Raw genomic sequence first — 56,655 nt, 5'->3', positions numbered from 1 at the left:
CGATGCGGGACCGAACCGTGACGGTGGACCAGGGCTGCACGGACCCAATACCTTGAACCCGGATCGGGACGTCACTGGACCGGACCTGCGTCATATGGACCAAAACGGGCGCATCTGCTTTGGAGACCGAAGGTGCTGGCGCGGCTACCGAACGGCTGAACCACCAGACGGCAGCACACAGCACCAGCAGGGCCGGTAACCCGAAGAACAGGAAGGAGCGGCGCACGGAAGACATCGGTGAGGACTCTCTCAGGTCGATAAATCAGCACGAACGGACCCACACGACCTCGACAGGGCTGCGCGACGTTTGAGCGAGTATACGAGGAACCGCGCTCTGTGGCGCATCGGTGGAAAAAAATTTCGGTCAATAAAAAACCCCGGAGCCGAAGCAACGGGGTTGGTCTGGCATCAGGCCCCTTGCCGCCTCAGCGACAAGGGGTCTTGCCCATCAGTTTGCCGAACGGCGGGCACGCGAAGAGGTCTTCGTCGCTTTGCTCACGTCGGAAGCAGCCTTCAGGGTGGCGTTGGTCGCCGCAGCAATGTTGGACTCGGCGGCACTGGCGGCCTGGCGAGCGGCTTTGGCAGCGGACTCGTACGCGTTGGTGGCAGTGGCCAGCGTGGACTTCAGCAGCGCCACGGCACCTTCGGAACCGGTAGGTGCATTGCGGGCGAACTGCTCGACCGCGTCAGCGACTTGTTGCTGACCCTGGGACAGCTGCGATTCGGTAAGTTTGCTCAGGTCGCCCTGCATGCGGGCCAGAATTTCATAGACGTCTTTGCCATAGGACACGGCTTGTTCCGGACGGACCAGCGAAGACGTGAAGGCCAGAAGTTCCTGGCCGTCTTTCAGCTCGGCTGCTTCTTGAGACTTTTGCGCCGCGTCTTCCAGGGCAGCACGGGTGGCCTTCAGGTTCAGGTCGACCAGCTTTTCGAAGCCGTCGAAGAACGTGCCTTGAACAGCCAACAGGTTGTCGATGACGGCCTTCTGACCAGCCAGCAGGGTTTGGGGGGTTGCGCTCATGATGACTCCTTGTCAATAAGTAGAAGGTTTCCTCTGAGGCACGATGCCCGGCACCTTCTCAATTGCAGCAATTGCTGCAACGCACAAATAGAATTCTATCCGAATAAAAAGCGGTGTCAAGCATTTTTGTTGCGTCGCAGCAAATTAATGTCTGGGCTCGTATCCCAGTGCGCTTGAAATGCTGGCCGCCGTGGACATCAGAAGAGGAATCCAGTCGTCTCGCATGCGCTCGGCCGGCGCCGAAAGCGACAACCCCGCCAGCAAAGTTCCCGCATCGTCGTACACCCCTGCTGCAATACAGCGGACACCGAGTTCAAGCTCTTCGTTGTCACGCGAATACCCGTGGCGGCGCACCAGCGCCAGCTCGCGATCGAGCTGATCCACCTGTGTGATGCTGTTGCGCGTCGTGCCGGACAAGCCCGTGCGCATGGCGTAGCTGCGCACGCTGCGGGCATCCCAAGTGGCGAGAAACAGCTTGCCCGTGGAAGTCAGATGCAAAGGAGCACGGCCCCCAATGGCACGGACGACCTGCATCCCCGAGCGCTCGCTCCACGCACGCTCGATATAGACGATTTCATCACCCTGGGCGAGCGACAAATTGACAGTCTGCCCAGTCTGCTGGTGCAAGTCCCGCATGGGCGCCAGCGAGGCGGCCCGCACGTCCAGCCGCCCCTTGACGAGCGAACCCAGTTCGAGCAGCCGCATGCCCAGACGGTAGAGGCCGCTATCGACTCGTTCGACATAGCGGCCCACCGACAGATCAGCCAAAATCCGGTGCGTGGTGGACGCATGCAGTCCGGTTGCCGTCGACAGTTCCTTCAGGGTGACCGGGTCTCGCTGCCTCGCCAGTACGTCAAGAATACGCATGGCCCTATCCAGGACTTGAATGGTCACAGCGTCGTGATGCGCAGCAGGAGCCAGGGCCGGGGTCTGACCCAGCGAGGGGGAAGGAGCAGTTGAGAGACGTGCCATGAGAAAGACCATGTTGCATTGCCACAATTCCATATTATGGAATTATGATGCGCGTGGCAAGGTTTTTTTCGGTGCTCAGTCTGCTCCTACAAAGCCGTCAGGCGGGCGGATTCAGCCGGCCCCCAACCTTTTGAACCTGCTCACGCAGCCACTCAAGGGCCTCAGCAGCCGCTTCTGGCGCTCCCTTGACCCCAAGTTCGATGTACGGGTGGCCGCCGGCATCGCCCACATTGGGAAGGCTGAAAATGCGAATGCCTGGCCAGCGCGCTTCGAGTGCTTCAAGTGCCGGCGTGATACGGGACTCAGGCAGCCCAAACACCAGAAACGAGTGCTCGACCCAAGCGTCACGGTGGTGCCATTGTGCGTAGCGGGTATCGAGGGTCCAAGCCATCATGTCATGAGCCATCACGGGAAACCCTGGCATGAAACTGTGATCATGGATGAAGAACCCCGGGATGCGGTTGTAGCTGTTCGGGATGATTTCAGCGCCCTGAGGAAAGACGCCCATTTGCAGACGTTGCTTGTTCTCGGGAGTGGTCATGTCGGCGCTGCCCTGCCCTTTGGCGGCCATTTCGGCGCAGCGCTCACCGATCAGACGCGCCGCCTCTGGGTGAAGAACCAGAGGAACCCCAAGCGCGCGCGCTGCTGCCTGCCGGGTACGATCGTCGGGTGTAGCCCCAATCCCACCACAGCAGAACACAATGTCGGTAGTGGCAAAACTGCGCGTCAGGCACGCCACGATGTCTTCTTCGTCATCTGAAATGAATTCGGCCGCTCGCAGCTTCATGCCACGCGCCTGCAAAAGCTCAATGAGTTTGGAAAAATGCTTGTCCTGACGCCGCCCCGAGAGCAGTTCGTCGCCGATGGCAATCAGACGAACGCGGGGAACCGAAACAGACCGGGAATCAACGACCATGAACTCGACTCCAGACAGAATTTTGACGTACCCGAAGAGCCGAGCAGGCGCACATTCGGGAAGAGCTCATGCTACATCGAACCAACCCTGTCGTCTGCCACACAGGCCCGCCGCGAGAACGGTCAGGCGTCGAGAACCGTTTCGGCGCGCAAGCGACCGAGCGCGTCCAGGCAGAAATGGGCGTAGACCAGCGCCGAGAAAACGGGCATGACAAGCCAAAACAAAGGAATCAGATTCAACACCGCCAAGCCTGCCGCCAGCAACCACAACTGTCGGCGGTGACGGCGCCAGAGCAGGCGGCGTTCGGCCGGACTCGCATGTTCGACCACGGCATCGACCCTCAGCATGCGGTTCAAGGCGAAGGCCCACCAAAAAATCGGCAATATGAGCGCAAACGGCGGAACCAGCCAGAGCGGCATAGTGAACAGCCACCCGAGGCAGAACAGCAGTCCCACCCAAAGGGCGTTCCAGGTTCCCAACACGGTGGCATGCTGCCCCTGGCGCGACAGCCCGTGGTAGTTGCGCCGTTCCAGGTGCCCCAGCACCAGGGGCATCACGAAGATCGCCGCTACCATCAGACCCAGAATTCCGGCCATGGGGAGCAACAAGCCCGCCGATAGCAAAGGAATCAGCCACAGCTTGAGGGAAAACAGGCCGATGGTCACCATCCAGCCATCCAGCGTGTTGAAGAGGCCCCAGGAAGAGGCCTCCTGATCCATCCAGCCCGTCAGCGGAGTCCAGAACAACCATAACAGCACTACTGCCCCCAGAAAAGCGATGAGGAAAGGCAGAAACAGCGCTGCGAGCATTCGCGGATGCAACTGGCTGATGAAGGCGCGACGAAAAGCCTGCCCCACCAGCGCAAGGCCATTCGGAGCCCTGGATTCCCTCAGGGCGAGATCGTGATGCGTCATGGGATGCTCCGTGCAAACATCTACAATGTTACGAAAACCCTTCGAGTATTGTCTGCATGAAATTGTTCAATCCGGCAACCGACCTTGACGCATTGCGCGAGCGCCTGGCTCAAGATGGGGGGCTGCGTGTCGCCTGCTATTGTGCCGCATGGTGCCGTACCTGCGATGCCTACAGGCCCGCGCTGGAGTCCCTCGCAGCCCGCCTGCCGGCGTGGACCTTCATCTGGATCGACATCGAAGACAGCCCGGAATGGCTAGGGGATGAAGACGTGGAAGACTTCCCCACGCTGTTGGTACAGGACCGGCAGGGAACCCGGTTCTGGGGCACTCAACTACCCCACATCGAGCAGCTGGAGCGGCTGATCAACGGGGCGGGCACACTGCCTGTACTGCACGCAGGGCCAGGGTTGCTGGACCGCTTCGCGAGCCGCACCTGATAACACAGGCAGCCACCCACTCTGCCCGCAACCAAAGACCCGATCAGCTGGACTTTTTGCCACCCAGCAGAACCCCCACGGCGGCACGGGCCGGTGTCACGGCCGAACGAAAATCAGCCACTGGGGCAGCCTGGCCGGACACAGAGGGGACGTAGGGTTTGGTGAACAAATCGTCTAGTGGAGCGGCGGCGGGCTGCCAGCCCGAGGACGGCCCTTTTCGGGAGCCCACGGGATTGCGCCGTGAAACGCGCGGCAATTCGAGCTCACCCCGGGGAATCTGGACCTTGATGAGTCGTTCGATCTGCTGGAGATAGCGTTCTTCGTCGGGCGCATAGAGCGCAATGGCTTCCCCTTGGGCGCCCGCACGTCCCGTTCGACCGATTCGGTGCACGTAATCTTCGGGATTATGAGGCAGGTCGTAGTTGATGACGCAAGGGATTCCTGCAACGTCCAGCCCTCGCGCGGCGACGTCAGTCGCGACCAGCACCTCGAGGGTGCCCGCCTTGAAGGCATCCAGGGCCTTCATGCGCTCAATCTGGGATTTATTTCCGTGAATGGATTCAGCCCGCACTCCGTCCTGCTCGAGCTGGCGCGCCAGACGGCTGCAACCGATCTTGGTGTTGGAAAACACGATGACTTGTGTCAGGTGGCGAGACTTCACCAGATGCACTACCGCACGGCGCTTGGCTTCGCCTTCGAGGGGATAAGCGATCTGGCTGACCGTATCGGCCGTGGCGTTGGGCGGAGCGACTTCGATTTCGACGGGAGAGCGCAAAAAGCCACGACCCAGCTTGCGGATCTCGGGACTGAACGTCGCTGAAAATAGCAGCCCCTGATGCCCTGCCGGCAACAGCCGCAGAATGCGGTCGAGGTCGGGGAGAAACCCCATGTCGAGCATGCGGTCAGCCTCGTCGAGCACCAGAATGCCTACCTGACCCAGGTTGACGTTGCGCTGTTCGACGTGATCGAGCAGGCGGCCCGGCGTGGCAATCAGGATCTCACAGCCTTCGCGCAGTGCCTCTTTTTGCGGCCGAATGTCGACTCCGCCAAACACGACTGCCGTGCGCAACGGCACATGTTTGCTGTATTGCTCGACGTTGCTGTGAATCTGGTCAGCCAGCTCACGCGTGGGCGTCAGGATCAGGGCGCGCACGGGGTGGCGGGCCGGGGAAGCGCTGTGGCTCGCAAACGGCATCAGCCTATGCAGGATAGGGAGCGCAAACGCCGCGGTTTTGCCAGTGCCAGTTTGGGCGGCTCCCATGACATCACGTCCAGCCATCGCCACGGGGATGGCACGTGCCTGGATGGGAGTTGCCAGGCTGTAACCTGCCTCGGCAATGGATTGCATGATGCCGGCGTGCAGGCCGAACTGGTCAAACCCGACGGAGGGTTCAGTGGAATCGTGTGTGGTGGGATCGGTCATTCGAATCAAAGGGGGCGCGAAAGTCAGGCTGCCAACGACAGCCGCCGCGCGTTCATGAACGGAGTATTTTAACGTGCATCGCCACCCACGGTGCAATTGCTACAATGAACCCACCAAACACTGGGGGATGATCATGTCAATGGCAGATCGCGACGGCTTCATCTGGTATGACGGAAAACTCGTGCCCTGGCGCGATGCCACCACCCACGTGCTGACGCATTCGCTGCACTATGGGCTCGCCGTCTTCGAGGGTGTACGCGCCTACCAGACCGACCACGGCACCGCGATCTTCCGTCTGGAAGACCATACGCGACGACTCTTCAACTCGGCACACATCTACCAGATGAAGATCCCGTACACGCGCGAAGCGATCAGCGAGGCACAAGCCGAAGTCGTGCGCCGCAACGAGCTCGAATCCTGCTACATCCGGCCTCTGGTGTTCTACGGCTCGGAAAAAATGGGAGTGTCACCCAAGGGGGCTTCGGTCCACGTCGCCATCGCGGCCTGGCCTTGGGGAGCGTACCTGGGTGAAGAAGCCCTCAAGCAGGGTATTCGCGTCAAGATCTCGTCCTTCGCACGTCAGCACGTCAACGTGACAATGCCACGCGCCAAGGTGGCAAGCACATACGCCAACTCCATCCTGGCAAACGCCGAGGCCCTGGACGGTGGCTACGACGAGGCCATCCTGCTCGATACCGAAGGCTTCGTGGCGGAAGGCTCGGGCGAGAACGTCTTCATGGTACGCGACGGCGTGCTCTATGAACCCGACATCGCGTGCGCGCTGACCGGCATCACTCGCGCCTCCATCCACCAGCTTGCAGCCGACCTCGGGTTGCAAGTGGTCTCCCGACGCCTCACTCGCGATGACCTGTACATTGCAGACGAAGCCTTCTTCACCGGCACGGCGGCCGAAGTGACCCCCATCCGCGAAATCGACGGGAGGCAAATCGGCGCTGGCGAGCGCGGCCCCATCACGGCCCAGTTGCAAAAAGCGTTCTTCGACGCCGTGTCGGGCAAGACCCCCAAGTACCATCACTGGCTTTTCAAGGTCTGACGCCTACAGACCAGGCGTCATCCCTCGGCCCATTTCACAGGAATCTTCATGAGCAGCACTCCAGAATCCGCCAAACAGCAGGACATCATCTACGTGAGCGGAGACGATCTACCAGTCTACTGCCCGGGCCCCAACGCTCCGCTATGGAGCATGCACCCGCGCATTTACATCGAGGTCGTGAAAAACAAGGTGGCTCGATGCCAGTACTGCGGTGCGCAATACGCGCTACGCGACAGCGAAAAGGCTCACGACCACCACTGAGCCGCGCCGACGCACCCTCCCGCAAGGCAGTCACATGTTCTCTACCCCCGAAGAAGCCGAATACGCCTTCTACGAAGCCATGCGTCAGGGCGACGTTGCCCTGATGATGCGCGTCTGGGGAGACGATGAAGACGTCGCCTGCGTCCACCCCGGGGGGCTGCGCACCCTAGGGCCGCGCGCCATCCAGGAGGCCTGGGAGCACATCTTTTCCAACGGTCCCATCACAGCCCATCCCGCTCAAGTGCACGCCATCATGGGAGTGATGAACGCCGTCCACATCCTGATTGAGCAGATCACGATGGACACTTCTCGCGGGCGCGACACGCTGAATTTCTTCACCACCAACATCTACCAGAAAGGACCGGACGGCTGGCGCCTTATCGTGCACCACGCCTCTCCTGCCCCTCGTGAGGCGTCCTTGCTGGACATTCCCAACGCTTCACGAACCATCCACTGATTAGGGGATTCCCTAGATCCCGGAACAATTTCTCACATGGAGTGTCCATCCCACAGCTTCCCTAAATGCCCGCACCGCTGGCTCACTGGCCGAATTGCGCGATGACCACCCTGTTGGCAACCCTATTCCCCACAAAGGAGGTATTGCCATGTTCAAGAAGCGTATGCTCGCCGCAGCCCTGCTCGCAGGACTATGCGGCGTCGGAACAGCTCAGGCTGCGTGCACCACGACCATCGGAAGCATCATGTCGCTTACCGGGTCACTGGGACTTCTGGGCCAGCAGATCGCGAAGGGCGCAGAATTGGGCGTCGCCGACCTGAACGCTGCAGGAGGCGAAGCCTGTACCCTGAAGCTCTCTCTGCTTGATGATCAGACCAACCCTTCCGTGGGAGTCGATGCCGCCAAGAAACTCGTGGACATCCAGCACGTACCCGCCATTGTGGGTGCGCTTTCCAGTGGGGTCAGTGCTGCGATCCTGACCTCGGTGACGGCTCCGAGCAAGGTCGTACTGATTTCGCCTGCGTCGACCTCACCGACCTTCACCAAGCTGGCGCAAGAAGGCAAGACGGGGGGCTATTGGTTCCGGACTACGCCTTCTGACGCACTGCAAGGCGTTGCCATGGCCAAGGTGGCCAAAGATGCAGGCCTGAAAAAGGTGGCCATCCTGTATCTGAACAACGATTACGGGCAAGGACTCAGCGAGCAATTTTCCCACGCGTTCACGAAACTGGGCGGAGTCGTCACGGAAAACGTCACCTACAACCCGGCACAAGCTTCGTATCGCTCGGAAGTGAACAAAGCGCTGAGCCCAACCCCTGACGCGCTGTTTCTGATCGGCTACCCGGGCGACGGGACCACGATTGCGCGCGAGTGGATTTCAGCCGGTGGAGCCCGAAACTTTTTGTTCCCGGATGGCCTGCAGTCGCAGCCATTCGTCAATGACGTGGGCACGCAATACATGAAGGCCGTCCACGGGACAGCCGCTGGTTCGGCCAAAACGCCTTCTTTAGCTACCTTCCAGCAAGAGTTCCAGAAAAAATACGGTGAGCTGCCTACGCAGGCCTACATCACCAACGCCTATGACGGCACCATCCTGGTGGGGCTCGCCATGGAATACGCCAAGGGAGCCACGGGCACCGACATCCGGGACGGCATCCGCAAGGTGACAGACCCCAACGGCACCAAGATCTACGCCGGGGTAGATGAGCTCAAGAAGGCCGCCAAGCTGATTGCAGAAAAGAAACCCATTCAATATATAGGAGCGTCGGGCCCACTGCAATTTGACGCCAACGGCGACATTGCGGCGCCCATGGTGGTGTGGTCAGTCGTCAAGGGCAAGGTTGAAAACACCGGTACAGTCACGGTCGACCAGATCAACACGCTGCGCAAGGAAATTCAGTAGATCAGGACGCCACCCGGGGGCATCGTGCACCCCGGGGTCACACCTCTTCCGGGAAACAGAGACCCATGCTGGAAGTCAGTCACCTGGTCAAGGAATTTGGTGGTGTCCGCGCGGTCGACGACGTGTCCTTCACACTCAGGCCGCATGCCATCACCGGACTGGTCGGTCCCAATGGGGCCGGCAAGACCACCCTTTTCAATACCATCGCCGGATTCCATCGCCCCACCTCGGGCTCGATCACCTTCGACGGGAAACCCATAGGTGGCCTCCCGCCACATCGGATCTTCCGGCAGGGACTGGTCCGCACCTTTCAGATTCCGCGCCCCTTTGCCGCCATGACTGTGCTCGAGAACACCATGCTGGTTCCGGCTGGACAAGCGGGCGAACGCTTTTGGAACAACTGGTTCCGCCGACCGACAGTCCGGGCGCAAGAACACGCCTGCCGCGACCGTGCACGCGAAATCCTGGCCTTCGTGGGGCTGGAAACGCTGTCGGGAGAATTCGCACGAAATTTGTCCGGAGGACAGCAAAAGCTGCTGGAACTGGCCCGTGTGCTGATGGCCGATCCGGCACTCATCCTGCTGGATGAACCAGGAGCAGGGGTCAACCCCAGCCTGCTGGTCACCATCATGGACAAGTTGCGCGAACTCAACGAGCGGGGCATCACCTTCCTCATCATCGAGCACAACATGGATCTCATCATGACCTTGTGCAACCCGGTGCTCGTCATGGCACAGGGGCAGCTCATCCTGGAAGGCACACCCGAACAAGTGCGCAACGATCCTCAGGTGCTGGAAGCCTACCTGGGAGGAGTCACGTCATGACCGCAAACGCACTGCAAGTGAGCGGACTGATGGCGGGCTACACCGCTGAAGTCGACATCCTGCGAGGAATCGATCTTTCCGTAGCCGAAGGCGAAATCGTCACCGTACTGGGTCCCAACGGCGCGGGCAAATCCACACTCATCAAAACCATCGCCGGCCTGGTGCCTGTTCATGGCGGCGCAGTCACCTTGTTCGGCGACAGCCTGGCCGGGGTGCCTGCACACGACATGGTGCTGCGAGGTCTGGCCTACGTCCCCCAGACTCACAATGTCTTCGTTCGCCTGAGCATCCAGGAGAACCTTGAAATGGGGGCCTACATCCAACGCGACAAGGCGGCGGTCCGAGCAGGCGTGGAACGCATGTTCGCGCTTTTCCCTTCACTGAACAATCGGCGTCGGCAACCAGCAGGCACTTTGTCGGGCGGTGAGCGTCAGATGGTTGCGGTGGCCCGAGCGCTCATGGCACAACCGCGCATGCTCATGCTCGACGAGCCGTCGGCGGGGCTGTCTCCCAAGCTGGTGGGCATCGTCTTCGACAAAGTTCACGAAATCCGCGACATGGGCGTCACTATCCTGATCGTGGAGCAAAACGCCAAGGCAGCACTGGCCATTTCGGATCGCGGTTACGTGCTGGCCCAGGGCCAGGACCGAATCAGCGCCAGTGCCGACGAGTTGCTGCACAACCCCGAGGTAGGCGAGCTCTACCTGGGCGTCCGCAAGGGGTTGACCTGATGCTGCAATACTTTGCCAACGGAATCATTCTTGGGGCCACGCTGGCCTTGGGCGCAATCGGCCTGACGCTGACCTATAACGTCCTGCGCTTCGCGAACTTTGCACACGGTGAATTCCTCACCTTCGGCGCGTATTTCGCACTCGTATTCGCTAGCCTGTTCGCCAGCAGCAGCACTTTGGGACCCCTGACCTTCGGCTGGAATTTTCTGCTGGCCATCATTGTCGCTGCAGTGCTGACCTCGGGACTGACGCTGTTGCTGGACTGGCTGCTGTTTCGTCTGCTGCGGCGCCGTGAAATCGAGGTGACCCTGGTCATCGCATCCTTCGGTGCGTCGCTACTGCTACGCAACGTCGTGATCTTCGTCTGGGGGCCTCAGCCAGAATATTATTCGCGCAATATCGCCATTGCTACCGAGATTTTCCCCGGCATGCGCATGACAGCCGACGAGGTTTTCGTGATCGTGTTGACGGCGATCCTGATGGTGGCTTTGCATCTGTTTCTCACGCGAACGCGCTTGGGAAAAGCCATGCGAGCCGTCTCGGACAACCCGGCGCTTTCCAGCATCACGGGCATCGACGTGGCGCGGATCATCCGCTGGACCTGGATCGTAGGCGGCTCACTGGCAGCCATTGCCGGTGTGCTGTTCGGACTCACGGTGCAAATCGCTCCTGATATGGGCTTCAATCTCATCCTGCCCATGTTTGCAGCGGCAATCCTGGGCGGTATCGGCAGCATTTACGGCGCCGTGCTGGGGGGGCTCATCATCGGCGTGGCCGAATCCATGTCGGTGCCCTTCATCGGCGCCGCCTACATGCCGGCCGTCGGCTTCGCATTGATGTTCCTCATCCTTCTTCTCTACCCCAAGGGCCTGCTGGGAGACCGCTCATGACCGGGATCGCTTCGTACCTGGTGTTCTTCCTGACCCAGGCGCTGATCTTCGGCGTGGTCTGCCTGGGCCTGAACCTGCAATGGGGTTACACGGGCCTGTTCAACATCGGGGTTTCAGGGTTCTTCCTGGTGGGAGCCTACACCTTCGCCATCCTGTGTGGCCCCCACTACGGCACGCATCTGGGCGGATTTCATCTCCCCTACCTGGTGGGGCTGGTAGGAGCAGCGCTGATCACCGCGCTCATTGGCTTCGTCGTGGGCATCCCAACCCTACGATTGCACGCCGACTACCTGGCCATCGTCACCATCGGCGTGAGCACCATATTTCAGCTCGTCGCACTCAACGCGGCAGCGCTCACTGGCGGGAGCCAAGGCGCTGCCAGTATCCCCAGACCGCTCCCGGGCACACTGGAGTCCGTCGCGGCCAACAACCTGCTGATGCTAGCCGTGACCGTGGTCACACTCCTCATCATTTATGGAGCGCTGGAGGCCATTGTGCGATCCCCCTGGGGCCGCGTGCTCAAGGCCATCCGCGAAGACGAGGAAGCTGCGTCTTCGCTGGGCAAGAGCCCTTTCAGCTTTCGCATGCAATCCTTTGTGATCGGATCGGCCGTGATGGGCGTGGGTGGCGCGCTGTTTGCAAGCTTCATCGGCTTCATCAGCCCGCAGGATTTTTTGCCGATTCTCACCTTCCAGGTCTGGACCATGCTGATCGTGGGCGGAAGCGGCAACAACCGGGGCGCCATTCTGGGAGCTGTTCTGATGTGGGCGGCCTGGACGCTGAGCGGCAGCGTGGCACAGGCGCTACTCCCGCTGGACCTGCAGGTGAAGGGAGGCGCAGCACAAACCATTCTGATCGGCCTAATCCTGATGCTGGTGCTCATTTTCCGCCCGCCAGGGCTCATCGGCGAGGAGGCCGTCGTGTCCCGCGAAGCACGCTTGCCACCCACTCCACCAAAAGCTCACTGACTGCTGGTGTTTTTCTTGTACGGCGCCAGCAAAGCCTGCTGCGCCTTCAAGCGCTCGCGAACCTCGCGAATCTCGGCGTCCAACTTCGACTGCGCGTAGAAGTCCTTGGACAGACGGCGGGCTTGCTCCAGATGCTCGACCGCCGTCGGCAAAGCGCCCGTTTGCTCGTAATAAGATGCCAAGGCTTCGTGCGCGGCCGCCTGGCGGCCCAGACGATTGAGGCTGTCGGCCAGCAACTTCTGGAATTCGGGCACGTCGGGCCACTGGGTGATCCGAGCCTGAAGGAAGGGGACGGCAGCCGCATCCTGCTTTGCTGCCTGCAAGGCGCGTGCCCGCTCGTACGCCACGCCCTGGCTGTCTGGCCAACGCTTCCAGGCCGTTGCGCCAGCCTCGACCGCAGCGACGGAACTGCGCGCGGCCGCCAGGCGGATGCCCAGCACGGCAATTTGCGGCGAATCCTGCAAGGCGGCCGCTTGAGTCAGATCAGCCTGCGCCTGCTCCAGCTTGCCAGAGATCTGTTCCAGAGAGGCCAACCCGTACAGGGCCGCTGCCCGTGGCAACACCTGAGTGCCCCGTGACTGCGCCCGCAAGGACTGAGTGAGGTTACGGCGACTATCGTTGCCTCGGGCCTGTATCAGCGCGAGCTGCGCCCGTACGAACCAGAATTCGGGATCTGGCTTCGGATGGACAGGCGGCAGCTCCGCCAAGCGGTTTTCGATATCGGACAGGCGCTGGATCGACAGGGGATGAGTAGAGGTATACACACTGCCCGCCCCTTCGTTCAGGCTTGCCGCACCCATAAGCTTGCGGAACATGTCGAGCATGCCACGTGGGTCGAACCCCGCCGCACGCATCATCTGAAAGCCCGCACGATCGGCTTCCTGCTCTGCGCTGCGTGAAAACCCAAGCTGCCGATCGATGGTGGCTGCCTGCCCAAAGGCGGCAACGCCCATGGCGAGCTGCCCCTGACCGGCCAAGGCGGCCAGCAAGGCGCCCACCAGACTGGCCACCATCATCCCGGTCCCCTGCGACGCCTGCGCAATCCCGCGGGCAATGTGCCGTTGCATGACGTGGCCGATCTCGTGCGCCAGCACGCCGGCCATTTCCGATTCGTTCTGGGCCGCGACCACCAGACCGCTATTGACACCGATGTACCCGCCCGGTAACGCGAATGCGTTGATGGAGGGGTCGCGTATGGCAAACACCGTGATGGGTTGAGTGAGCGGTTGAGGCGCATGCGCGGCCAGCCGGCGCCCCAGGCTCGTCAGGTATTGGTTGATGTCCAGGTCGGGAATGTAGGTGGGGTCATGGCGGCCTTCTTCCATGATGGCCTCCCCCAGCAGATGTTCTACCGATGGCGACAGCTCTGCAGCCGACGTGGCACCCATGCTGGGCAAACCGATGGGCTGCCCCCAGGCAGGAAGAGAAAGGGCGAGCGCCGCACCAAGGCATAGCCCCCCGCCCGCGCGCCGAACCCAGGGCATCAAGAGTGCCTCGTCAGGCTTCGCGCACCACCTGGCGCACAGGGCGTCTGGGTAGTGGCAGCCGATGGTGTTCCGATAAACGCAGAAGTGTACCCAGTGCGTACAACAGGCCAAAAGCTTCGATGAGGCCTGCTGGCACCCACATGATCAGCCCCCCGAGCACCTGGTCTTCCATGGCGGTGATCCCGGGAATGGCCCGGCCACACAGATCGAAGACGGGGTAGATATCGTGTTCAGAGATCACGAGGATAGCCCCGGCAATCATCTGCGGCAGCATCGTGAACACTGGAGAGAGCACCCGCCACCCCGCCGCCATGCCGGCTGGAGGATGCGGGCGGCGGTCCATGATGAGGTTCCAGTACAGCACACCGCTGACCACGACGCCCCAATTCATGAAGCGGTAGATGCGCCAATCCAGCATGGAGTAGAACTGTACGGTGGGCTCGACCCAGACCAGCACGAACAGCACGAACAGGATGGGGATCAGAATGGAATGAGTGGCCAGCGTCTCGAGCAGATGGACCGCCCCACGACCGTGGCGCGCGCGGGCCAGCCAGCTGCGCCAGCGCTGCGGCAACCCGGCGCGCAATACCTGACCCGGATAGGAGCCCATGATGATGAGCGGACCAAGGTGGTGCAGTACCAGGTGTTGCAAGCGGTGGATGAAGAACATCCGCTCGGCGAAATAATCTACCTGTGTGTGCAAAGTCAGGTACAGAAGAACCCAGCCAAACCAGAAAAGCGTCTGCCGAACCCGACCCACCCGGTGAACCTTGCTGCCACGCACATAGAGCCAACCGCTGAGCAGAAATATCAGCACCAGCGTGGGAGAGAATTCCCAGGGTTCCAGCCAGGTGAGCCAATCCATGAACGTCCCTCGACGATGGTCGGACAACAATGATCGGGTAGTTTAAAGCATTCTAAAATGGTCGTTTTCGACCATTGCAATTCTCATGACCTCCACCCTTTACGACGTTGCGATCCTGGGCTCAGGTCCCGTGGGGTGTGCATTGGCCCTGAGCCTGGCGCATGTCGCGCCGCAACCGGACCGAATCGTATTGATGGGGCCGCAGCTCGCCCCCCGCCCCGAAGGAACATCGCTGGACCCCCGTGCACTCGCGCTCAACCAGGGTAGCCGACGCTGGCTCGAAGACCTGGGCGCCTGGCCTGCACACGCAGCCGACATCCTGACCGTCCATGTCTCTCAGGCGGGGCATCTCGGCCGCACGTTGATCGACCAGTCCGAACTCGACACGCCGCGCCTGGGCAGCGTGGTCGCCTACGACGACCTGCTCGAGACCCTGCACCACGCGGTCGCCGACAGCGGCGTGACCCGCATTCTTGAACACCCCCCACGCCCAAGACCAGGCACGCCGGTGTCATTGACGCGGGCGGACGGCTCTCTGCTGCAGGCGCCCCTTGCCCTGCTCTCGGACGGAGTCCGGCCTGAGGGGATCGCCCGAGGCTACGACCAGCATGCCGTGCTGGCCACCGTGCGCGCCCAGACGCCTATCCCAGGTCGCGCCTTCGAGCGCTTCACGCGGACGGGGCCGCTCGCTCTGCTACCTCACCCCGCAGCTACAGATCTGTACAACGTGGTGTGGTGTGTCTCGCCCGCGCGGGCGCAAACCCTGAAGGCATTGCAAGCCGCCGAATTCAACCACGCGCTGCAAACCGCATTCGGAAATCGGCTGGGCGCCTTGCAACGGGTCAGCGACTGCCACACCTTCCCTCTTTCGCTGCATGCAGGCCCCAGCCTTCAGGGCATCGGCGTCGTAGCCGTGGGCAATGCCGCACAAACTCTGCACCCCGTCGCGGGACAAGGCCTGAACCTGGGGCTGCGTGATGCTGCTCAACTGACGTACGCCGTTGCTCCATGGCTCACCAACCCAGGGGAGCCAATACAGCCTGCCCTGGAACACTACGCCCGCCAGAGGCGCCTGGATCGAAGCGTGACCCTGAGCCTCACCGATGTTCTGCCGCGAGTGTTCGCCACAGAAAATCCGCTGCAGCGTCATACCTGCGGCCTGGCACTCTGTGCACTCGACCTGCTTCCCGTCCTGAGAAAACCGCTGGCCCGGCAGCTCATGCAAGGCCAGCGCCTCTGAGCTACGCACGCCCTACAATGCCCTCCATGCGTATCGGAACCTGGACCCTGCCCCACCCCGTCTGCGTCGCCCCCATGGCGGGTGTCACAGACCGCCCTTATCGGCGCCTGTGCAAGGCGCTGGGCGCGGCGTATGCAGTCTCCGAGATGGCGGCCAGCAACCCGGCCCTATGGGACAGTGTGAAAACGTCGCGTCGTCTGGATCACGCTGGGGAGCCCGACCCGATCGCCGTGCAAATCGCCGGTGCAGACCCGGAGATGCTCGCCGAGGCAGCCATCCACAACGTCCGCAAGGGCGCGCGCATCATCGACATCAACATGGGCTGCCCGGTCAAGAAGGTATGCCATGTCGCGTCCGGCTCGGCGCTGCTCAGAGACGAACCGCTGGTCGCCCGTATCCTGAGCCGTGTCGTGGCGGCCTGCACCCCCCTGGGGATTCCGGTCACCCTCAAAACCAGAACCGGATGGGATCGCGACAGTCGCAACGCGGTGCGCATCGCGCGGCTGGCCGAAGACTGCGGCATTGCGGCACTGACGCTACACGGTCGCACCCGATGCGACCTGTATACTGGGGAGGCCGAATACGACACCCTTCGTGCCGTGCGCCAAGCCATTCACATTCCGCTCATCGCCAATGGAGACATCACGACGCCCGAGAAAGCGCGCTGGGTGCTCGATTACACGGGCGCAGATGCCATCATGGTGGGACGCGCGGCACAGGGGCGGCCCTGGATCTTCCGCGAAATGGCTCATTACCTGGAACATGGCACGCACCTGCCACCGCCCACCTACGGAGAGCTGCGCGAGCACCTTCTGGGGCACCTCGAAGACCACTACACTTTCTACGGAGAACACACCGGTGTTCGCAGCGCGCGCAAGCACATCAGCTGGTATCTGGCCGATCTGCCGGGCGCCGACGCCCTGATCACCGGCATCATGACGATAGACAGCACTGCCGAGCAATCCGAGCGCCTGCGCCAATGGCTGGACGACCGCCCGGCCGATGCCCCTGTTCTTCCTCTTTCAACCGCCATTCACTGATTCGCACTCCGCCACATGAGCACCGCCACTCCTCTGGAACAAGCCGTTCGCGACCAACTGGATCGCTACTTCGCCGACCTCGGCGATTCCACTCCGCACGACCTGCTATCCATGGTCAATTCCTGTGTAGAGCGCACCGTTCTGCAAGTTGCCATGGAGCGCAGCGAGGGGAACCAGACCCACGCGGCAGACTTGCTCGGCATCACGCGGGGCACCCTGCGCAAGAAGCTCCAGACGCACCAGATCTGATCCAGGGATTGCACGCACTCTCCTTGCACGTTCTCTGCCAGAAGCCGCACCCGTTCACTTCTTCCTTTGACTGTCATCACCACCATGACCATCCAGACCGCTCTCATTTCCGTGTCCGACAAGTCGGGCATCGTCGAATTCGCCCGTGAACTTGCCCAACGTGGAGTTTCGCTGCTGTCCACTGGCGGCACGGCACGCCTGTTGCATGAAGCCGGCCTCACCGTCACCGAGGTGGCCGATTACACGGGTTCCCCTGAAATTCTGGATGGCCGGGTCAAGACCCTGCACCCCCGCATCCATGGCGGGCTGCTGGCCCGACGGGACGATCCTGCTCACCTCAAGACGCTGCAAGAGCATGACATTCCACTCATCGACCTGCTGGTCGTGAATCTATACCCCTTTCAGCAGACCATTGCCCGCCCAGACTGCATTCTGGCGGACGCCATCGAAAACATCGACATCGGTGGTCCCACGATGCTGCGCTCGGCGGCCAAGAACCACGGGTCGGCGGCGGGGGGCGTGACGGTCGTGATCGACCCTGCCGACTACGCCCGCGTGCTGGCCGACATGGATGGCCCCACCCACCAACCTTCGTATGGGTTGCGGCTGGAGCTCGCGGCCAAGGTCTTCGCCCACACGGCAGCATACGATGGCGCGATCGCTGCCTACATGACCAGCCTGGCCACTCGGGAGCCCGCGCCCGAGGCTGTGCCCGAGCGCGAAACCTGGCCGCGCGTGCTGACTGTGCAAATGCAGCGCGAACAAGCGCTGCGCTACGGCGAGAACCCGCACCAGGACGCGGCGTTCTACCACGACCTGCACGTGGGCGCGGGCCTGCTGGCGGGCTACCACCAGTCTCAGGGCAAGGAGCTCTCGTACAACAACATCGCCGACGCCGATGCCGCCTGGGAATGCGTGCGCAGTTTCAGCACTTCGGCTTGCGTCATCGTGAAGCACGCCAACCCCTGCGGCGTGGCACTCGCCGATACCCCCCTGCAAGCCTATCAGCAGGCGTTCAAGACCGACCCGACCTCGGCCTTTGGCGGCATCATCGCCTTCAACACTCCCGTGGATGAGGCCACCGCACAGGCCGTCAGCCACCAATTTCTGGAAGTGTTGATCGCCCCCGCTTACAGCGACGCCGCACGCGCGGTGCTCTCTGCCAAAAAGAACGTCCGGGTACTGGAAGTCAAGACAGGCCCGGAACACAACCCCTTCGACGTCAAGCGCGTGGGCGGTGGCTGGCTGATGCAGCATCCCGATGTCCGCGTGGCCCACGAATCCGAATTCAAGGTGGTCACCCGCGTGGCACCTACGTCACAACAGATGCACGATCTGGCCTTTGCATGGAACGTCGCCCGCTTCGTGAAGTCCAACGCCATTGTCTTCTGCGGCCAGCACATGACGCTGGGGGTGGGAGCCGGGCAGATGAGTCGCATCGACTCGGCCCGCATCGCCTCCATCAAGGCTGAAAAAGCCGGCCTGAGCCTGCAGGGCTCTGCCGTGGCCTCCGACGCTTTCTTCCCGTTCCGCGACGGCCTGGACGTCGTGGCCGAGGCGGGTGCCATCTGCGTCATCCAACCGGGCGGCAGCATCCGCGACGACGAGGTCATTGCCGCGGCCGACGAGCGAGGCATTGCCATGGTCTTCACTGGCACGCGGCATTTCCGCCACTGATGCGCATCCTGGGAATCGATCCGGGACTCAGACGGACGGGCTTCGGCATCATAGAAGCCCAGGGGGCGCGGCTGCGCTACGTCGCCAGCGGGACCATCGTGGTGCCCTCTGCGCAGCCGCTGGCCGAACGCTTGAAAGTCATCCTCGACAATCTGCGCGAGGTGGCCCGCGACGCCCGCCCCGATCAGGCGGCCATGGAAAAGGTCTTCCTCAACACCAACCCCGCTTCCACGCTGCTGCTGGGGCAGGCGCGCGGTGCCGCGCTGTGTGCATTGGCCGATTCTGGCCTGAGCGTACAGGAATACACAGCCCTGCAGATCAAGAAGGCCGTGGTCGGCGCGGGCCACGCCAGCAAGGAGCAGATTCAGGTTATGGTGCGCCACCTGCTGTCTCTGGACGGCACGCCCGCTCCCGACGCGGCCGACGCCCTGGCCTGTGCCATCTGCCATGCGCACTGCGCCCCGCTGGCCAACCGTCTGCAGGCGTTGGCCCCGGACACGCTATCTCACCGCACCCGTCGCCTGCGTACCGGGCGCATCATCTCCTGAGAGGAACCCCACCATGATTGGTCGCATCACCGGTATCCTGCGGGAAGTGACTCCGCCCACCTTGTGCATCGAAACCGCAGGCCTGGGCTACGAAATTGACGTACCCATGAGCACGCTTTACAAGCTCCCGGCCGTAGGTCAGACCGTCACCCTGCACACGCACCTGGCCATCCGCGAAGATGCTCATGTCCTGTACGGCTTTGCGACCGCTGCTGAACGCCGCGCATTTCGCGCCCTGATCAAGGTCAATGGCATTGGCGCGCGCACTGCACTCGCGGTGCTGTCGGGGCTCAGCGTGGAAGATCTCGCTGCTGCTGTGGAACAACAGGAATCGGGCAGGCTGGTCAAAGTGCCGGGAATCGGCAAAAAGACGGCCGAACGGCTCCTGCTGGAACTGCGCGGCAAACTCGACTCTGCTGCGCCCACCCTCCATACCGACGGCCAGGCCCCCAGCGGAACGGAAGACGTCCTGCATGCACTCCAGGCGCTGGGCTATTCTGCCCCTGAAGCCCGCAAAGCAGCCGCCGGCATCCCTGCTGGTCTGAGCGTGTCAGAAAGCATCCGGCATGCACTGAAGGCACTGTCTCGCCTCTGACCGCCTGATGTCGACTCGTCCGCACACTTTTTCCAGCCCTCCACGGAGTGCCCTCAAAACCCTGCAAGAGGTCTTCGGCTACGAAACCTTCCGGGGGGAACAACAGTCCATCATCGAACACATCGTTGCAGGGGGCAGCGCCCTGGTGCTCATGCCCACCGGTGGCGGGAAATCGCTGTGCTACCAGATTCCCGCACTGGTACGTGAAGGGGTCGGCGTCATCATTTCTCCGCTCATCGCCTTGATGCAGGACCAGGTCGATGCCATGCAGGAGCTGGGGGTAAGCGCCGCGTTCCTGAACTCGTCACAAACCGCCAGTCAGGCGCGTACCGTCGAACAAGCCTACCTGCGGGGCGACCTGGACCTGCTCTATGTCGCGCCCGAGCGCCTGCTCACGCCGCGCTGCCTGGAACTGTTGGCTGCGGGACGGATTGCTCTTTTCGCGATTGACGAAGCACACTGTGTTTCACAATGGGGGCACGACTTCCGTCCCGAATATCAGCAACTGAGCATCCTCACGGACCGCTGGCCTGACATCCCCAGGGTCGCACTGACCGCCACCGCGACGGAAGCGACCCGCACCGACATCGTCACATGCCTGAGCCTGCAGGATTCTCCACAGTTCGTCGCCAGCTTTGATCGGCCCAACATTTGCTACCGCATCGTCGAAAAGCACGAGGTGCGGCGCCAGCTGCTCGCCTTCATCCACGAGGACCACGCGGGCGAGTGTGGCATCGTCTATGCGCTTTCGCGCTCACGCGTGGAAGACACGGCCGAATTCCTCAATCGCAACGGTATCACCGCACTGCCCTACCATGCCGGCCTTTCCACCCAGGCAAGAGCCGAAAACCAGGCACGGTTCCTGCGCGAAGACGGCATCGTCATGGTGGCTACGATTGCATTCGGCATGGGGGTGAACAAGCCCGACGTGCGCTTCGTCGCCCATATCGACCTGCCCAAATCCATCGAGGGCTACTACCAGGAAACAGGCCGGGCAGGACGCGACGGGCTGCCGGCCGATGCGTGGCTGGCGTACGGGCTTCAGGATGTCGTGCAGCAACGCCGCATGATCGACGCATCAGAGGGTGACCTCCTGCATCAACGCCGTCAGGTGCGACAGCTGGACGCCATGCTGGCGCTTTGCGAGACGGTCGGCTGTCGCCGACAACAACTGCTGGCTTACTTTGGCCAAACGATCCAGCCCTGTGGCCATTGCGACACCTGCATCGAGCCCCCTGTGACCTGGGATGGCACCGTCGCAGTGCAGAAACTGCTGTCGACCATCTACCGCCTGTGGCGCGAGCGCGGACAGCGTTTTGGAGGCGGTCACATCATTGATATTCTGCGTGGCCAGATGACGGACCGCGTGAAACAGTACGAACACCAGACACTCAGCGTGTTCGGCGTCGGTGCAACACAGTCGGTAGAGGGCTGGCGCAGCATCTTGCGCCAGGCGCTGGCACTTGGCTTGCTGACAGTGGACCTGGAAGGCTACGGCACACTGGCCCTGACGGACGCAAGCCGCGCCGTGCTCAAAGGCGAGCGCGCACTGATGCTGCGGCCCATTGCACACAAGGCGCACGGCAAAGGCTCCCGATCATCTGCCACTGCCGCTGCGCGTGCAACTGAGCTTCCGCAAGATGCCCAGCAACGCTTCGAGCGCCTGCGAGCCTGGCGTGCCCAAGTGGCCAAAGCCCACAGCGTCCCCGCCTATGTGATCTTCCACGATGCCACGCTACGCGACATCGCACTGCAACAACCCCATACGTTGGATGACCTGAGTGGCATCAGCGGCGTCGGAATCCGCAAGCGCGAAGCCTATGGGCTGGATGTCATCGCCTGCGTTGCCGAAGAGCCCTGAGAGCCCGCAGAGGTTGTCGTCACTTACGCGCCCTCGCCGCATTGGGCCTGGCACATCAGCGCCGCACCGTCAATGCTGCCACATCCGACCCTGCACGTAAGTGGGCGTCTGAGCATAGGGAGCGGGCGGCTCCCAATTGACTGCCACATACCAGGTCGACCAGGCCACGATGACCAACGACAGCACCCAGAGCCAGACCGGGATGGGCGACGGGGACTCTGCACGGCGCGGCTCAAAGGGCTCTTCAGCGCCAAAAGCATTGACCGTGAAACTCAGGTTGCCGTGCACGATGGCGTCGGGACGAATTCCGGTGAGGGTGATCCCGGGGCCATTGCGAACCTGAAAAGGAACTTCGCGCACACCCACGCGTCCGTTGTGGCTGCGGGCCTCGATCAGCAAGCGATGCTTGCCATCGGGCAATGCGTGCGTATCCAGATTGACGGCCACAGGAGGTGCGTACTCTGCAATCGGCTCGGGCTCATCATCCAGAAAAATACGGATGCGGGGTTCGTTTTCCATGAATAGGGCTCCTTTACCGATCGTCATGCAGAATCAAATACTTGGGATGATCATGCGCCCGTTCACCGGGGTGTATCAACATGCGGATCGCAACGATGAAACACGCCACCGTGCCCACCCCGAACACGCCCAACAGCAGCAAATTACCCACCCAGTGGGCTGCCCAGACTTCCATCATCATGGTTGTTCTCCTTTGGCGCGAATCGCCGCCACTTGCTTCGCTGTCACCGTAGGCGCGTGATTGCCCCATGACGTTCGCTCATGATCAATGATGTCGGCAATCTGGGCATCGCTGAGCTGCGCCGCAAAAGAAGGCATCTGGGCCGCATAGGTCGTGCCATTGATCGCACGACCATGCAGGCCGTGCAGCACGACGCGCACGTGCTCACTGGGATCTTTGTCGTTGACGACCGGATTTCCCGCCAGCGGCGGAAACACGCCCGGAACCCCTGCCCCCTGCGCCCCGTGACAGGCCGCGCACGTGGAGGCGAAGAGTTTCGAACCGTTGGCGGCATCAAAGCTGGCTACCGTGGCCGCAGCCGGCGTGCTGCCCTTGGGGGCAGGCGGTGCGGCAGGAGCCGGAGCCGCCATGCCGGTGGACTGCCCCTTGGGGAGTGGCGGCTGCTTGAGCGACAACAGATAGGCGACGAGTGCCTTGGCCTTGGCCGTCGGAATGACCACGCCATGGGCTGGCGCATAGGCCTTGGGCACCGGCACTGCCTGTTCACCGGCCGGCACCTGGTCCACCACCTTGAAGAGGGCACGGAACGACGGCATGACCGACTGTGGCACCACGGCACGCGGGTCATAGAGGTGGATGTATTGCCAGACATCACTGGCCTGGCGCGCACCGACATTGGTCAGATCGGGCCCCGTACGCTCCGACCCCAACAGCTCAGGTGTCTGGTAGGCAAAATCCCCAGGAGCCGACGGGCGCCCAAAAATCTGGTCCACCGGCAAAGGTCGGACCTGCTGGGTGTGACAGTAAGCACAGCCTTCGCTCACGTAGACATCCCGACCATGCTGCTGCAGCAGCGTAAGCTGGCTCACACCATCCCCGGGGGGCACGGCGGCCAGCTCGAAACCCGGCAGGATGGCCATCATGACGGACCAGACGGCATACATCAGGGTAGAGCCCCCTGCAATCGCCAACAACTTGTACATAGTTCAGACTCCTACCTCGGCTATGACCGGCATGCGTCCCGCGCCCGGTGCACGACGATAGGTCATGTCCCAGACGTTCCAGGCAAACACCAGATGGCTCACAAACATCAGCACCCCGCCCACCGTGCGCCATAGCCAGAACGGTGCCATGTCCACCACGGAATCAATGAACGGCTTGCCCGCCACCCAGTCCAACCCCTGAATGGTGCCGCCAATGGAAAGCGCCATCACGTACACCACCAGCCCTACCACGGCCAGCCAGAAGTGGATGCCCATGAGCAGATTGTTGGGATGCCGCCCCGTCGCACGCGGCAGCAGCTCATAGATTCCACCCCAGATCGCGAAGGTCACGAAGCCATACATCGTCAGGTGCGAATGCCCCACGGTGAAGTTTGTCAGGTGCCAGATCTCCTGCATGGAGCGGAACGCCTCGATCGTCCCTTGAGACGAACCGATGAGGTAACCGAGAACCCCCACCAGGATGAACATGGCCGGGGCGCGATGCAGGCGCTCGGGGCGGCCCCGCATAGTCAGCAGATAATTGGCGCTCCCGCCCCAGACCGGGACGAACATGGCCACGCTCGCGACAATGGCGGTTGTCTGCAGCCACCAGGGCAGCGGGCTGAATAGAAAATGGTGCGCGCCCAAGAGCGGGTAGAACGCCAGATTGGTCCAGAACGCAAAGATGCCCAGAGAATACGAGTAAATGGGCCGGTTCATGGCCTTGGGCAAGGCATAGTAAAAAATCCCCAGACACAGCGGCGTGAACCACATCCCTACGGCGTTGTGCATGTAGTATCCCTGCACCGCCACCTGGCCCAGTCCATGCTGATACCACGGGGTCAGGGTGATCAGGAAGATGATGATGGTCCACAGGGTACCGCCCATGGTGTACCAATTCGACAAATAGATGTCCTTGCCCACTCGCCGCGCCACCGTCCCGATCAGATTCCAGGCGGTCAGCACCAATGCCAGCGCCAGAATCATCCGAATCCAGGGCAACCACTCGCGATATTCTTGATCACCGTTGTTGAACCCCAGATCCAGGGCGACCGTCCCCACGATGGCGGCGACGTTCAGCAGGACGAGGACCACCCACGCAAGCTTGGTACTGTAAAGGCGGGCCCCCGAACTCTTGGCCGCGATGTAGAAGGCCAACCCGATCATGGCCGGACTCGCCCAAGCGTAGAAGGTATCGTTGGTATGGATGGGCCTGAGCCGCCCGAACGTCAACGGCAGAGCCGTGCTCAAAAGCTCCGGATACACCAGTTTGAGCGCCAGCAGCACTCCTACCGCCGTAGCAAAGATCAGCCAGATCGTCCCGCACATGGTGTAGGCGCTGAAGATGCGGGTCAGCTCCACATCAGGGTCAGCCAACGGGGCCACAGGCGATACCTCAGCCAGATTTCCTTCAGTCACGATTTACCTCCACCAGAAAATCCAGACCATGGTACGTCGCCGAAAACACCCCGAACCCCAATTCATTCACGGCAAATAGTGTTTAAAGCAAGATGTCAAGTGTTTTTCAGGCTGGCGTAAGAACACGCCCCCTACACTGAGAACTCCACTGCCGCTGCAAACGCGACTCCTGCGCTCACTGAACCAACCAGACACCGCGCACGTTCGGCAGAACTTCACAATGGTTCAATGTGGCAAGGAGACAAAAGAATGAGACTCCGTAAACTTCGCCCCTGGCTGGCCCTGACGGCCGTGTCCCTGGGTGTAACGGCTTACACACTCGCGGTTCCACAGGCCCTGGCGGCCGAACCCATCGCCATCGGCGTGCTGGCACCCAAGAGCCAGATCCTGGGGAAGTCCATCTTCAACTCCGCCGAACTGGCTGCCTCTGAAATCAACGCGAAGGGCGGCATCGACGGCCGTCCCATCAAGCTCTACCCTTACGACACACAAGAATCTGCGACCAATGCTGCTCAGGCTTTCCAACGCACTGTGCAGGAAGACCACTCCGTAGCAGTGGTAGGTATTTTCGAAAGCGAGGTAGGGCTGGCGCTGATGCCCTGGGCCTCTCGCCTGAAGACGCCCCTGCTCATCACGGCAACTGCGTCACCAGAAATCCCGGGCCGTACGCACGCCCAGCCTGACCGCTTCAAATACACCTTCTCGTTCTGGTTCAACTCGAAGATCCAGGCGCAGCAAGTGTGCGAGATCGGCCACGACACGCTCATCAAGAACCCGCAGCTGGCCGGATTCAATCGGGTGGCGATCCTGAGTGAAGACGCCGACTGGACCAAGGCCGTGGACAAGACCTATGAGGCTTGCCTGCCCAAGGCCGGCTTCAAGGTCGTCAACCACACACGCTTCGCACCCAGCACGACCGACTTCACTCCGATCTACAGCAAGATCAAGAGCGACAAGGCCAACGTGATCATGGCGGGTGTTGCGCACGTCAGCGTACCCCCCGTTGTCCAATGGCATCAGCAGCAAGTTCCCGCGCTGTTTGACGGCATCAACGCGTCGGCCAGCTCATCCGACTTCTGGTCGGCCACCAACGGGGCAACGGACGGCTTGATCACGACGAGCGCCGGGCTCTCGGGCGCTGCCGTCACGAGTCGGACCGCGGCCTTCTACAACGCCTACAAGGCGCGCTTCCACATCAACCAGCCAGCTTACGGGGCGTATTCCACCTACGAAGCCATGTACGCGCTGGCGGATGCCCTCAAGCGTACTCACGGCAAAGCCAAGGGCGACGCACTGGTCAAGGCCCTGGCCAGTACCAACATCGAAGGCGTAATGGGACGCATCCACTTCTATGGCCTGAACAGCCCGTTCGCGCACGAACTGGTCGCTGATCCGGACACGTCCAAAGGTGCATCGGTCATCGCCTTCCAGTGGCAGAACGGCAAGCAAGTGATCATCTGGCCGACACGGCTGGCTACCGGGAAGATCGAAGTCCCGAGCTATATCCCCACGCCAAAGCCCTGAGGGGCTGACGCACCCGGCCCGAGGTTCGTCTTCGGGTCGGGATTCCGACACGCATCATCCCACTTCCGCCCCCTCCGGACATGGACCTCCTCATACAAATCCTGATCAGCAGCTTCGTCATCGGCGCGATCTACGCACTGGGTGCCGCAGGGATGGCCGCCATTTTTGGCATCTCGGGTGTTCTGAACCTGGCGCATGGCGCGCTCGTAGTGCTGGGCGCCATGGTGGCCTGGTACGTGGCCCAACACACGGGACTGGGCGTCTATCTCTCGGCCCTGACGGGCGTGCTGGCAGCGATCGTGGCCACCTACCTGCTCTATGCGCTCGTCATCCTGCCGCTCGAGCGTTTCCGCCATATTCCCCCTGAAGAGAAACACGTCTTTCAGCTGGTTGCCACACTGCTGGTCGCCATCATCATCCAAGGCGTTCTGGAGTGGACGTTCGGCGCCACCCCCGTCACGACCCCACCCATGCTGCACGGCGTCGTGCAAATCGGCGGCAACACCGTGCCCCGTAACAGTCTGCTGATCGGTGGGGTGGCCTGGTTCGTCCTCATCGCGCTCTGGCTCTTCATTTCCCGTACGCGCATGGGAAAAGCCATGCTGGCGGCCTCCATGAGCCCCAAAGGGCTGGCCATCGTCGGCTACGACATCCGCCGCGTGCACGTTGCCATCTGGGGCCTGTACGGACTGGTGGTCGGCGTGGCAGGGGTCCTGCTCGCATCGTTTACCAGCGCCAGTGGCGAAGTGGCCACCAATATCACGGCAATTTCGTTCACCATCGTGGTGCTGGGCGGGCTCGGCAACATCCTGGGCTCGCTGGTGGGGGCCTACATTCTCGGAGTCCTGAGTACCCTCACCGCGTTCCTGATTTCCCCCGCCATCAGCGAGCTGCCCGGACTCGTCCTGCTGGTCCTGGTGCTGTACGTGCGGCCGCAAGGCCTGTTCGGACGCCGTTGAGCCCACGAGAGACCCGACCATGCCCCGTGCACCCAACGAACTGCAGCCCACACCACATCGCCCGAATTGGCGACTGGCCCTGACGCTGCTTTTCTTCATCCTGCTTGCAGGGCTACCCCTGATCACTACTGGCTATTACCTGGGGGTGCTCACCTTCGCGTTCTACGTGGCCGTCTACGCGATGAACTGGGACCTGCTGTTCGGATATCTGGGAGAGGTCAACTTCGGCCCGACCTTCCTGATCGGGCTCGGGGCCTATGGTGCCGGCCTGTGCAACACCTTGCTCAACTGGCCCGTCTGGGCCTGCATACCGGCAGGCATCGTGGCCGCCGCTGTCGGAGGGCTCCTGCTGGCCGGCCCGGCGTTGCGGCTCAAAGGCCCGTATTTCGGCCTGGTGACTTTGGTCGCACTGCTGATCCTGAGCGACCTGATCACGATCTTTGCCAACTATACGGGGGGCGAGATCGGCCTTGCCCTCCCCGATATTCTCACCGACAGCAGCGCCGGGAACTTTTACTATGCCTGGGGGCTCATGGCCGCCACCGCACTGATCCTGCGCCTGATCGTGAATTCGCCGCTGGGCCTCATCCTGCAGGCTATCGGGCAGGATTCGGACGCGGCCAGAACGCTGGGGTTCAACGTAGCCAAGTTCAAGATTTTCGCATTCATGCTGAGCGCCCTTTTTTCGGGACTCGCCGGTGCCATGACCGTTTTCTACTTTGGGACGGCGTCCCCAGGCACTGTCGTGGCACTGTCGGTGGTGGTCCAGATCATCATCGCGGCGATCGTGGGAGGGCGGCGTACCATCATTGGTTCGGTCCTGGGCGCTATCTTTCTCATCGTCGCCGGAGAAATCCTGCGCCCCTTCGGTCAGCTCAGCGGCGCGGCCGTGGCGGTACTGGGGCTCCTGGTTCTGCTATTTGCCCCAGGCGGCTTCATCAGCCTGTTCCACACGCGCGAGGAGCGTCACGCATGACCACACTGGAAGTCGCCGGACTCTCGAAGCACTTCGGCGGATTGCAGGCCGTGGACCACATGGCGTTTTCGGTGGACAGTGGCGAAATCCTCGGCCTGATTGGCCCCAATGGATCGGGGAAGTCGACCACCCTGACACTGACCATGGGCATCACCCGCGCTGACAGCGGTTCGGTCAAGCTGGATGGGCGTGAGATTGCACGGCTGCCCACGCACGAGATCACCAAGGCCGGAATGACCATGGTCTTTCAGCACTCACGGCCCTTGCGGCGCCAGACTGTCCTGGAAAACATCCAGCTCGCACTCCTGCCAGACACGTTCTTCCAATGGCGCATCAGCGCGAAGACCAATGAGCAGGCACGTGAGGTCGCCCACCGTGTGGGCCTCGATCACGTGCTGCATCAACGCCCAGCATCCCTGCCCTTTGCCGACCTGCGCCGCCTGGAAGTGGCCAAGGCGCTTGCGTCCAACCCCAAGGTACTGCTGCTGGACGAACCCTTTGCTGGACTGGCCCCGCGCGAGACGAGCGAGTTTTCTACCCTGTTCCTCTCCATGCGCGACGCCGGGTGCGCCATCGTGCTGGTGGATCACAACGTCAAGGCTGTTGCCGAACTGGTAGACCGCATTTCGGTCATGCACGCAGGCCAGAAGATTTTCGAGGGGAGCCCGTCAGACGCTACCCAGAACGCACGCGTCAAAGAGGTGTACTTCGGCAAGTCGCTGGAGACCGCGCAACCCAGGCAAGCATCAGCCACCACCGATCTCGCCCGAAAGCCCCTGCTGCAGGCCCACATTACCTCGATGCACTACGGAAAATCCGAAGCCCTGAGAAACATCGAGCTGGATGTTCACGAAGGGGAATTCGTCTCCGTCATCGGCCTGAACGGCGCTGGCAAGACGACTCTGTTCAACAGCATCCTGGGATTCGTGAACTACACCGGTGACGTCCGCTTCCACGACCAGACGCTAAAGGCTCGCCAGCCCTCGGCCATTGCCTCCCTGGGCATCGCCCTGTGCCCAGAAACCCGTGAGCTGTTCTCGTATATGTCAGTACGCGAAAACCTGGAACTCGGGGGGCACGCGCTGGACGCGGCTGCGCGTGTACGACAGCTGGGCTGGGTCTACGGGCTGTTTCCCATTTTGCGGGAACGGGCGGGTCAAAGCGCCCATACCCTTAGCGGCGGCGAGCAGCAGATGCTCACCATTGGTCGGGCACTGATGCAGAAACCACACCTGCTGATGCTGGATGAGCCTACCCTGGGCCTGGCCCCGAAAGTCATTGAAGACATCTCGAGCGTGCTGACTCGGCTGCAGCAGGAAAGCGGCCTGACAGTGCTGCTGGCGGAGCAGAATCTGACCTTTTCGCTCAAGCATTCGGATCGCATCTACTTGCTGGAAACCGGCAGCCTGCGTTGGAACGGCCCGGCAGAGCGCTTTGCGGCCGAAGTAGGACAGGACCTGCTCTAAAACAAGGAGGGTTCTGCGCCTGCGGCCGGGGCTTTGAGACCCAGATGCTGCCAGCAACGCTTGGTCGCCATCCGACCGCGCGGCGTACGTTGCAGATACCCATGCTGGATCAGATACGGCTCGATCACGTCTTCGATGGTGTCGCGCTCTTCGCCAATGGCAGCCGCGAGGCTGTCCACCCCCACGGGCCCGCCGTCGAATTTATGCACGATGGCTTCCAGGAGTTTGCGGTCCATCAGGTCCAGGCCTTCGGGGTCGACTTCGAGCATGGCGAGGGCCGCACGGGCCGTGGCGACGTCGATCTTGCCACCGGCCTTGACCTCGGCGTAATCACGCACCCGGCGCAACAGGCGATTCGCGATCCGCGGCGTACCCCGCGAGCGCCGGGCGATTTCGGCGGCGCCTTCGGGGCTGGCCCCGGCTCCCAACAGGCTGGCACTGCGCTGCACGATGTGCGTGAGGTCATCCGCCGAATAAAATTCCAGGCGAGACACGATGCCAAAACGATCACGCAGCGGATTGGTCAGCATGCCCGCACGGGTCGTCGCACCCACCAGCGTGAAGGGCTGCAGATCGATTTTCACGCTGCGCGCAGCCGGTCCTTCTCCGATCAGGATATCGATCTGGAAATCTTCAAGGGCGGGATAAAGGATTTCTTCGACCACCGGCGACAGGCGGTGGATTTCGTCGATGAACAGCACGTCGTTGCGTTCAAGGTTGGTCAGCATGGCAGCCAGATCACCAGGACGCTCGAGCACAGGGCCGGATGTCTGGCGCAATTGCACGCCCATTTCGTGCGCCACAATGTGCGCCAGCGTGGTCTTGCCCAGCCCTGGAGGGCCAAACAACAGGACGTGATCCAGCGCCTCGCCGCGCTGGCGCGCCGCTGCGATGAAGATCCCGAGTTGCTCGCACACCCTGGGCTGCCCGACATAATCCACCAAGGTCTTGGGACGCAAGGCTCGCTCGATGGAGTCTTCGGCAAAGGATTCGACGTCGGGGGCTACCAGACGACCATCATCAGCAGACGAAGAAAGAGAATCAGCTTGTATCGCCATAAAATACTGTATCGATATCCAGTCAATGAACCCTATTCTACCCGCGAAAATCGGGTGGCCTGGGCGGGCGAGACAGCCCAAGCATGCGCCAGTACACCCACAGGTTGAAAATCAAGGCCACGGGCAAGGCCACCACGGTGGCCGACAACGCCAGGCGCAGGGTAGCCACCGGGGCCGCCGCGTCCCACAAGGTAACCTCATCGAGCACCAGATAAGGAAAGAAACTGTAGGCAAGCCCGCCCAGCACCACGAGAAAAATCAGCAGTACCAGCGTGAAAGGCAAGGCTGTCGCCCGATAGCTGCGATTCATCAGGCGTTGCAGCGTCATCTCAGTCAGGACGAAGCACAGCAGCAGGGCACCCCAGACGAAGCCCACGGCCCGCCAGTGTTCGCCATCCCCCCACTTCAGGAATACACCGGCATTGGAGAAGTCGAGCACCACAGCCACGCCCACCGCCCCTACAGCACACCAGCGCAGCGTACGCCGTGCCCAATGAACAGCACGAATGCGCAGCTCGCCCGCCTCCCGCATCATCAGCCAGGATGACCCCAGCAGGCTGTAGGCCGCCACTGAACACCCGCCCATGAGGCAGGCAAAGCCCGTGTAGGCCGGGCTGCTCTCGTACGCGACACTCACGCGCGCCAGCAGATAACCATGCGAAAAAGCCACCATGACAGAACCCACCCCAAATCCGAGCTGCCAGAGGCGCTGCTGCGGTTCCGGCGCGCGCAGACGCCATTCGAAGCAGACCGAGCGCAGCAAGGTGCCCAAGGCCAGTAGCGACAGGGGAACATAGAGGCGCCCCAGTGTCTGTGACCAGGCGTACGGGAATGCGGCGGCAAACAGACCCACCGCCAGGAACAGCCAGAATTCGTTGGCGTCACGCCAAGGCGCCAGCAGCGACAACATGCGAGGCCGCAAAGCACTGGGCGCCACCAGCGAAACACAGCCTACCCCGACATCGAAACCGTCCAGCACCACCCCAGCAATGACTGTGGCAAAGAAGACGCCCATGAGCGCCAGCGGCATCCAGAATGCCGGGTCCTGCGCCCCCAACCCCAGCACTGCCGCCAGAGAGTCAATCATGCGCGCCCCCGATGACGAGCCACCGGGACCACCCCAAAACGCGAGGTATGGCGCAGAAGCTGATAAAAGCCGACCGCCAGCGCAGCGTACACCACCACGTGCAGGCCCAGGCCACCCCACAGTGTTTCCTGATTCTGCAAGGTCCCGACCTCACGCAAGGTGACGGTGCCATAGACGGCATACGGGAGGCTGCCCACCATGAGGTGCCCCCATCCCACCGCCTGCAGAAGCACGGCCCCCCACATCAAGGCGCGCAAACGCACACGGGCCAACGGTGCCAGGCCGTCGGGCTCGAAACGCAGGCGCCAGCCCCGCCAGAGGCTCCATAAGGCGATCGCCCCCAACAACACCACCAAAGCCACCGCCAAGCGCGCCGACATGTAGGTCAGCCACACAGGGGGCCTCACCCCGGCCAGATCCTTGAGGCCACGGACCTGGTGCGCAGAGACGGAGGGCAGCCAATCCGAAGCCTGCGGGCCCTCGACCGCCCACGCGTTGCGGTGATCTGCCGAGCTGGGCCAGGCCAGCAAGGTGATACGCCCCGGAGTACCGGTATCCCACTGTGGAAGCACTGCAGCCACGCGCGCGGGCTGCACGGGCAAGAGCACGTGGCCCAGACGCGCCACCAGGACAGTCTGCAGCACCAGCGCCAGAAGCACGAGCCACAGTCCGGCCACATACACGCTGCGATCGCCTTCATCACTGGGACGCGTATCGGTGCGCACTGCAGTTACTGCAAGCATCAGGGTGCCTGCCAGAACCAGTCCACCCGTACACAGGATGCCAAACAGCCAGGGCGAAGCACCGCCCAAGACAGTGAGCCAATCGGTGACCTCGTAGTGACCCTCAGTCAGGGTCGTGCCAACTGGCCACTGCATCCAGGCCAGCAAGGTGGATACCCAGTACGCCGTGAGTGACGTGCCCACCGCCACCATGCCGACCACGACCGTGTGGGCGCGATCGGACAAAGAGCGCTGGCCATAGAGCATGGCACCCAGAAAACAGGACTTGAATACGAAGGTGGTCAAGATAGCCATCGCCACCAGCGGGCCCACGACTTCACCTGCACGGTCCATGAGGCGCGGCCACAAAGTACCAATCTGCAGCAACAAGGGCAGGCTGGCGCCGAAGCTGAGCACCAGTGTAAGTGCGAACACGCGCACCCAAAAACGATAGGCGAGCCGAGCCGCCGTGCTTCGGCGCTCGCGCAGCCTCAGCCCGAACAACACCCACGCCAGCCCCAGTTCGAGAGCCAGGAACAACAACATGAACCCCAGGCTCAAGTAAAACTGGGTCAGCGACAGAACCCATGCCGTTTGCGTCATAATGTGCGCTAGTTTAGATTATGACCCTCACGCATGACCACCGACCACGCGCCTGCCTCAAATTTCCTGCGCAACATCATCGATAACGACCTGAAAACAGGACGCTATCAGAACCGACGCTGGGCGCCTCCACCCAGCGCTGCCGAAGCCCGCCAGGCCGGCGAACTCGACACCGCCTGCATCCGCACACGTTTTCCTCCCGAGCCCAACGGCTATCTTCATATTGGCCATGCCAAAAGCATCTGCCTCAACTTTGGGCTGGCGCACGATTACGACGGTGTCTGCCATCTGCGCTTCGACGATACCAATCCTGAAAAAGAAGAAGACGAATACGTCCAGGCCATCGCCGACATGGTGCGCTGGCTCGGCTTTGACTGGGTGAGCCACGGCACTGAACACCGGTATTTCGCCAGCAACTACTTCGAGACGTTGTACCGATTTGCCGAAGCGCTGGTGCAAGCGGGCCATGCCTACGTTGACGAGCAATCGGCCGACGAAATGCGGGCCACGCGCGGCACACTGACGCAAGCCGGCACGAATTCACGCTGGCGTGACCGCCCTGCTGCCGAATCACTGGCCCTGCTGCGCGACATGCGGGCCGGCAAATACCCCGACGGCAGCATGGCACTGCGGGCCCGCATCGACATGGCGTCGCCCAACATCAACCTGCGCGACCCGGTGCTCTACCGCATCCGCCACGCTCCCCACCACCGAACCGGCAATGCCTGGTGCATCTACCCCATGTACGCCTGGGCCCACCCGGTCGAAGACGCGCTCGAAGGGATCACCCATAGCATCTGCACACTCGAATTCGAAGACCAGCGTCCCTTCTACGATTGGATTCTGCAAAAGCTGGTGGAGCTGGGCCAGCTCGCCGAACCGTTGCCGCACCAGTACGAATTCGCACGTCTGAACCTCAGCTACGTGGTCACCAGCAAACGCAAACTGCGGCAGCTGGTCGAAGAAGGCCACGTCGCCGGGTGGGACGACCCCCGCCTGCCCACGCTGGCGGGCTTGCGCAGGCGCGGATACACCCCCGGTGCCATCCGCCTGTTCTGCGAACGGCTGGGCGTCTCGAAGGCTGATTCCCGCATCGATTACAGCGTGCTCGAGCAAGCCTTGCGCGACGACCTTGACCCGGTAGCTCCACGCGCCGTGGCCGTGCTGGACCCGATCAAGCTGGTGCTGACGAACTTCCCGGAGGGCTACACCGAGCCATGCTCGGCCGCCAGCAATCCGCACACCCCCGAGGGTCCCAAGCGCCAGTTCCCGCTCACGCGAGAACTCTGGATCGAACGTGACGACTTTCGTGAAGAGCCGCCCAAGAAATACTTCCGCCTGTACCCCGGCAACCTCGTGCGCCTCAAATACGCCTACGTGGTCCGCTGTACGGATTGCGTGAAGAACGCAGCAGGCGAAATCACCGAAGTCCATGCCGAATACCTGCCCGACACCCGCAGCGGCACACCGGGGGCAGACAGCGTCAAGGTCAAGGGGGCCATCACCTGGGTGAGCGCAGCACACGCCATCCCGGCGCAGGTGCGACTCTATGACCGCCTGTTCTCCGTTCCCCACCCCGACGCGGGCGACAACAACTTTCTCGACGCGCTCAACCCGAACTCTTTCCGTGTGGTTCAAGCGTGGCTCGAACCCGGTACCCGGGCAACCCCAGGCGCCCGTTGGCAATTCGAGCGGCTGGGATACTTCGTCGCGGATCGCGAGACGTCCAGCACCGAACATCCTGTGCTGAATCGCACGGCGACCTTGCGTGACACCTGGGCCTGAAGCACCATGACACGACCTTCCTCTGCCCTGGACTTCAAAAGCGCAACCCTGTATGCGCTGCGCGCCGTCCTGCACTCGTCGAATACCGACGAAATCATCGCTGCACTCGACGAGCGCATGCGCGAGGCCGGCGCTTTTTACGAGAATGAAGCGGTCGTCATCGACGCCTTGAACCTCGAAGAAACACCCGACTGGCAAGCCCTGGTGACCGCACTGCGCGGGTACCACCTGCACCCGATCGGAGTCCAGACGTCGCCCGCGCTGCAGGTACAAGCCACTCAAGCTGGCCTGGCACCCGTGGATCTGTCGGCAGGACCCGCTACGGCCAAACCGCCACAAAAGACCGCGCCCAAGCCGGCAGCCCGGCGCAAGGCGGCGCCTGCCGAGGCCATTGCAGAACCCGCCGCGGCTACAGACAGCCCCACAGAGCTACCGGACACCATGGTGGTTCACCATCCGTTGCGCTCCGGCCAGCGCATCTATGCCAAGGGGTGCGATCTCATCGTCCTGGGCATGGTCAGCCAGGGAGCCGAAGTCATTGCCGACGGCAACATCCACGTCTACGGCCCACTGCGCGGCAAAGCCATGGCTGGAGCTCACGGCCGCACAGACGCCATGATTCTGACCACCCAGCTGGACCCTGAGCTCCTCGCGATTGCCGGGGTCTATCGGGTCGTCGAGACACGCTTACCCGAAACGCTGCACAATCAGGCGGCGCAGATTTCTCTCGATGGCGACACGCTGCGCATTCGGGCGCTGAACGAATCGGGTGAGCACCGCTGACTCCCGTGCAAAACGAGCCGGGCCTTACGCGGCTCTTGCCACCTGCAGATACCTTCGGTCACAGGCGAAGGGAACCATCACCATCGAAAGCCGGCATTTTGCTTTACGATGTCATGAATTTTGAATAGAGGGGAAACCATCCACCATGGCGCGCATCGTTGTTGTCACCTCCGGCAAGGGGGGCGTGGGTAAAACCACTACCAGCGCAAGTTTTTCGGCCGGCTTGGCCATGCGCGGCCACAAGACGGTCGTGATTGATTTCGACGTCGGTCTGCGCAACCTGGATTTGATCATGGGCTGCGAACGGCGCGTGGTCTACGACTTCGTCAACGTCATTCAAGGTGAAGCTTCGCTCAACCAGGCGCTGATTCGCGACAAGCAGCTCGAAAACCTGTACATTTTGCCGGCCTCGCAAACGCGCGACAAAGAAGCGCTCACTCGCGAAGGTGTTGGCAAGGTACTCGAAGATCTGGACAAGATGGACTTCGAATACATCGTCTGCGATTCGCCCGCTGGTATCGAAACCGGTGCTCTCCTGGCGGCCTACTACGCAGACGATGCCTTGGTGGTCACCAACCCCGAGGTCTCTTCCGTTCGCGATTCCGACCGCATCCTGGGCATCCTCTCGGCCAAGTCACGCCGGGCCGAAAAAGGCGAAGACCCCGTCAAAGAACACTTGCTTCTCACGCGCTACAACGCCAAGCGCGTCTCCGAGGGCGAAATGCTGTCGCTCAGCGACATCGAAGACATCCTGCGCATCCGGCTCATCGGTGTCATCCCCGAATCTGAAATCGTGCTGCAGGCCTCCAACCAAGGCATTCCGGCCATCCATATCCGCGACAGCGACGTGGCCAACGCCTACCAAGACGTGGTGGCGCGCTACCTGGGCGACGAAAAGCCCATGCGCTACGTCGATTACGAAAAGCCGGGACTGTTCAAGCGCCTGTTCGGAGGGAAATGATCATGTCATTCCTGGATTTTCTGCGAGGCCAGAAGAAATCGTCCGCCAGCATCGCCAAAGACCGGCTGCAACTCATTCTGATCAATGAGCGCGGCAGTGGGCGCCACGGCCCCGATTTTCTGCCGCAGCTGCAGAAAGAGCTGATCGAAGTGATCTCGAAATACGTCAAGATCAACCCCGAAGACATTCGCGTGAACCTGGACCGCCAAGACTCGCTCGAGGTTCTGGAAGTCAAGATCGAAATGCCGCAGGCCGAAGCGCACTGAAAATGGCGCCGCCACCTCGCGCCTGAGCGCGCGCTCCGCGAGCGCTCGCTCAGATCCAGGTCAGCGTGGCCCAGACGACCAACGGGATGGTCACTATCGACAGGACATTGCCCAGCAGCACGACGCTGGCGACCGTCTTGGGCTCCACGCGGTATTGCTCACTGAGCAGATAATTCAGCACGGCCGGTGGCAGCATCACCGACAGAGCCACCAGCCGCAGCCAGGCAGGCGTGAGCGGCAGCAGCAGCCAAACGATGAGCAGGGTCACCAGACCCGCCAGCAGATACAGCACATTGATCTTCAAGGCCAGGCGGATATGGTCGATGCGGTCCTGAGATAGCCGTACCCCAAGTCCGAAGAGCATCAGCGGAATTGCAATCTGTCCGGTGAGATCCACCGAGGTCGCGACGAACCCTGGAATCCAATGGCGATAAGGTGCCAGCAGGACTCCCAGCACCGCGGCCCAGATGTTCGGGTTCTTCAGCCACATCCAACGGTCGCCTCCCCGAGATAGCAGCATCAACCCGAGCGAAAACTGCAGCAGGTTCGACAGCACGAACAGGACGACGATGTCGCCCAGCATGTTCTTGCCATAGGCCAGCATCATCAGTGGAATGCCGATGTTCCCCGTATTACGGAACATGCCAGGAACCAGAAAACCCGCGCGCGTCCGGGTCGGATGCGGCACCAGGCTCAGCAGCGCCCCAGGAATCACCACGATCAGCACGCCGGCCACCACGAGCGGCCAGCCATGCCACAGGTCCACCGGATTATCGAGCAAGGCAGAGAAGACCAACGCGGGACAAAACACCATCACGTTGGCGTGATTGATGAATCCCATCTCCGGTGGTTGCGCCTGGCAGCGCTCAAAGCCGTACCCTATGGCCGCAATGGCGAAAACAGGCAGGACGATATTCAGCAGGGTAAGCAGCATGCGGCAGCTGTCTGATCAAAGATCCGGGGAAGAAGTGAGGCAGTGTACAGCACCCCCAAGGCTGTCCCGAGAGCCACCCGCTGCAGCAGCGTGCGCTGCGCCTTGTAGAGCTTAGGGATTCTTGCCGATCTGATCGCCGATAATGCCGCCGATGGCCGCGCCCCCAATGGTACCCAGAATACCCCCGCCGGTGATGACGGCACCCGCCAACCCGCCAAGACCGGCACCACCCACCGCCGTCTTCTGGCGATGGCTCATGTTGTCCCAAGCGGAACAGCCGGCCATTGAAGCAGCGAGCAGCACGATGATGCCCAACTTCGCGAAGGTCTTGAGGGTCACGAGGGTCATGAGGAGATCTCCTTGGTTTTCAAGCCTGCAATGCCCCCACAGGCATCATCACCATGATTTATATACCAGCCTCATCTTCAAGGTTGTGAGCCAGGGCTACAGATGTTTCAGCCTCCTAGCGCAGTGCCTTGTACCGCAGGCGATGAGGACGCGCGGCATCTTCACCAAGCCGTGCCCGCTTGTCGGACTCGTACTCTTGATAATTGCCGTCGAAAAACACGACCGAAGAATCGCCCTCGAATGCCAGAATGTGCGTGGCAATCCGATCCAGGAACCACCGGTCGTGGCTGATGACCAGCACACAGCCGGCGAATTCGAGCAAGGCGTCTTCCAGTGCGCGCAAGGTTTCGACATCCAAGTCGTTGGAAGGTTCATCCAGCAGCAGCACGTTGCCACCTTCGATCAAGGTTTTGGCCAAGTGCAACCGACCGCGTTCACCGCCTGAAAGCTTGCCTACCGGCTTGTTCTGATCCGAGCCCTTGAAGTTGAAGCGCCCCAGATAGGCCCGCGAAGGCATCTCGAAGCGACCCACGGTCAGCAGGTCGGCGCCGTCTGAAATCGCCTCGAACACGGTCTTGTTGGCGGGCAAAGAATCGCGCGACTGGTCCACATAAGAGATCTTGACGGTCTGACCCAAGGCGACTTCACCCGAATCTGGCTTCTCGGCACCCGTGATCATGCGGAACAGCGTGGACTTGCCCGCGCCATTGGGGCCGATGATGCCCACGATGGCACCTGCCGGCACCCGAAAGCTCAGCTCGTCGATCAGCAGACGATCACCAAACGACTTGGAGACCCCATGGAACTCGATGACTTCATTGCCGAGACGCTCGGCCACCGGAATGAAAATTTCTTGGGTTTCGTTGCGCTTCTGATATTCCACCGAAGACAGCTCTTCGAATCGGGCCAGGCGCGCCTTGGCCTTGGCTTGACGACCCTTGGGGTTCTGGCGGACCCATTCGAGTTCTTTTTTGATGGTACGTTGACGCGCGGATTCTGACGCCTCTTCGTGCTTCAGGCGGTCTTCTTTCTGTTCCAGCCAGGAACTGTAATTGCCCTTCCAGGGGATGCCATGACCACGATCCAGCTCAAGGATCCACTCGGCGGCGTTGTCAAGGAAGTAGCGATCGTGCGTCACTGCCACCACCGTCCCCGGAAACTGATGCAGGAAGGTCTCCAGCCACTCGACGGATTCGGCATCCAGATGGTTGGTAGGCTCATCAAGCAAGAGCATGTCGGGCTTGGACAGCAGCAGTCGACACAACGCCACGCGGCGCTTCTCGCCACCCGACAGATGGCCGACGTTCGAATCCCAGGGCGGCAGACGCAGCGCATCGGCTGCGATTTCCATCTGGGTTTCGAGATCATCGCTGCCGCTGGTCGCCGCAGCCGCGATCACCGCCTCAAGCCGCGCCTGTTCGGCGGCCAGCGCGTCAAAGTCCGCATCCGGCTCGGCATACGCGGCATACACCTCGTCCAGACGTTGGCGGGCCTCGAAGACCTCGCCCAGCCCTGCCTCCACGGCCTCACGCACGCTGTGGTCAGGATCGAGCTGAGGCTCTTGCGGCAGATACCCGATCTTCAGCCCCGCCATCGGGACGGCTTCACCTTCGATGTCGGTATCGACGCCTGCCATGATCTTGAGCAGCGTGGACTTGCCCGACCCATTGAGCCCCAGCACACCGATCTTGGCACCAGGGAAGAATGACAAGGAGATATCCCGCAGGATCTGACGCTTGGGTGGCACGATCTTGCCAACCCGGTTCATCGAATACACGTACTGTGCCATGGAGCAACCGTCAAAACGGCGGGCCGAAGGATTCAGCCACGCGACAGGCCGATTGTAGGCCGTAAAATCCTATCAATCTTTCTTTACGAGCGCTTCAGCATGTCCGCCTCCCTCCTGACCTTCACCGCTGACGAAATGGCCCTGCTGGCGCGTACAGCCGATGCGCTCTGCGCCTACCTCGGAAAACCCGTCGTGGCCGAAGTTGTCTCCGAACCCGCCGAAGGCTTCGAATGGGTTCTATTTGCAATTCCGCTCGATCCGCGCGATGCGGACGAAGACATGGCACACGTCCAGGTGGGTGGCTCTGATACTCGCATCCTGGGTAGCCAAGGAGGCCTCAGCTTCGCGGACGGCCACCCGGTCGATTGCAAATTCTTGTGGGCCATCCAACGGTCAAATCAGGATGGCGCACGCTTCATCAAGGTTGATCCCCTGGGCGAGGAAGTCGCCTGGTCGAATGAGTTGAGTGACCTCCTGCCCTTTGGTCTGGACGAAGAAGCCCCGCCGGCTGAGCCCGGCGATCCCGAAGACGATCCCGAATAAACAAGGCCAGCCCCAACGGCCACATCCCTGCCACCAAGACCCACGCCACCGGACGCGTGAGACGCCGCGTCACAGGGGGGCGTCGCCGTTGCGTCCGCAAGTGCAACGAGAAACGCGTGTAGCGCGCGGCGGCCGCCAAAAACGACCGCGGCTGGTGCCAGAACCACGGCAGGCAGTTTTCCAACGTATCTTGCGCCAGCAGCCAGAGCCCCAATGCATGGCGACTTCCTCCCGCCACACGCCCCTGATGCGACAGACTGTCGCCCGAATCGTGATAGACCCGGAAAACCTGATTCACGAAACGCGTCAGATATCCGGCTCGCGCAATGGCATTCCAGACCAGGCTCTCGGGCACGAAGCCAGGGATGTCTTCTGGAAACGGAAACTGCCGCAGGATATCCGTGCGCAAACAACCAAATTTCTCTCCGCGCACATGGTATCGGAACGTCATGTCCAACGAACTCACATCCATGACGTCCTGCGGGTACATGTCGCCCACCACACGGCCATCGGCGCGCGCACACAACCCAGTGATTGCTACGAACTGCCCTCGGAGCGCGGGTGGAACCTGTTCCCAGGCGCACGACATGTAGTAGAGCGCATTGGCGTCCAGTTCGTCGTCGCTGTCGATGGCCACCAGCCACTCGCCGCGCGCATGGCGAACCCCATTGTTGAAGGCTGTTTTTTTATGTTGATTGGGTTGCCAAACGTAACGGATCGGGAAACTGGCTTCCTGTTGCCACCCCTGCACCAACGCACGGGTATGGTCCGTCGAGCCATCATCCACCACGACCCATTCAAAATCCTGAAACGACTGATCTTGTAGCGAGCGATACACCCGTCCCAACGTGTGGGCCCGGTTATAGGTGGGGGTGACAACCGAAAACAGATGACGCCAGCGCGCCATGTCCCAGCACTCCTTTATTGCCTCCGAGCCTTGATGATACCGGCAAAAAAAAACCACGGACCGCCTGATCCGTGGTTTCCCGAAGATCGAATTGTATGAAAACAATACGATCTTAAAACGCGCCTTTTAAACGCGTTTGACCTTCTCGAGCATCTTGAAGACGCTCTTGGGCGCATGGATGAAAAGGCGCTTGAAAGACTTGCCAAGGCAACGACGCTCAAGCGTGTTGCGCCGTGTACGTTTGATTTCGGCCATGAAGATCTCCTGGGTCGCAGCTGAAAGTTAAAGCGAAACACACCATTTTAACAGACACCACCCTGAATACTCGAAGCGACCCCACAATTCATGCAGACTTGGGTACGGTTCACGCCACCAGGACTGCCCAGTCTGGTAACAATTCCACCCGAACCACGGTTCGCCAGCGCAGGTCCACGCGCCCGGATTATGATCACTTTCATGAATGCTCCCATCCGTATCATTGGCGCTCGCCAGAACAATCTCAAGAACCTCGACGTCACCATCCAGACCGGCGAGTTGCTGGTCATCACAGGCGTTTCCGGGTCCGGCAAAAGCTCACTTGCGTTTGACACGCTCTACGCCGAAGGGCAGCGACGCTACGTGGAAACATTCTCGCCTTATGCGCGCCAGTTTCTGGACCGTATGGACAAGCCACAGGTGGATCGCATCGACGGCATCCTGCCGGCCATTGCCATCGACCAGGTGAATCCGGTGCGCAACTCGCGCAGTACCGTGGGAACCATGACGGAGCTCAACGACCACCTGAAGCTGCTCTATGCGCGCGCAGGCCATCTGTTCTGCCGGCAGTGCGCACGCCCGGTGCTCCGCGACAATCCCACGAGCATTCGCCAGCAGCTCCAGGCTCAGTGCGCCGAGCGCGACCCGCGGCTGGTCATCACCTTCCCGGTCACCGTGCCCGACAACTTCACCGAGGACGAGGTGCGGCACTTTCTGGAGCAGCAGGGGTACACCCGCATCCACGGTCCCGCACACAACCCCTTGCAGGTCGTTCAAGACCGCTTCCGCCTGAGCAACGCCGAAGAAGCGCGCGTCAACGAAGCGTTGGAAATCGCACTGCGACAAGGCAATGGCCATATCAGCGTACACGCCATGTTCGAAGATCACGAAGAACAATGGCGCTTCAGCAGCGGCCTGCACTGCGCGCACTGCGACATTGCCTACACGGCACCGCTACCCAGTACGTTTTCCTTCAACTCGCCTCTGGGTGCTTGCGAACACTGCAAGGGCTTCGGACGCGTCATCGGAATCGACTACGGCCTGGTGGTTCCGGACGAATCCCGCAGCCTGCGCGAAGGTGCCATCAAGCCGTGGCAAACAGCCAGCTACAAAGAATGCCAGGATGATCTGGAACGCTACGCTGGCAAGCTCGGAATCCGTCTGGACACCCCCTGGAGCCAGCTCAACTCGGCTGAAAAGGATTGGGTCATTCAGGGCGCACCCGACTGGAAGGGGGGCCCCTCGGCCTGGAAACGCCAATGGTACGGCGTACAACGGTTCTTCAACTGGCTGGAATCTCGCGCCTACCGGATGCACGTCCGGGTATTGCTGTCGAAATACCGCAGCTACACCCCATGCATCCACTGTGGCGGTGCACGCCTGAAGCCAGACGCAACGCTTTGGCGCCTGGGGCGGGCGGCAGAGGCCATCCCCGGCCACCCTCGATTTCTGCCGCCTGGCGTGCGCTGGACGCGCACCCAGCTCGATGCCCTGCCCGGGCTGGGGCTCCACGATTTGATGGAGCTGCCCATCACTCAGGTGCGCGACTGGTTCGAAGCCATTGAACTGGGGCAGACGCTCGACGATGCCCTTTCCGAGCTTCTGGACGAGGTTCGTACCCGGTTGCGCTTCCTGTGCGACGTCGGGCTGGGATACCTGTCACTGGACCGGCAAAGCCGCACGCTTTCAGGCGGCGAAGTCCAGCGTATCAACCTGACGACGGCCTTGGGCACCTCGCTGGTGAACACCTTGTTCGTACTGGACGAGCCCTCCATCGGCCTGCACCCACGCGACATCCACCGCATTGTAGAAGTCATGCAACGGTTGCGGGACCACGGCAACACACTGGTCGTGGTCGAGCATGACCCGCAGGTCATGGTGGCGGCCGACCGCATCCTGGACATCGGCCCCGGACCCGGCGAGCGGGGCGGACGCATCGTCTTCGATGGCACGCCGGCAGCACTTGCAGCCTCCGACACACTGACGGGCCGCTACTTTGGCGGACACCAACGCATCGAGGCTCCGCGCCCCATGGCTGTGACCGACAGTACCCCCCGGCTGTTGCTGCAGGGCGTCCAGGCCAACAACCTCAAGAACATCGACTTCTCCATGCCGCTGGGCCGACTGGTCTGCCTGACGGGGGTGTCGGGCTCCGGCAAATCCACGCTAGTGCAGGACGTGCTGTACCCCGCCATGCGCAAGCGCCTGGGCAAGCCAACCGAAGCGCCTGGCTCCTACACGGCGCTGTTGGGCGCTGAGCAACTGGCCGACATCGTGCTGGTCGACCAGACCCCCATCGGCAAGACGGCACGTTCAAACCCGGCAAGTTATGTCGGCGCCTTCGATGCGATCCGCAAATTGTTCGCTGCGGCGGACCTTTCCAAGGAACGCGGCTATACATCCGGCACCTTCAGCTTCAACACGGGCGACGGCCGCTGCCCCACCTGCGGCGGAACCGGCTTCGAACACGTCGAGATGCAGTTCCTCTCTGACGTCTACCTGCGGTGCCCGGACTGCAACGGCCGCCGCTACCGTCCTGAGATCCTCGAGGTACATATCGAACACCTGGGCCGCAGCGCCTCCATCGCCGATGTGCTGGACATGACGGTCAGCGAGGCCCTGGATTTCTTCAAAGGTCTGCGCGACGTGCAGTGGGGGCTGGCACCCCTGTCAGACGTAGGCCTGGAATACGTTCGGCTGGGCCAGCCCGTCCCCACGCTGTCGGGCGGCGAGGCACAGCGCCTGAAGCTGGCCGGCCACCTGGCCGAAGCAGCGCGCGGCCACGCCCCCAAGGGCGTGCGTAAGGGCAGTCTGTTGCTGTTCGACGAACCCACGACCGGGCTGCACTACGACGACATCGCACGTCTGATGCGGGCCTTCCGAAAACTGCTCACAGCCGGCCACTCGCTGCTGATCATCGAACACAATCTCGACGTCATCCGCGCGGCTGACTGGATCGTGGACCTGGGCCCCGAAGGTGGCGACGAAGGCGGACAGATCATCGCCCAAGGCACCCCGGCCGACCTCATGCGGTGCACGGCATCACACACCGGGCATGCCTTGGCCGACTACGACGGGCAACTAAACGGCCAGGCGCTGGTCGTGCAAGAACCGGCTCCCGTGCGTCTGCGTGCGCCTGCCAGCCAGGATATCCACATTCTGAACGCCCGAGAACACAACCTGAAAGGCATTGACGTCCACATCCCACGCAATGAGTTCACCGTAGTCACCGGCGTTTCGGGGTCGGGCAAATCCACGCTGGCCTTCGACATCCTGTTCAATGAAGGCCAACGCCGCTACCTCGAATCCCTGAATGCCTACGCACGCGCCATCGTACAGCCCGCAGGCAAGCCCGATGTGGACGCCATCTATGGCATCCCGCCCACAGTCGCCATCGAGCAGCGCACCAGCCGAGGCGGACGCAAGTCCACCGTGGCCACCATGACCGAAATCCATCATTTCCTACGTCTGCTCTACGTGCGGCTGGGCACGCAGATGTGCCCGGACTGCCACGTCCCCGTCGCTCCGCAGACGCCCGAACAAATCGTGGCGCAGCTGCTGCGCGACCACGCCGGTGGACACATCGGGCTCCTTGCGCCGCTGGTCGTGGCACGTAAGGGGTACTACACCGAGATCGCGAAATGGGCAGGGTCCCACGGCTATAGCCACCTGCGTGTGGACGGCGATTTCATCCCCGTCAGCCCGTGGCCCCGCCTGAACCGCTTCCAGGAACACACCATCGAACTGCCTGTGCGTGATCTGATCGTGGATGCCGCCGACGAGGCCGGCCTGCGCGACGCAGTGCGCGCGGCGCTGACGCTGGGCCATGGCAGCTTTCGTGTCCTGACGGGGCTGACGGCCCCGGGACAGGACACGCTGGAGGCACGGCGAGCGGCCGGTCTGGCCTCCCACCCGACGCTGCTCACGTTTTCCATCAAGCGGGCCTGCCCTCAGTGCGGCACCAGTTTCCCGGAACCCGACCCGCGCCTGTTCTCCTACAACTCGCGGCATGGCTGGTGCCCTGCCTGCTATGGCACTGGTCTGCAGATCGTGGGGTTCACCGAGGACCAGACCGGTGAAGAAAGCACCTGGCTCGAAAGCTCTCCCGAAACCCTGCAGCCTTGCACCGTCTGCCACGGCCAGCGCCTGAACCGGGTGGCCCTGGCATTCCAATGGCACGAGCGTTCCATCGCCGAACTGGCCGCCCTCCCCGTCAGCGACGCCCAACGATTCTTCCTGGCGCTCTCGCCTCGGGGGCGCGAAGCCGAGATCGCACGAGACATCCTGAGCGAAATCCGGGGCCGCCTGAACTTCATGATGGACGTGGGCCTGGGCTATCTGGCGCTGGACCGCGCTGCCCCCACGTTGTCGGGCGGTGAGGCACAGCGCATCCGCCTGGCCGCCCAGCTGGGTTCGAATCTTCAAGGCGTGTGCTACGTCCTGGATGAACCCACCATCGGGCTGCATCCTCGCGACAACCGCATTCTGCTCGAGGCCCTGGCCAAGCTGGAGGGAAACGGCAATACCCTGGTGGTCGTGGAACACGACGAGGACACCATTCGCCGGGCAGGTCATGTCATCGACGTGGGGCCAGGCGCTGGCACGCGCGGCGGCATGGTGGTGGCCCAAGGAACAGTCGACGACATCATCCACAACCCGGCGTCTCTCACGGGCCGCTACCTGCGTGAGCCTCTGGTCCACCCCATGAACGAGCGCAGGGATGTCTCGGGCGACATCCCTGCTCTGGACATCCTGGACGCGACCCTGCACAACCTGAATCACGCACACGCCCGGATTCCGCTGGGCCGGCTCAACGTGATCACCGGCGTGTCCGGATCGGGCAAATCCACGCTGGCACGCGACGTGCTGCTCGACAATCTGGCCCCCAAGGTCGGACACGGACACGTTGCAACTCCAAATTGGCACGGCTGCCGCGAGATCCGTGGGTGGGAAGCCGTCGACCGCGTGCTGGAAGTCGACCAAACCCCCATCGGCAAGACGCCGCGTTCCTGCCCCGCGACCTACATCGGCTTCTGGGACGACATCCGCAAACTGTACGCCAGCACGCGCGAAGCCCGCCTGCGCGGCTGGACGGCGTCGCGCTTTTCATTCAACACCGGCGAGGGCCGTTGCCCGGAATGCGAAGGCCAGGGCATGCGCACCATCGAGATGAGCTTCCTGCCCAACGTCAAGGTGCCCTGCGATGCATGCCACGGCGCACGCTTCAATCAAGAAACCCAGGATGTCCACTGGCACGAGCGCGGCGCCGGCGATGTGCTGCGCATGGAAGTCGACGAGGCCGCGAGCCACTTTGCGGCCCATCGCAAGATCTCCCGGGCGCTGCAGCTCATGCAAGACGTGGGCCTGGGCTACCTGACGTTGGGGCAACCCTCACCTACTCTGTCCGGGGGCGAAGCCCAGCGCATCAAACTGGTAACCGAACTGACCAAAGCCCATCTGGATGAAGGCGTCATCCACACGGGCCGCGCATCCCGCATCCCGCACACTCTGTACGTACTGGACGAACCCACGGTGGGCCTGTCCACTGCCGACGTGGAAAAGCTCATCCACGTGCTGCACCGCCTGGTGGATGCAGGCCATACGGTGGTCGTAATCGAACACAACCTGGACGTCATCGCCGAAGCAGACTGGATCGTCGATCTTGGCCCCGAAGGGGGAGACCAGGGAGGCCGCGTCGTCGCACAGGGCAGCCCCGAACATCTCTGTGCCAGCCCGACTCATACAGGTCAGATCCTGAACGAATTTCTGGCACGACAGAAGCACGCGGCCAGTGCCAGCGAGGCAAGCTGACACTGCACTCACGAAGCATTCAAAGCCGCGCCAGGCCCTGCTGTATCGCCCAATCGGCAGCCGCCATGCCCATGGTGGCCGTGACGGTGACGGCAGAGCCGTAGCCCGCGCACGAGAGCCCCTGCGGAGCCGTCGGCGAACTGACAGTAGCCGATTGCTGTGTCCAGGCCGCAGGCAACACCACAGGTTGATCGAACCACAGACAGGCCACGCCCATGCGTGGCATGCGACGATGGGGCTTGCCGCCGGCCACCCCGCCCTTGGGATAGCCATGATGCTTGCGAAGCTCCTGGCGAATCCGGCCCAGCAAGGCGTCGTGGACGGCGACCGACAGATCACCTGACCGTAAGGCAAGCGGATTCGTCTTGCCGCCGGCTCCGCCGCACACGAGCAGAGACCACGCCGACGCGCGCGACTGCACGATCATGGCGATCTTGGCCGGGACCTGATCCGTGCAATCAATCAGCAGATTGGTCCAGGGCCTCTCGTCGGCCGTCGCCACGCCCACACCCGACGGCGCGGCCGAACCGGGGGGCAGCAGAATCCCCTTCAGATTTTCAGCATCCACGAAATCGTCCACACAGCGCACCTGACAGAAAGGGTTGATTTCACGAACGCGCTCGGCCATGGCATTGACCTTGGCCTGCCCCACGGTGCTGCTGAGCGCATGAACCTGACGGTTCACGTTGGATTCCGCGATATGATCCAGGTCGACCAGCGTGAGCGCCCCCACGCCTGAGCGCGCCAATGCCTCGACGCACCAGGTACCTACCCCGCCAATCCCGGCAACCACGACGTGCAGGCGCGACAAGGCCCTCAGGGCACCGTCACCATAGAGGCGATCCAGCCCGCCAAACCGGCGCGCCACATCGGCTTGAGGCAGGCTTTCGACAGGAACCCGGCATCCTTGATCGGAACATGGGGCGGTTGCAGGCGCTTCCTGCGCCGGGAGAAACAGAGGGTCGTCAGAGAGGGGCATTGAAGCACAGTCCAAAAATGCGGAAGCAGCCCCCTCATTTTAAGCGCGTGCCCGCCGCCACATCCTGAAGTCCCATACAATGGAAGCCGTCCTCCATTCATCTGCCAAGGTCGTGAACGCCGCAGCTGCCTCCCGTGAATCACCGCCGCCTCCAGAGGCCTTGCGAGTGCGCGACGCGGCCTGGCACGAAGCCTCCATCCACAAGACGCTCAGCGGCTGGAACGGGCGCTCCGATGTGTGGATCTTCGGCTATGGTTCGCTCATCTGGCGGCCTGAATTCGATTTCGTCGAAGCCCGAAGAGCTCGCATCCACGGCTACCACCGGTCTCTATGCCTTTGGTCGCGCATCAACCGTGGTACCCCCGACTGCCCAGGTCTGGTCTTCAGCCTGGACCTGGGAGGATCGTGCACCGGACGCGCCTATCGCATCGCCGGAGCCCGGGTGGCCGCAATCATGCCCCGGCTCTGGGCGCGTGAAATGCCCAGCGCAGCCTACATTCCCCGTTGGCTGAACTGCCACACCAAGACCGGGGTAGTGCCGGGCCTGGTCTTCACCATGGACCGCACCGATCGGGGCTACGTGCCCGGGCTCTCGCTCGAACAAACACTCGCCATCGTGCATCAGGGCCATGGCCGCTACGGCCGCTGCCTGGATTATGTGCTGCAAACGGCCGACGCATTGGTGGCGGCAAACATCAACGACCCCAGACTGCAGGCGCTGGCCCGCGCCTTGCGATCCTCCACGACAACTGCAGCACACGAATCCTCATGACTTCTCTCGCCGATATTCGCCAGACCTACCAAAAGTTCGAATTGCTGGAATCCTCCGTGGCGGCCAACCCCTACGACCAGTTTGGGCAATGGTTCCAGCAGGCGCTGCACAGCGAAGTACCGGAACCCACCGCCATGACGCTGGCCACGGCCGACGCACAGGCCCGCCCCTCTGCACGCACAGTACTGCTCAAGGGCTACGACCCTCGGGGCTTCGTGTTCTACACCAATTATGAGTCGCGCAAGGGTCAGGAACTGACCGCCAATCCGCAGGCGAGCCTGCTTTTTTTCTGGGAACCGCTCGAGCGCCAGGTCCGCATCGAAGGCCCTGTCACGCGCCTGGCGGATGACGAGTCCGACACCTATTACAACAGCCGGCCACTGGGCTCACGCATCGGCGCCTGGGCTTCGCCGCAAAGCCGTCCCATCACCCACGAAGCGCTCGCACGACGCGTCAGCGATCTCACGGCCAGCCTGGGCGAACACCCTGCGCGACCGCCCTACTGGGGTGGATTTCGCGTACAGGCCCAGCGCATCGAATTCTGGCAGGGACGGCCTTCACGTCTGCACGACCGGCTGGTCTACACTTTGAATGATCGAGGCTCCTGGGCCCTGACACGCATCGCGCCATGAGCCACTCTATCGCCGACAACCCTGATTTTCCCGACCGATACTTCCGTTCGGCCCTGGGGCGCTTTCCGTCAGGCGTCACCATCGTGACTGCCGAACACCCGGACACCCACGCGCCTCTGGGAATGACCATCAGCTCTTTCAGCTCGGTGTCGCTGCAACCGCCCATGGTGCTCTGGACCCTGACGCAGGGCGCCGCCTCGCGCCCCGCCCTGCTGACTCTAGAACGCTATGTCATCCACGTGCTGTCAGCCAGTCAGATCCATCTGGCACGCCGTTTTGCACGCGGTTCGCACAGCGAGCGCTTCGAGGGGCTGGCGTTGGGTCGTGCGCCCAACGGCACACTGATGCTCGAAGACCCGCGCTGCTCGGCCTGGTTCGAATGCCACAACAGCCAGCATCACGACGCAGGAGACCACACCATCTTCGTGGGTCAGGTCGAGCACTGTCACTACCAACCCAAGGCGCCCCTCATCTACCACGCGGGGGATTTCGACCTCACGCCTGCCAGCGAGCCGCTCTCCAGAAACTGACGATCAACCGGAAAGCTCAACGCGGCTCCGGCTCGATCTCGAACAAATTGGTGGCTTCGGTCTCGAACACCAGCTCGTCGTGCTGGTTGTACAGGTGCCACGTCCAGCGCACGATGCCCAGATCGGGGCGCGATGAAGAAACCCGCTTTGAATCCACGGAGGCCTCGAACCTGAGGCTGTCCCCTGCGCGCACGGGCTTGACCCAACGCAGGCGCTCCAATCCGGGTGATCCAAAAGAATCCGAATCCTTCAGCGCGGCATCGACCGCCATGCGCATGGCAATGCCCCCCGTGAGCCAGCCGCTGCCAATCAGTCCACCCCAACGACCTGCTTGCGCACGCTGGGCATCCACGTGGAACCACTGCGGATCGTACTGATGCGCAAACGCCAGCATCTCGGCTTCCGTCACAGTCACCGGGTCATGGCGAATCGCCATGCCCACTTCAAAATCTTTGAATTTCATCCGATACTCCGGTAAGCCACCGAGTGCCTTGAACGGCTACTCTTCGAAGGCCGCTGCTGCCCTGTGAATACGGTCATTGACGCCCTGCCAGGCAGGCCCATCCGGCGGCTCCTGCAGCACGATACGGTCGTAACCGGACTCGTCCAGCTCACGCAGCAACGCGTACAGGCGGTGTGCGTAAACAGCAGGGTCCGTTGGCAGCACCACCCAATCCACTCCCGCCGGGGCAGCACCCGGCACGCACCCCAAGACACACGCCGCCACACGCTGGCCAGCGATCCCCGGCCAGGACGCCAAGGCCTGCACACTCATGAGTGACACGGGCGTATGCGGAGCATAGTGTGCCTTCAAGGAACCCGACACACGCGGCGCCGCTGCATCCGGCTGCGCGGGCAGCGCACCCAGCACCTCGGCAAGCTGCAACGCACTGATACCCCCGGGGCGCAACAAGGTCGGGGGCACGCCATGTTTCAGACGAGACACGTCCAGAATAGTGGATTCTATGCCCACCTCGGAATCTCCGCCTTCGAGGATCATCAGGGCCTGCGCATCCAGATCAGGGAATTCGCGGCGCACATGTTCTGCACGCGTGGGTGACACCTGACCGAACTGATTCGCCGAGGGCGCAGCCACGCCGCCACAGCCATGTGGATTGAGTGCCGCAAACACGTGCAACAGAGTCTGCGCCACCGGGTGCGAAGGACATCTCAGCCCAACGCTGTCCTGGCCCCCACTGACGACATCCGGGATATGCGGTGCACGCGGCAAAATCAAGGTCAGGGGTCCTGGCCAGAATGCTGCCATGAGCTTGCGCGCCACCGGCGAAATCGCGGTGACCCAATAGCCCGGATCGGTATCGGGGGCCAGATGCACGATGACGGGATGATTGGCCGGCCGCTTCTTGGCGGCATAAATACGCGCCACAGCCGCGGGGTTTTCAGCGTCGGCTCCCAGCCCGTAGACGGTTTCTGTCGGGAAGGCTACCAGACGCCCCTGGGCAAGGCGGTGTGCGGCTTCGACGATCTTGTCGTGACCCGAATCAGGCATCCGGGAGCCCCAGCACGGCCGAGACCTGGGCAATGCGCCGATGCAACTCGGCAGCGCTATCCGCCACCACATTGACGTGCCCCATTTTGCGCCCCGGCCGCGCGCCCGATTTTGCATACAGATGCAAGCGGGTGCCTGGCACTGCAAGAACATCTTGCCACCGAGGCTCGCGTTCGACACCCCTGGCGTCGAACCAGAGATCTCCCAGCAAGTTCATCATGGCCGCCGGCCGTGGGGCGTCGGTGTCGCCCAGCGGCAGTCCTGCCATGATGCGTGCCTGCTGCTCGAACTGGCTGACCAGGCAGGCATCTTGCGTGTAATGGCCACTGTTGTGGGGGCGCGGCGCCATCTCGTTGGCCACCACACGCCCGTCACGCAGCACGAAGAATTCGACGCCCAGCACCCCGTGATAATCCAGCGTGCGCGCAATGCGCAAAGCGAAGTCGCGCGCCTGGTCCGCCGCCGCGGCCGGGATCGAGCCATCGACCAGCGACACGGCCAGAATGCCATCGCGATGCTGGTTGCGAGACGGCGGGTAAGTGACGCACTGCCCCGCCTGATCGCGCGCCACCATGACGGAGATTTCGTAATCCAGAGGCTGCAAAGCCTCAAGGATGCAAGGCACACCCTTCAAGGCCTCAAAGGCTTGATATGCCGCGGCACGACTTGCGACCCGTACCTGGCCCTTGCCGTCATAACCTAGTCTGGCGGTCTTGAGAATGCCCGGAAACAGGACCTCGGGGCAGGAATCCAGATCAGACGCCTGCGTTACGGCACGATGGGGCACTACCGGCACGCCGGCCTTCTGGATGAACGCCTTTTCGTCAAGACGATCCTGAGCAATGGCCACGCAGTCACCGGAAGGCGCCGTGACACAAGACCGCGCCAGTCGCCGAAGGCTGTCTGCCGGGACGTTTTCGAATTCCGTCGACACGGCGACGCACCGTTTCGCCAGCTGATCCAGCGCGGTGGGGTCATCATAGGCAGCCCGGATATGCCAATCGGCTACCATGCCTGCAGGACTGACCTCACCCGGATCGAGCACCGCCACGTGGTAGCCCAACGCCTGCGCCGCCTGACAGAACATGCGGCCCAGTTGGCCGCCGCCCAGAATGCCCAACCAGGCACCTGGTGCATGATATGAGACGGGGTGGCTCATGAGGGCTCCGGCGGAACCACCATGGCGCGCGCTTTTTCAGTCTGGCGTGCCCGATAGTCGTTCAGGCGCAGCAACAAATCGCCATCCGTCATGGCCAGGTTGGCCACGACGTGCAAAGCGGCGTTGGCTGCACCCGATTCGCCAATGGCAAACGTGGCCACCGGAACACCCCTGGGCATCTGCACGATGGACAGCAAGGAATCTTCGCCCCGCAAATAGCGTGACGGCACAGGAACGCCGAAGACTGGCACTGGCGTCAAGGCTGCCAGCATGCCGGGCAAATGCGCAGCACCGCCCGCCCCTGCGACGATGGCTCGCAATCCACGTCGATGGGCCTGCGCACCGTATTCCACCATATCGAGCGGCATGCGGTGCGCCGAAACCACGCGGGCCTCGTACGCCACACCGAACTCGTCGAAGACGGCTGCCGCATGGCGCATGACCTCCCAGTCGCTGGAAGACCCCATGATGAGCCCCACAAGGGGCGCCGAGCGCCCTGCAGTCGACTCGGCGGCCGGGCTCATGCCGCGGCGTCCTGGGTCAGGCGATCGAGCGCTTCCTGGTACTTGGCCGCAGTGCGCTGCATGACCTCGGGTGGCAGCCTGGGAGCTGGCGGCGTCTTGTCCCAGTCCTGAGTCTCAAGCCAGTCCCGGACGAATTGCTTGTCGAAGGACGGTGGATTACTGCCTAGCACGTAGCGGTCTGCTGGCCAGAAACGAGAAGAATCCGGCGTCAGGACTTCGTCCATGAGGTGCAGCACTCCGTGCTCGTCCAGCCCAAACTCAAATTTGGTGTCGGCAATCAGAATGCCTCGGCTACGGGCGTAATCGGCTGCCTCGGCATACAGTGCCAGCGTTGCGGCACGGACGGCCTCGGCAGTCTTCTGACCGACTTGCCCCACCACGTAGTCGAAATCGACGTTTTCATCGTGATGGCCGAACTCGGCCTTGGCTGCTGGCGTGAAGATGGGGGCCGCGAGTTTTTCAGCCTGACGAAGACCTGGGGGCAGGGCCACACCGCACACCGACCCATGCGCCTGGTAATCCTTCCAGCCTGAACCAATCAGATAGCCCCGTGCCACGGCTTCCACCAAAATGGGCTTGAGGCGCTTGACCACCATGGCGCGCCCTGCCACCTGATCCCGCTCGGATGGCGCCACGACGTCTTCCGGCGCAATGCCAGTGACATGAGTGGGTAACTGGTGTCCCAGGCGACGCAGCCAAAATTCGGTCAGCGCCGTCAGAACCTTGCCCTTGCCGGGAATGGGGTCACCCAGAATCACGTCAAAGGCCGATATCCGGTCAGTGGCGACAATGAGCAGTTTGTCTTCGCCCACGGCATACATGTCGCGGACCTTGCCACGCCCCAGCAGGGGCAGCGACGCGATCGTGGTTTGAAGCAGAGCCGTCATGGGGGCTTATTTCACCTGTTGCTTGAGTTCACCGGAGGCGTAGCGTGCCGCCATGTCGGTCAGCGGAATCGCCTTGATCTGAGACGCATGGCCCGCCGTGCCGAACTGCTCGTAGCGGGCGATGCACAGCTTCTTGGCTGCTTCGCGCGCCGGCTTGAGGTATTCGCGCGGGTCGAACTTGGAAGGGTTCTCGGCGAAGAACTTGCGAATGGCACCCGTCATGGCCAACCGGATATCGGTGTCGATGTTGACCTTGCGCACGCCATGCTTGATGGCTTCCTGGATTTCTTCGACCGGCACGCCGTAGGTTTCTTTCATGTCGCCTCCGAACTCGCGGATGATGGCCAGCAGTTCTTGCGGCACGCTGGAGCTGCCATGCATGACCAGGTGCGTATTCGGCAAGCGCGCGTGGATTTCCTTGACGCGCTGAATGGACAACGTTTCTTTGGTGGGCTTGCGGCTGAACTTGTAAGCGCCATGGCTGGTGCCCACTGCGATGGCGAGGGCATCGAGCTGCGTCTGGCGCACGAAATCGGCCGCCTGCTCAGGATCGGTGAGCAGTTGCTCGCGGGTCATGGTGCCTTCTGCTCCATGACCGTCTTCTTTGTCGCCCTTCATGGTTTCGAGGGAACCCAGGCACCCCAGTTCGCCTTCGACCGTGACGCCCAGCTTGTGCGACATCTGCACAACCTGCCGGGTGACGTCGAGGTTGTAGTCGAACGACGAGATGGTCTTGCCGTCGGACATCAACGAACCGTCCATCATCACGCTGGAGAACCCCAGACCGATGGCACCCTTGCAGACATCAGGCGACTGGCCGTGATCCTGGTGCATGACGACGGGGATATGCGGATACGACTGAACGGCCGCTTGAATCAGGAACTTGAGGAAGCCCTCGCCCGCGTATTTGCGGGCCCCTGCCGAAGCCTGCATGATGACGGGACTGCTGGTCTGGTCGGCCGCTTCCATGATGGCCTGGACCTGCTCCAGATTGTTGACGTTGAAGGCAGGAATCCCGTAGCCGTGCTCGGCTGCGTGATCCAGAAGCTGACGCATGGAAACCAGGGCCATGAAGGAACTCCAGAATGAATATTGGCTGAAAATCGAATTCCCGTGATTTTAAGGCGGAACGAGAATCGCTGCTGATAGTGGCCCCAAGCCACCCCATGCCGACTAGGACCTGCGCGCCGACTTCGGCCGAAACGCCTTCACGACCTCGTCGTGCGTCTCTACATAGGGCCCGCCGATCAGATCCAGACAATAGGGCACCGCCGCAAAAACCCCGGCCACCTGCACGGTGCCATCCGGCGCCCGCAGCCCTTCCAGCGTTTCCTGAATCGCCTTGGGTTGCCCCGGCAGATTGATGATGAGGGCCGCATGGTCGGCCAATTCCCGGATCACCGCCACCTGCCGCGACAGGATGGCCGTGGGGACAAACCGCAGGCTGACCTGCCGCATCTGCTCACCGAACCCCGGCATCTCTCGTGTCGCCACATCCAGGGTGGCCTCAGGCGTCAGATCGCGCCGGGCGGGTCCAGTCCCCCCCGTGGTCAGCACCAGATCACAACGCGCCTCATCGACCAGCTCGCGCAAAGTGGCGGCAATCCCTTCGCGCCCGTCCGGGATCAGGCGCGACACGACTTGGGGAACGCGGGTGAGCGCCCGCTGCAGCCACTGGGTCAGGGCTGGAATTCCCTGGTCTTCATAGATCCCAGCCGAAGCCCGATCGGAAATCGAGACCAGCCCCACGATCAATTCATCAGGATGGGACCGTTTGAGCGGAAATGGAATGGACATGAGCAGCAGCACTTCAGGCAAAATGAATCAGGACTTCAATTCTAGGGCATCGACATGGCCATCAACACCCTGCTGCTTGTCGGCGGCGACCTCTGTGCACGCACGGCCCGCCACCTGGATCCGGCGGCATGGTCCTGCACAGGACTCAGGCGCC

The 56,655-nt window shown here is 62.2% G+C and carries 56 protein-coding genes (1 of these 56 only partly in view); 28 read left to right on the top strand and 28 right to left on the bottom strand.

All coding sequences use genetic code 11. The features are described from left to right. The 5 genes from VF285_RS10430 to VF285_RS10410 all read right to left on the bottom strand — a co-directional run. On the bottom strand, positions 1-235 hold the 5' portion of the coding sequence (locus VF285_RS10430; RefSeq protein WP_346952559.1) for an efflux RND transporter periplasmic adaptor subunit. It extends 965 nt beyond the left edge of the window; the window shows 235 of its 1,200 coding nt (coding positions 1-235); its start codon is at positions 233-235; its stop codon lies beyond the left edge, outside the window. 213 nt (positions 236-448) lie between these two features. Next, a complete protein-coding gene (locus VF285_RS10425; protein WP_346952558.1) occupies positions 449-1,021 on the bottom strand; it encodes a phasin family protein in 573 nt (190 codons plus the stop codon). Positions 1,022-1,165: 144 nt separating this feature from the next. Further along, positions 1,166-1,888, bottom strand: a complete 723-nt coding sequence (locus VF285_RS10420; RefSeq protein ID WP_414648121.1) for an IclR family transcriptional regulator — start codon at positions 1,886-1,888, stop codon at positions 1,166-1,168. Between the two features lie 202 nt (positions 1,889-2,090). Further along, the gene (locus VF285_RS10415) at positions 2,091-2,909 is read right to left on the bottom strand and encodes a competence/damage-inducible protein A (protein WP_346952557.1); all 819 of its coding nucleotides are present in this window, start codon (positions 2,907-2,909) and stop codon (positions 2,091-2,093) included. 122 nt (positions 2,910-3,031) lie between these two features. Further along, complete coding sequence (locus VF285_RS10410; RefSeq protein ID WP_346952556.1) at positions 3,032-3,823, bottom strand: EI24 domain-containing protein; 792 nt, start codon at positions 3,821-3,823, stop codon at positions 3,032-3,034. Between the two features lie 56 nt (positions 3,824-3,879). Here VF285_RS10410 and VF285_RS10405 point away from each other — a divergent pair, with 56 nt between their 5' ends. Beyond that, positions 3,880-4,260, top strand: a complete 381-nt coding sequence (locus VF285_RS10405; protein ID WP_346952555.1) for a thioredoxin family protein — start codon at positions 3,880-3,882, stop codon at positions 4,258-4,260. A 43-nt stretch (positions 4,261-4,303) separates the two neighbouring features. On the opposite strand, the gene VF285_RS10400 is transcribed toward VF285_RS10405, so the two are convergent. Beyond that, the gene (locus VF285_RS10400) at positions 4,304-5,683 is read right to left on the bottom strand and encodes a DEAD/DEAH box helicase (RefSeq protein ID WP_346952554.1); all 1,380 of its coding nucleotides are present in this window, start codon (positions 5,681-5,683) and stop codon (positions 4,304-4,306) included. 133 nt (positions 5,684-5,816) lie between these two features. Between VF285_RS10400 and VF285_RS10395 the strand changes: the two genes are divergently transcribed. The 8 genes from VF285_RS10395 to VF285_RS10360 all read left to right on the top strand — a co-directional run bounded on the left by VF285_RS10395 (position 5,817) and on the right by VF285_RS10360 (position 12,270). Next, positions 5,817-6,737: a branched-chain amino acid transaminase gene (locus VF285_RS10395; protein ID WP_346952553.1), complete on the top strand. Its 921-nt coding sequence runs from the start codon at positions 5,817-5,819 to the stop codon at positions 6,735-6,737. Between the two features lie 48 nt (positions 6,738-6,785). Next, positions 6,786-6,998 carry a zinc-finger domain-containing protein gene (locus VF285_RS10390; protein ID WP_346952552.1) on the top strand — a complete coding sequence of 71 codons (213 nt, stop codon included), beginning with the start codon at positions 6,786-6,788 and terminating at the stop codon, positions 6,996-6,998. Between the two features lie 34 nt (positions 6,999-7,032). Next, on the top strand, positions 7,033-7,455 hold the full coding sequence (locus VF285_RS10385) for a YybH family protein (protein WP_346952551.1): 423 nt from the start codon (positions 7,033-7,035) through the stop codon (positions 7,453-7,455). A gap of 148 nt (positions 7,456-7,603) precedes the next feature. Beyond that, positions 7,604-8,857, top strand: coding sequence for an ABC transporter substrate-binding protein (locus VF285_RS10380; protein WP_346952550.1), 1,254 nt, complete (start codon positions 7,604-7,606; stop codon positions 8,855-8,857). A gap of 65 nt (positions 8,858-8,922) precedes the next feature. Beyond that, the gene (locus tag VF285_RS10375) at positions 8,923-9,681 is read left to right on the top strand and encodes an ABC transporter ATP-binding protein (protein WP_346952549.1); all 759 of its coding nucleotides are present in this window, start codon (positions 8,923-8,925) and stop codon (positions 9,679-9,681) included. Further along, positions 9,678-10,412 carry an ABC transporter ATP-binding protein gene (locus tag VF285_RS10370; RefSeq protein WP_346952548.1) on the top strand — a complete coding sequence of 245 codons (735 nt, stop codon included), beginning with the start codon at positions 9,678-9,680 and terminating at the stop codon, positions 10,410-10,412. The genes VF285_RS10375 and VF285_RS10370 overlap by 4 nt, the downstream gene beginning before the upstream one ends. Beyond that, positions 10,412-11,302, top strand: a complete 891-nt coding sequence (locus VF285_RS10365; RefSeq protein WP_346952547.1) for a branched-chain amino acid ABC transporter permease — start codon at positions 10,412-10,414, stop codon at positions 11,300-11,302. Before VF285_RS10370 ends, VF285_RS10365 begins: the two co-directional genes overlap by 1 nt. Then, a complete protein-coding gene (locus VF285_RS10360) occupies positions 11,299-12,270 on the top strand; it encodes a branched-chain amino acid ABC transporter permease (protein WP_346952546.1) in 972 nt (323 codons plus the stop codon). The genes VF285_RS10365 and VF285_RS10360 overlap by 4 nt, the downstream gene beginning before the upstream one ends. Here VF285_RS10360 and VF285_RS10355 read toward each other — a convergent pair. Then, positions 12,264-13,754, bottom strand: a complete 1,491-nt coding sequence (locus VF285_RS10355; RefSeq protein WP_346952702.1) for a M48 family metalloprotease — start codon at positions 13,752-13,754, stop codon at positions 12,264-12,266. The two genes, VF285_RS10360 and VF285_RS10355, sit on opposite strands and share 7 nt — an antisense overlap. 13 nt (positions 13,755-13,767) lie before the next feature. Continuing rightward, positions 13,768-14,622: a cytochrome c oxidase assembly protein gene (locus tag VF285_RS10350; protein ID WP_346952545.1), complete on the bottom strand. Its 855-nt coding sequence runs from the start codon at positions 14,620-14,622 to the stop codon at positions 13,768-13,770. An 85-nt stretch (positions 14,623-14,707) separates the two neighbouring features. On the opposite strand from VF285_RS10350, the gene VF285_RS10345 reads away from it, so the two are divergent. From VF285_RS10345 to recQ, 7 genes are all read left to right on the top strand, one after another. After that, a complete protein-coding gene (locus VF285_RS10345; protein ID WP_346952544.1) occupies positions 14,708-15,862 on the top strand; it encodes an FAD-dependent monooxygenase in 1,155 nt (384 codons plus the stop codon). Positions 15,863-15,888: 26 nt separating this feature from the next. After that, positions 15,889-16,902, top strand: coding sequence for a tRNA dihydrouridine synthase DusB (gene dusB, locus VF285_RS10340; RefSeq protein ID WP_346952543.1), 1,014 nt, complete (start codon positions 15,889-15,891; stop codon positions 16,900-16,902). A 15-nt stretch (positions 16,903-16,917) separates the two neighbouring features. Further along, on the top strand, positions 16,918-17,151 hold the full coding sequence (locus VF285_RS10335; protein ID WP_346952542.1) for a helix-turn-helix domain-containing protein: 234 nt from the start codon (positions 16,918-16,920) through the stop codon (positions 17,149-17,151). A gap of 84 nt (positions 17,152-17,235) precedes the next feature. Continuing rightward, positions 17,236-18,828: a bifunctional phosphoribosylaminoimidazolecarboxamide formyltransferase/IMP cyclohydrolase gene (gene purH / locus VF285_RS10330; RefSeq protein ID WP_346952541.1), complete on the top strand. Its 1,593-nt coding sequence runs from the start codon at positions 17,236-17,238 to the stop codon at positions 18,826-18,828. After that, entirely contained in the window at positions 18,828-19,376 is a 549-nt protein-coding gene (ruvC, locus tag VF285_RS10325; RefSeq protein ID WP_346952540.1) for a crossover junction endodeoxyribonuclease RuvC, read from the top strand. Before purH ends, ruvC begins: the two co-directional genes overlap by 1 nt. Before the next feature lie 13 nt (positions 19,377-19,389). Beyond that, on the top strand, positions 19,390-19,971 hold the full coding sequence (gene ruvA, locus VF285_RS10320) for a Holliday junction branch migration protein RuvA (RefSeq protein ID WP_346952539.1): 582 nt from the start codon (positions 19,390-19,392) through the stop codon (positions 19,969-19,971). Positions 19,972-19,978: 7 nt separating this feature from the next. Continuing rightward, complete coding sequence (gene recQ, locus VF285_RS10315; protein WP_346952538.1) at positions 19,979-21,832, top strand: DNA helicase RecQ; 1,854 nt, start codon at positions 19,979-19,981, stop codon at positions 21,830-21,832. A gap of 69 nt (positions 21,833-21,901) precedes the next feature. Here the strand turns inward: recQ and VF285_RS10310 are convergent, their stop codons facing one another. Genes VF285_RS10310 through VF285_RS10295 form a run of 4 tightly spaced genes read right to left on the bottom strand, consistent with a single transcriptional unit; the run spans position 21,902 to position 24,934 of the window. Beyond that, complete coding sequence (locus VF285_RS10310; RefSeq protein ID WP_346952537.1) at positions 21,902-22,351, bottom strand: hypothetical protein; 450 nt, start codon at positions 22,349-22,351, stop codon at positions 21,902-21,904. Positions 22,352-22,364: 13 nt separating this feature from the next. After that, positions 22,365-22,532: a hypothetical protein gene (locus VF285_RS10305; RefSeq protein WP_346952536.1), complete on the bottom strand. Its 168-nt coding sequence runs from the start codon at positions 22,530-22,532 to the stop codon at positions 22,365-22,367. Further along, complete coding sequence (locus VF285_RS10300; RefSeq protein ID WP_346952535.1) at positions 22,529-23,515, bottom strand: cbb3-type cytochrome c oxidase subunit II; 987 nt, start codon at positions 23,513-23,515, stop codon at positions 22,529-22,531. The genes VF285_RS10305 and VF285_RS10300 overlap by 4 nt, the downstream gene beginning before the upstream one ends. A gap of 3 nt (positions 23,516-23,518) precedes the next feature. Next, positions 23,519-24,934 carry a cbb3-type cytochrome c oxidase subunit I gene (locus tag VF285_RS10295; protein ID WP_346952534.1) on the bottom strand — a complete coding sequence of 472 codons (1,416 nt, stop codon included), beginning with the start codon at positions 24,932-24,934 and terminating at the stop codon, positions 23,519-23,521. A gap of 249 nt (positions 24,935-25,183) precedes the next feature. Between VF285_RS10295 and VF285_RS10290 the strand changes: the two genes are divergently transcribed. The 4 genes from VF285_RS10290 (at position 25,184) to VF285_RS10275 (ending at position 29,859) form a co-directional block, all read left to right on the top strand. After that, positions 25,184-26,458, top strand: coding sequence for an ABC transporter substrate-binding protein (locus tag VF285_RS10290; protein ID WP_346952533.1), 1,275 nt, complete (start codon positions 25,184-25,186; stop codon positions 26,456-26,458). A gap of 80 nt (positions 26,459-26,538) precedes the next feature. After that, positions 26,539-27,417, top strand: a complete 879-nt coding sequence (locus VF285_RS10285; protein ID WP_346952532.1) for a branched-chain amino acid ABC transporter permease — start codon at positions 26,539-26,541, stop codon at positions 27,415-27,417. A gap of 19 nt (positions 27,418-27,436) precedes the next feature. Next, positions 27,437-28,393 carry a branched-chain amino acid ABC transporter permease gene (locus tag VF285_RS10280; protein ID WP_346952531.1) on the top strand — a complete coding sequence of 319 codons (957 nt, stop codon included), beginning with the start codon at positions 27,437-27,439 and terminating at the stop codon, positions 28,391-28,393. Beyond that, positions 28,390-29,859, top strand: coding sequence for an ATP-binding cassette domain-containing protein (locus VF285_RS10275; protein WP_346952530.1), 1,470 nt, complete (start codon positions 28,390-28,392; stop codon positions 29,857-29,859). Before VF285_RS10280 ends, VF285_RS10275 begins: the two co-directional genes overlap by 4 nt. Here the strand turns inward: VF285_RS10275 and ruvB are convergent. Genes ruvB through VF285_RS10260 form a run of 3 tightly spaced genes read right to left on the bottom strand, consistent with a single transcriptional unit; the run spans position 29,856 to position 33,329 of the window. Then, positions 29,856-30,917 carry a Holliday junction branch migration DNA helicase RuvB gene (ruvB, locus tag VF285_RS10270; RefSeq protein ID WP_346952529.1) on the bottom strand — a complete coding sequence of 354 codons (1,062 nt, stop codon included), beginning with the start codon at positions 30,915-30,917 and terminating at the stop codon, positions 29,856-29,858. The two genes, VF285_RS10275 and ruvB, sit on opposite strands and share 4 nt — an antisense overlap. A gap of 37 nt (positions 30,918-30,954) precedes the next feature. After that, positions 30,955-32,004, bottom strand: coding sequence for a cytochrome d ubiquinol oxidase subunit II (locus VF285_RS10265; protein WP_346952528.1), 1,050 nt, complete (start codon positions 32,002-32,004; stop codon positions 30,955-30,957). Further along, on the bottom strand, positions 32,001-33,329 hold the full coding sequence (locus tag VF285_RS10260) for a cytochrome ubiquinol oxidase subunit I (RefSeq protein ID WP_346952527.1): 1,329 nt from the start codon (positions 33,327-33,329) through the stop codon (positions 32,001-32,003). The genes VF285_RS10265 and VF285_RS10260 overlap by 4 nt, the downstream gene beginning before the upstream one ends. A gap of 33 nt (positions 33,330-33,362) precedes the next feature. On the opposite strand from VF285_RS10260, the gene VF285_RS10255 reads away from it, so the two are divergent. From VF285_RS10255 to minE, 4 genes are all read left to right on the top strand, one after another. Next, positions 33,363-35,114, top strand: a complete 1,752-nt coding sequence (locus VF285_RS10255) for a glutamine--tRNA ligase/YqeY domain fusion protein (RefSeq protein ID WP_346952526.1) — start codon at positions 33,363-33,365, stop codon at positions 35,112-35,114. A 6-nt stretch (positions 35,115-35,120) separates the two neighbouring features. After that, positions 35,121-35,897: a septum site-determining protein MinC gene (minC, locus tag VF285_RS10250; protein WP_346952525.1), complete on the top strand. Its 777-nt coding sequence runs from the start codon at positions 35,121-35,123 to the stop codon at positions 35,895-35,897. Positions 35,898-36,042: 145 nt separating this feature from the next. Beyond that, complete coding sequence (gene minD / locus VF285_RS10245; RefSeq protein WP_346952524.1) at positions 36,043-36,858, top strand: septum site-determining protein MinD; 816 nt, start codon at positions 36,043-36,045, stop codon at positions 36,856-36,858. A 2-nt stretch (positions 36,859-36,860) separates the two neighbouring features. Continuing rightward, a complete protein-coding gene (gene minE, locus VF285_RS10240; protein WP_346952523.1) occupies positions 36,861-37,124 on the top strand; it encodes a cell division topological specificity factor MinE in 264 nt (87 codons plus the stop codon). A gap of 49 nt (positions 37,125-37,173) precedes the next feature. On the opposite strand, the gene VF285_RS10235 is transcribed toward minE, so the two are convergent. The 5 genes from VF285_RS10235 to VF285_RS10215 form a co-directional block, all read right to left on the bottom strand. After that, positions 37,174-38,058, bottom strand: a complete 885-nt coding sequence (locus VF285_RS10235) for an AEC family transporter (RefSeq protein ID WP_346952522.1) — start codon at positions 38,056-38,058, stop codon at positions 37,174-37,176. A 111-nt stretch (positions 38,059-38,169) separates the two neighbouring features. Beyond that, positions 38,170-38,406: a glycine zipper 2TM domain-containing protein gene (locus VF285_RS10230; RefSeq protein ID WP_346952521.1), complete on the bottom strand. Its 237-nt coding sequence runs from the start codon at positions 38,404-38,406 to the stop codon at positions 38,170-38,172. Positions 38,407-38,521: 115 nt separating this feature from the next. Next, a complete protein-coding gene (ettA, locus tag VF285_RS10225; RefSeq protein WP_346952520.1) occupies positions 38,522-40,195 on the bottom strand; it encodes an energy-dependent translational throttle protein EttA in 1,674 nt (557 codons plus the stop codon). 418 nt (positions 40,196-40,613) lie between these two features. After that, complete coding sequence (locus VF285_RS10220; RefSeq protein ID WP_346952519.1) at positions 40,614-41,645, bottom strand: glycosyltransferase family A protein; 1,032 nt, start codon at positions 41,643-41,645, stop codon at positions 40,614-40,616. 126 nt (positions 41,646-41,771) lie between these two features. Beyond that, complete coding sequence (locus VF285_RS10215; RefSeq protein WP_291770627.1) at positions 41,772-41,900, bottom strand: hypothetical protein; 129 nt, start codon at positions 41,898-41,900, stop codon at positions 41,772-41,774. Between the two features lie 201 nt (positions 41,901-42,101). Between VF285_RS10215 and uvrA the strand changes: the two genes are divergently transcribed. Continuing rightward, positions 42,102-47,711 carry an excinuclease ABC subunit UvrA gene (gene uvrA / locus VF285_RS10210; protein ID WP_346952518.1) on the top strand — a complete coding sequence of 1,870 codons (5,610 nt, stop codon included), beginning with the start codon at positions 42,102-42,104 and terminating at the stop codon, positions 47,709-47,711. 19 nt (positions 47,712-47,730) lie between these two features. On the opposite strand, the gene VF285_RS10205 is transcribed toward uvrA, so the two are convergent. Further along, positions 47,731-48,690: a tRNA threonylcarbamoyladenosine dehydratase gene (locus VF285_RS10205; protein ID WP_346952517.1), complete on the bottom strand. Its 960-nt coding sequence runs from the start codon at positions 48,688-48,690 to the stop codon at positions 47,731-47,733. Between the two features lie 79 nt (positions 48,691-48,769). Between VF285_RS10205 and VF285_RS10200 the strand changes: the two genes are divergently transcribed. Genes VF285_RS10200 through VF285_RS10190 form a run of 3 tightly spaced genes read left to right on the top strand, consistent with a single transcriptional unit; the run spans position 48,770 to position 50,624 of the window. Then, positions 48,770-49,462, top strand: a complete 693-nt coding sequence (locus tag VF285_RS10200; protein WP_346952516.1) for a gamma-glutamylcyclotransferase — start codon at positions 48,770-48,772, stop codon at positions 49,460-49,462. Further along, positions 49,459-50,094 carry a pyridoxamine 5'-phosphate oxidase gene (gene pdxH / locus VF285_RS10195; RefSeq protein ID WP_346952515.1) on the top strand — a complete coding sequence of 212 codons (636 nt, stop codon included), beginning with the start codon at positions 49,459-49,461 and terminating at the stop codon, positions 50,092-50,094. The genes VF285_RS10200 and pdxH overlap by 4 nt, the downstream gene beginning before the upstream one ends. Beyond that, positions 50,091-50,624, top strand: coding sequence for a flavin reductase family protein (locus VF285_RS10190; RefSeq protein WP_346952514.1), 534 nt, complete (start codon positions 50,091-50,093; stop codon positions 50,622-50,624). Before pdxH ends, VF285_RS10190 begins: the two co-directional genes overlap by 4 nt. Before the next feature lie 16 nt (positions 50,625-50,640). On the opposite strand, the gene VF285_RS10185 is transcribed toward VF285_RS10190, so the two are convergent. The 7 genes from VF285_RS10185 to mog form a co-directional block, all read right to left on the bottom strand. After that, on the bottom strand, positions 50,641-51,087 hold the full coding sequence (locus VF285_RS10185) for a MaoC family dehydratase (protein WP_346952513.1): 447 nt from the start codon (positions 51,085-51,087) through the stop codon (positions 50,641-50,643). A gap of 36 nt (positions 51,088-51,123) precedes the next feature. Beyond that, positions 51,124-52,134, bottom strand: coding sequence for an L-threonylcarbamoyladenylate synthase (locus VF285_RS10180; protein WP_346952512.1), 1,011 nt, complete (start codon positions 52,132-52,134; stop codon positions 51,124-51,126). After that, positions 52,127-53,293 carry a 5-(carboxyamino)imidazole ribonucleotide synthase gene (locus tag VF285_RS10175; protein WP_346952511.1) on the bottom strand — a complete coding sequence of 389 codons (1,167 nt, stop codon included), beginning with the start codon at positions 53,291-53,293 and terminating at the stop codon, positions 52,127-52,129. The genes VF285_RS10180 and VF285_RS10175 overlap by 8 nt, the downstream gene beginning before the upstream one ends. Continuing rightward, positions 53,290-53,817 carry a 5-(carboxyamino)imidazole ribonucleotide mutase gene (purE, locus tag VF285_RS10170; RefSeq protein WP_346952510.1) on the bottom strand — a complete coding sequence of 176 codons (528 nt, stop codon included), beginning with the start codon at positions 53,815-53,817 and terminating at the stop codon, positions 53,290-53,292. The genes VF285_RS10175 and purE overlap by 4 nt, the downstream gene beginning before the upstream one ends. Further along, a complete protein-coding gene (locus VF285_RS10165; protein ID WP_346952509.1) occupies positions 53,814-54,704 on the bottom strand; it encodes a phosphoribosylaminoimidazolesuccinocarboxamide synthase in 891 nt (296 codons plus the stop codon). Before VF285_RS10165 ends, purE begins: the two co-directional genes overlap by 4 nt. A 6-nt stretch (positions 54,705-54,710) precedes the next feature. Next, positions 54,711-55,775, bottom strand: coding sequence for a class II fructose-bisphosphate aldolase (gene fba / locus VF285_RS10160; RefSeq protein WP_346952508.1), 1,065 nt, complete (start codon positions 55,773-55,775; stop codon positions 54,711-54,713). 102 nt (positions 55,776-55,877) lie between these two features. Continuing rightward, positions 55,878-56,501, bottom strand: a complete 624-nt coding sequence (gene mog, locus VF285_RS10155; protein WP_346952507.1) for a molybdopterin adenylyltransferase — start codon at positions 56,499-56,501, stop codon at positions 55,878-55,880. Positions 56,502-56,655 lie beyond the last annotated feature (154 nt).

Origin of the sequence: Castellaniella sp. (genome assembly GCF_036379515.1) — a bacterium.
Lineage (GTDB): Bacteria > Pseudomonadota > Gammaproteobacteria > Burkholderiales > Burkholderiaceae_B > Castellaniella.
This window is presented reverse-complemented; position numbering and strand designations above follow the sequence as displayed.

Bases quoted from the DNA above. Each gene is read 5' to 3' on its own strand.
- VF285_RS10185 (WP_346952513.1), bottom strand. From the start codon at position 51,087: ATGAAATTCAAAGATTTTGAAGTGGGCATGGCGATTCGCCATGACCCG.
- ruvA (WP_346952539.1), top strand. From the start codon at position 19,390: ATGATTGGTCGCATCACCGGTATCCTGCGGGAAGTGACTCCGCCCACC.
- VF285_RS10400 (WP_346952554.1), bottom strand. From the start codon at position 5,683: ATGACCGATCCCACCACACACGATTCCACTGAACCCTCCGTCGGGTTT.
- VF285_RS10390 (WP_346952552.1), top strand. From the start codon at position 6,786: ATGAGCAGCACTCCAGAATCCGCCAAACAGCAGGACATCATCTACGTG.
- fba (WP_346952508.1), bottom strand. From the start codon at position 55,775: ATGGCCCTGGTTTCCATGCGTCAGCTTCTGGATCACGCAGCCGAGCAC.
- VF285_RS10300 (WP_346952535.1), bottom strand. From the start codon at position 23,515: ATGTACAAGTTGTTGGCGATTGCAGGGGGCTCTACCCTGATGTATGCC.
- VF285_RS10395 (WP_346952553.1), top strand. From the start codon at position 5,817: ATGTCAATGGCAGATCGCGACGGCTTCATCTGGTATGACGGAAAACTC.
- VF285_RS10360 (WP_346952546.1), top strand. From the start codon at position 11,299: ATGACCGGGATCGCTTCGTACCTGGTGTTCTTCCTGACCCAGGCGCTG.
- uvrA (WP_346952518.1), top strand. From the start codon at position 42,102: ATGAATGCTCCCATCCGTATCATTGGCGCTCGCCAGAACAATCTCAAG.
- ruvB (WP_346952529.1), bottom strand. From the start codon at position 30,917: ATGGCGATACAAGCTGATTCTCTTTCTTCGTCTGCTGATGATGGTCGT.
- ettA (WP_346952520.1), bottom strand. From the start codon at position 40,195: ATGGCACAGTACGTGTATTCGATGAACCGGGTTGGCAAGATCGTGCCA.
- VF285_RS10405 (WP_346952555.1), top strand. From the start codon at position 3,880: ATGAAATTGTTCAATCCGGCAACCGACCTTGACGCATTGCGCGAGCGC.
- minD (WP_346952524.1), top strand. From the start codon at position 36,043: ATGGCGCGCATCGTTGTTGTCACCTCCGGCAAGGGGGGCGTGGGTAAA.
- VF285_RS10205 (WP_346952517.1), bottom strand. From the start codon at position 48,690: ATGCCCCTCTCTGACGACCCTCTGTTTCTCCCGGCGCAGGAAGCGCCT.
- minE (WP_346952523.1), top strand. From the start codon at position 36,861: ATGTCATTCCTGGATTTTCTGCGAGGCCAGAAGAAATCGTCCGCCAGC.
- recQ (WP_346952538.1), top strand. From the start codon at position 19,979: ATGTCGACTCGTCCGCACACTTTTTCCAGCCCTCCACGGAGTGCCCTC.
- VF285_RS10190 (WP_346952514.1), top strand. From the start codon at position 50,091: ATGAGCCACTCTATCGCCGACAACCCTGATTTTCCCGACCGATACTTC.
- VF285_RS10255 (WP_346952526.1), top strand. From the start codon at position 33,363: ATGACCACCGACCACGCGCCTGCCTCAAATTTCCTGCGCAACATCATC.
- VF285_RS10180 (WP_346952512.1), bottom strand. From the start codon at position 52,134: ATGCCTGATTCGGGTCACGACAAGATCGTCGAAGCCGCACACCGCCTT.
- VF285_RS10370 (WP_346952548.1), top strand. From the start codon at position 9,678: ATGACCGCAAACGCACTGCAAGTGAGCGGACTGATGGCGGGCTACACC.
- VF285_RS10290 (WP_346952533.1), top strand. From the start codon at position 25,184: ATGAGACTCCGTAAACTTCGCCCCTGGCTGGCCCTGACGGCCGTGTCC.
- dusB (WP_346952543.1), top strand. From the start codon at position 15,889: ATGCGTATCGGAACCTGGACCCTGCCCCACCCCGTCTGCGTCGCCCCC.
- VF285_RS10345 (WP_346952544.1), top strand. From the start codon at position 14,708: ATGACCTCCACCCTTTACGACGTTGCGATCCTGGGCTCAGGTCCCGTG.
- mog (WP_346952507.1), bottom strand. From the start codon at position 56,501: ATGTCCATTCCATTTCCGCTCAAACGGTCCCATCCTGATGAATTGATC.
- pdxH (WP_346952515.1), top strand. From the start codon at position 49,459: ATGACTTCTCTCGCCGATATTCGCCAGACCTACCAAAAGTTCGAATTG.
- VF285_RS10425 (WP_346952558.1), bottom strand. From the start codon at position 1,021: ATGAGCGCAACCCCCCAAACCCTGCTGGCTGGTCAGAAGGCCGTCATC.
- ruvC (WP_346952540.1), top strand. From the start codon at position 18,828: ATGCGCATCCTGGGAATCGATCCGGGACTCAGACGGACGGGCTTCGGC.
- VF285_RS10355 (WP_346952702.1), bottom strand. From the start codon at position 13,754: ATGCCCTGGGTTCGGCGCGCGGGCGGGGGGCTATGCCTTGGTGCGGCG.
- VF285_RS10165 (WP_346952509.1), bottom strand. From the start codon at position 54,704: ATGACGGCTCTGCTTCAAACCACGATCGCGTCGCTGCCCCTGCTGGGG.
- VF285_RS10410 (WP_346952556.1), bottom strand. From the start codon at position 3,823: ATGACGCATCACGATCTCGCCCTGAGGGAATCCAGGGCTCCGAATGGC.
- VF285_RS10305 (WP_346952536.1), bottom strand. From the start codon at position 22,532: ATGATGATGGAAGTCTGGGCAGCCCACTGGGTGGGTAATTTGCTGCTG.
- VF285_RS10215 (WP_291770627.1), bottom strand. From the start codon at position 41,900: ATGGCCGAAATCAAACGTACACGGCGCAACACGCTTGAGCGTCGTTGC.
- VF285_RS10335 (WP_346952542.1), top strand. From the start codon at position 16,918: ATGAGCACCGCCACTCCTCTGGAACAAGCCGTTCGCGACCAACTGGAT.
- VF285_RS10385 (WP_346952551.1), top strand. From the start codon at position 7,033: ATGTTCTCTACCCCCGAAGAAGCCGAATACGCCTTCTACGAAGCCATG.
- VF285_RS10200 (WP_346952516.1), top strand. From the start codon at position 48,770: ATGGAAGCCGTCCTCCATTCATCTGCCAAGGTCGTGAACGCCGCAGCT.
- VF285_RS10235 (WP_346952522.1), bottom strand. From the start codon at position 38,058: ATGCTGCTTACCCTGCTGAATATCGTCCTGCCTGTTTTCGCCATTGCG.
- VF285_RS10260 (WP_346952527.1), bottom strand. From the start codon at position 33,329: ATGACGCAAACGGCATGGGTTCTGTCGCTGACCCAGTTTTACTTGAGC.
- VF285_RS10380 (WP_346952550.1), top strand. From the start codon at position 7,604: ATGTTCAAGAAGCGTATGCTCGCCGCAGCCCTGCTCGCAGGACTATGC.
- VF285_RS10415 (WP_346952557.1), bottom strand. From the start codon at position 2,909: ATGGTCGTTGATTCCCGGTCTGTTTCGGTTCCCCGCGTTCGTCTGATT.
- VF285_RS10350 (WP_346952545.1), bottom strand. From the start codon at position 14,622: ATGGATTGGCTCACCTGGCTGGAACCCTGGGAATTCTCTCCCACGCTG.
- VF285_RS10280 (WP_346952531.1), top strand. From the start codon at position 27,437: ATGCCCCGTGCACCCAACGAACTGCAGCCCACACCACATCGCCCGAAT.
- VF285_RS10175 (WP_346952511.1), bottom strand. From the start codon at position 53,293: ATGAGCCACCCCGTCTCATATCATGCACCAGGTGCCTGGTTGGGCATT.
- VF285_RS10285 (WP_346952532.1), top strand. From the start codon at position 26,539: ATGGACCTCCTCATACAAATCCTGATCAGCAGCTTCGTCATCGGCGCG.
- VF285_RS10365 (WP_346952547.1), top strand. From the start codon at position 10,412: ATGCTGCAATACTTTGCCAACGGAATCATTCTTGGGGCCACGCTGGCC.
- VF285_RS10230 (WP_346952521.1), bottom strand. From the start codon at position 38,406: ATGACCCTCGTGACCCTCAAGACCTTCGCGAAGTTGGGCATCATCGTG.
- VF285_RS10375 (WP_346952549.1), top strand. From the start codon at position 8,923: ATGCTGGAAGTCAGTCACCTGGTCAAGGAATTTGGTGGTGTCCGCGCG.
- VF285_RS10420 (WP_414648121.1), bottom strand. From the start codon at position 1,888: ATGCGTATTCTTGACGTACTGGCGAGGCAGCGAGACCCGGTCACCCTG.
- VF285_RS10275 (WP_346952530.1), top strand. From the start codon at position 28,390: ATGACCACACTGGAAGTCGCCGGACTCTCGAAGCACTTCGGCGGATTG.
- minC (WP_346952525.1), top strand. From the start codon at position 35,121: ATGACACGACCTTCCTCTGCCCTGGACTTCAAAAGCGCAACCCTGTAT.
- VF285_RS10265 (WP_346952528.1), bottom strand. From the start codon at position 32,004: ATGATTGACTCTCTGGCGGCAGTGCTGGGGTTGGGGGCGCAGGACCCG.
- purE (WP_346952510.1), bottom strand. From the start codon at position 53,817: ATGAGCCCGGCCGCCGAGTCGACTGCAGGGCGCTCGGCGCCCCTTGTG.
- purH (WP_346952541.1), top strand. From the start codon at position 17,236: ATGACCATCCAGACCGCTCTCATTTCCGTGTCCGACAAGTCGGGCATC.
- VF285_RS10220 (WP_346952519.1), bottom strand. From the start codon at position 41,645: ATGGCGCGCTGGCGTCATCTGTTTTCGGTTGTCACCCCCACCTATAAC.
- VF285_RS10310 (WP_346952537.1), bottom strand. From the start codon at position 22,351: ATGGAAAACGAACCCCGCATCCGTATTTTTCTGGATGATGAGCCCGAG.